Source organism: Microvirga arsenatis, from assembly GCF_009910705.1.
Classification (GTDB): domain Bacteria; phylum Pseudomonadota; class Alphaproteobacteria; order Rhizobiales; family Beijerinckiaceae; genus Microvirga; species Microvirga arsenatis.
This window is the reverse complement of record NZ_JAAAXJ010000005.1, coordinates 55890-110760: the sequence shown is the minus strand read 5'-3', so window position 1 is coordinate 110760 and position 54871 is coordinate 55890. Positions and strand designations below refer to the sequence as shown.

Here is a 54871-nt window from a genome sequence, read left to right as displayed (position 1 = left end):
GACGATGCGGCGCAACACCGTCCAGCGGCTGCCTCCGAGATCGAAGCCTGCTTCCACCACCGCAGGCTCCAGGCTTTCCAGGGCGTTGGCGAGTGGCACGATCATGAACAGCAGGCCGCCATAGACGAGGCCGAGGATCACCGCGCCGTCGTTGTAGAGAAGTTCGACCGGGCGGCCCGCAAGCCCTGCCGCCTGCAGCAGATAGGGGATCACCCCGCTCTCGCGCAGCAGGATCATCCAGCCCAACGTGCGCACAAGCTCCGAAACCCAGAACGGCAGCAGGCAGAGCAGCAGCAGCATCGCCTTGAGGCGCCCCTGCGCCACCCGGGCGATGTAGAGCGCGATGGGAAAGGCGAGCACGAGGGTGATCGCCGTGACCAGGATCGACATGGCTGCCGTGCGCGCGAAGGTGCGCCAGTAGAGCGGCTCGGTGAAGAATTCGAGATAGTTGCCGAAGCCGAACGCGTAGACCCGCGGCGCCACCCGCTCGCTGAAGGAGAGGACGAGGATCTCCACGTGCGGCAGCACGATGAGCAGCCCGAGCCACAGGATGGCGGGCGCGAGCAGCAGGAAGAGCGTGAGGCGCTGCGCCGGTTTCGCGCTCATGCGGCAAAGACCTTCATGGCATCCGCCGTCCAGCCGAGATGCACCGGCGCGCCGACCTCGATGCCGGCGAGCGGGCCGGCCTGGGGCAGCACGGCGCGCACGGGCTCGGCGAAGCCGGCCGTGTCGATGAGCAGGCTCGAAGCGGCGCCGTCGAAGAGCACGGCCGAGACGCGCCCCTCGAACCGGTTGGGCAGGTTGGCGAGAACCGACGGATCCTGCGCAAGCGCCACGGCCTCGGGGCGCACGAATGCGGACGCGGCCTGACCCGCCCTGCCCTGCCCGTGCAGCACGGCGCCGGATGGCAGCCGCATAGCGACGACACCGTTGGAAGCCGGAGCGGCCTCGCCCTGCCAGCGGTTCGTCTCGCCGACGAAGCTCGCGACGAAGGGTGTCGCCGGGCTGTGATAGAGCTCGCGCGGGCTGCCCACCTGCTCGAACCGGCCCTGGTTCATCACGGCGATGCGGTCGGACATGACCAGCGCCTCGGACTGGTCGTGCGTGATGTACGCGAAGGTCGTGTTGAAGGTCGCCTGCAGTTGCTTGAGCTCGATCTTCATGTGCTCGCGCAGCTTGAGGTCGAGCGCGCCGAGGGGCTCGTCGAGGAGAACCAGCGTGGGCTCCAGCACGAGGCAGCGGGCGATCGCCACGCGCTGCCGCTGGCCGCCCGAGAGCGCGGTCACGTGGCGATCACCGAAGCCCTTGAGGCCCACGCGCTCCAGCATGCGGTTGGCGCGCGCCTCGGCCTCGGCGCGGGACACGCCGCGGCAGGAGAGCCCATAGGCCACGTTCTCGCCCACGCTCATCATGGGAAAGAGCGCGAGGCTCTGGAACACCATGTTGACCGGACGCTTGTTGGCCGGAACGCCGATCATCGATTTACCACGGATGCGAATATCGCCGCTCGTCGGATGCTCGAACCCGGCAATCATGCGCATGAGGGTGGTCTTGCCGCAGCCGGAGGGTCCGAGGATCGAAAAGAACTCACCGGGGGCGACGCTGAAGCTCACGTCATCGACGGCGGCATGGGATCCGAAGCGCTTGGTGACGTTGACGATGTCGAGATCGGTGGGATGGGCCATGACGCTGCCAACACAAAGAGCATGCCCCGGCGAGCGCATCAGGCGGAACAGCGGAGCCGTTTTTCCGCTCGAACGATGCGCTCAATTTGAGAAGAATCATCGGACCCAAATGCGGTCGCCACTTTTGGGTCCGATGCTTGCCGGGGGATGCGATACAACAGGGTGGACGTTTACGAACCGGCCTTCAGGCGGTCGAGGATCTTGCCCTCGATCTCCTCGATGCCGGCGGGAACGGCCGGATACCACTTGATGTTGTCGATGGCGGCTTTCGGGAAGCTCTCGGCGAACTGATCCTTCAGCTTGCCCTGCATGAGCTTGTCGGCACCGTTCGAGGCCGTGAAGTTGCCGGCGGCGGCAGCGACCTTGGCTGCGATCTCGGGCCGCATGTTGAAGTTGATCCACTTGTAGGCGGCATCGTCATTGCGGCCCTTGGCGGGGATCGCGAAGGTATCGACCCAGCCCAGCGATCCCGACTTCGGCGCGATGAACTTCATGTCAGGATTTTCGGCATTGAGCTTCCATCCGCCCGTGTCCCACGCCATGGCGGCGACGATCTCGCCGGAACGCATGGCGTTGAGGAGCTGGTCCGAGCCCTCCCAGAAGAACTTCACGTTCTTCTTGCATTCGGCAAGCTTGGCGCCGACCTTCTCCATCATGGCCGTGTAGGCCTTCGTGTCATTATAGGCCGCGAAGGGATCCATGCCGTTGGCAAAGGCGAAGGCGATCAGCGCAGGCCGCTTGGCGCGGAAGCTGGTCTTTCCGGCGAGAGACGGGTCGCAGAGGTCGTTGTAGTCGGCGACCTTGGAGGCAGCCTTGGTGTTCACCACGAGGCCGTCCGTGCCCCAGATGTGGGGAACGCCGTAGACCTTGCCGTCGACGGTGGTGTTCTTCTTGGTCGCCTCGAGCATGGAGGCGATGAACTGGTCGGACTTGAGCTTGGAGAGATCGAGCGGCTTGTAGATGCCGAACTCCGCCTGCGGGCCGGCGATGCGGTCCTGGCTCGGCTGGGCGAGGTCGAAGCCGGCACCCTGGGTGGCGCGCAGCTTGGAGATCATCTCCTCGTTGTTGGAGGTGGTCACCTCGACTTCGATGCCGGTCTCCTTGGTGAACTGAGCCACGACATCGGCCGGCGCATAGCCCGACCAGGTCAGGAGCCGCAGCTTCTCGGCGGCCTCGGCCGATCCGACGACCATGAGAGCGGCAAAGGCAGTTGCCAGCTTCAGGCTGGCGCGTTTCGTCAACATCCTCGTCCTCCAGTGTGGTTGGGCTTTTACCCATGTTCCCCAGTTGCAAAACTATATGACACTTGCACGACGCGCTAGAGGTTTCGGAGCCGGCTCAGGAACGAGGTCCTCGGGCTGACAAGAGCGCCTCCCCCCGCTAAGGATGAGCTTAGCCGTTCCGGAGCCCGATGCGATGCGCACCTTCTACCCCGAAATAGAACCCTATGATCACGGCATGCTCGACGTCGGCGACGGGCACCGGATCTATTGGGAACTGTGCGGCAATCCGCAGGGCAAGCCCGTGGTCTTCCTGCACGGCGGCCCGGGCGGCGGCTGCACGCCGACGCAGCGCCGGCTGTTCGATCCGGAGAAGTACAGGATCCTGCTCTTCGACCAGCGCGGCTGCGGGCGCTCGACGCCCTATGCGAGCCTGGAGGCCAACACCACCTGGCATCTCGTGGCCGACATCGAGCGCCTGCGCGCCATGATCGGTGTGGACAAGTGGATGGTGTTCGGCGGCTCCTGGGGCTCGACCCTGGCGCTCGCCTATGCCGAGACGCACCCCGAGCGCGTCACCGAGCTCGTGCTGCGGGGCATCTTCACCCTCCGCCGCTCGGAGCTGCTCTGGTACTACCAGGAGGGTGCCTCCTGGATCTTCCCCGACAAGTGGGAGGGCTTCCTCGCGCCCATCCCTGAAGCAGAGCGCGGGGACCTGATGGCGGCCTACCGCAAGCGCCTGGTCGATCCCGATCCGGCCGTTCGGGCGAGAGCCGCGCGGGCCTGGAGCCTGTGGGAGGGCGAGACGATCACGCTCCTGCACAACCAGGGCTACAGCGACCAGTTCGGCGACGAGCACTACGCCATCGCCTTCGCCCGGATCGAGAACCACTACTTCGTCCACGAGGGCTGGTTCGAGGAGGGTCAGCTCATCCGCGACGCCCACCGCCTGAGAGGTATCCCAGGCGTGATCATCCAGGGCCGCTACGACATCGCCACGCCCCCCAAGACCGCGTGGGACCTGCACAAGGCCTGGCCCGAGGCCAGGTTCATCATGGTGCCGGATGCGGGCCACGCGGTGACCGAGCCCGGCATCCTGCACCATCTCATCGAGGCGACGGACGCGTTCGCGAGGTAAAAGCGACTAACAGAGCGTCATCCCGGACGAAGCGCAGCGAAGATCCGGGATCGCGTAACGAGTGTGGCGCTGTTCACCTCTCCCAGTGGGAGAGGTCGCGCCTTTAGGCGCGGGTGAGGGGTTACAGCCTCATCCGTGGAGGACACTCACCCCTCACCCCAACCCTCTCCCTCAGGGAGAGGGAGTGCGCTCTATCATGCACCCGATCCCGGATCGGCTTGCGCCGTCCGGGATGACAACCCTAAAAACCTACTTCGCGGTCCAGCCGCCATCCATCGACAGGTTGGTTCCCGTCATCTGGCTCGCGGCGTCCGAGCAGAGGAAGACGGCCAGCGCCGCCACCTGGTCGACGGTCACGAACTGCTTGGTGGGCTGCGCCTCGAGCAGGACGTCGTTGATCACCTGCTCGCGGGTGAGGCCGCGGGCCTTCATGGTGTCGGGGATCTGGTTCTCGACCAGCGGCGTCCAGACATAGCCGGGGCTGATGCAGTTGACCGTGATGCCATGGGTGGCGAGTTCCAGCGCCACCGTCTTGGTGAGGCCCGCGATGCCGTGCTTGGCGGCCACGTAGGCCGACTTGAAGGGCGAGGCCACCAGCGAATGGGCCGAGGCCGTGTTGATGATGCGGCCCCACTTGCGCGCCTTCATGCCGGGCACGGCGGCGCGGATGGCGTGGAAGGCGGAGGACAGGTTGACGGCGATGATCTGGTCCCATTTCTCGACCGGGAAATCCTCCACCGGCGAGACGAACTGGATGCCCGCGTTGTTGACCAGGATGTCGACGCCCCCGAAGGTGCGCTCGCCCAGGCGCACCATCTCCTCGATCTCATCGCTTTTCAGCATGTTGGCCGGCGAATAGACGGCCTTGACGCCGAACTCGCTCTCGATGGCGGCGCGGGTCTTCTCGATCGCGGCTTCGTCGCCCAAGCCGTTGAGCACGACGTTGGCGCCCTCCTTGGCGAGTGCCCGGGCAATGGCCAGGCCGATGCCGCTGGTCGAACCGGTGACGACGGCGGTCTTGGATGTCAGGGTCATGGTCTACTCCGCGTGGGCCTGGGCTGCAGGCTACAGGTGAGAGGTGGCATACAGAAGCCATGGGCGGGGGTGAGCCTAGCAAAAAGGAGGATGGAAGGCAGACGTCCCGTGCGCTTCGCCCATGAGCGGCTTGCATGTCCTGCGCTCTTGACCCGGCCCCGCCTCTCGGGCCTCCATGGAAAAGACGAGATGCCGTTTCGTCAAACGGAGTGGGGGCCCGGTGCAGACACCCAAGATACTTCCCTGCGGCGACAGCGCCCTGACCGTCGAGTTCGGGAGCGTTATCGACCCGGATCTCAACGGGATGGTCCTGGCGCTCGACGAGATCGTCCGCGCCCGTGCCCCGGCCGGGCTGATCGAGACCGTGCCGACCTACCGCTCGCTCACGATTCAGTTCGATCCGGTGGAAACCGACTATGATGTCCTGGTGGGGCTCCTCACGGAGGCGACGAAGGACCTCGCCCCACGCAACTCGGTGGGCCGACGCTGGCGCGTGCCGGTGGTCTACGGCGGCGAATACGGCAGCGACCTGGAGGAGGTCGCCGGGATCCACGGCCTGACTCCGAACCAGGTGATCGAGATTCACTCATCTGCCGTCTACCGCATCTACATGATCGGTTTTCTGCCAGGCTTCACCTATCTCGGCGGCCTCGACAGGCGGATCGCCACGTCCCGTCGGCTTCATCCTCGGGCAAAAATCCCGGCTGGCACGATCATGATCGGCGGCGAGCAGGCGGGTATCGCTCCCATGGACATGCCGAGCGGCTGGCACAATCTCGGCCTGACCCCCGTCCGGCCCTACGCGCCGGAGCGCGATCCGGTCTTCCTGTTCGCGGCCGGCGACGAGATCGTCTTCGAGCCCGTCGATGCCTCGCGCTGGGATGCAATGGAGAAGGCTGCGCGCGCCGGCGAGCCCGTGGCAGAGGAGATCCGCCCATGATCGACCTCACGGTGAAATCCTGCGGCCCCATGACGGCACTGCAGGATCGGGGCCGCCTCGGCTACCAGCGCTTCGGCGTCTCGCCGTCCGGCGCCATGGACCCGCGGGCGCTCGCCCTGGCCAATGCCCTGGTCGGCAACCCGCCGGAGACGGCGGCGATCGAGTTCGTCAATCTCGGCGGCACGTTTGCCTGCGAGGGCGGCCCCCTCCGCCTCGCCCTCGCCGGGGCCGGCGCGCCCCTGAAGATCGACGGAACCCCCGTGCCGCCGCTCACTTCCGCTCTCCTGCAGGAGGGACAGGTCCTGGAAGTCGGGCATCCGCGCAGCGGCACCTTCGCCTATCTCGCCGTGGCCGGGGGCTATGCCGTCGAGCCGCAATTGGGCAGCCTCTCGTTCCACCTGCGCTCCCGCCTCGGCGGCCTGAAGGGCGCTCCGCTCCAGGCTGAAAATCGCCTGCCCTGCCGGCCGGAGGCACAGGCGGGCGCGCCGATGCAGCTGAGTGTCGACATCCCTGAAGACACCGGCCCGATCCGGGTCATGCTCGGGCCGCAGGACGATTACTTCACGCCTGAAAGCATTCGCTTGTTCCTGGAAAGCGAATTCACCATCAGCTCCCAGGCCGACCGGATGGGCTTCCAGCTCACCGGGCCCAAGCTCGATCACGCCAAGGGGTTCAACATCGTTTCGGACGGGATCGTGGCCGGACACATTCAGGTGCCGGGCAGCGGCCAGCCGATCGTGCTGATGCGCGACCGGCAGACGGCGGGCGGCTATCCGAAGATCGCGACCGTCATCAGCGCGGACCTTCCCCGCCTTGCCCAGCTGCGCCCCGGCGCAGGCGTACGCTTCAGGGCCGTGGAGCGGGAGGAGGCCGTGGCGGCTGCGCGCCAGCTGAGGGACTGGATCGCGTCCCTTCCCTCGAAGCTCGAACCCATGCACTTCAGCCTGACGACGGAGCATCTCCTGAGCCGCAACCTGATCGGCGGCACGGTCGACGCGCTCTCGTCCGCCGCACACGACTAAAAAGGGCGCCGGTCCGGCGCCCTTCCCGTTCACTGTGTTCTGACGCCGCTCTCGTCGATGCGGTCTGTGGCGCCCGCGGCCTTTGCCTCGCGGCGGCGCTCGTGCAGGATCCATTCCGTGTAGCCGTTGGGCTGTTCCGCGCCCTTGAAGACGAGATCGCAGGCGGCCTGGAAGGCGGGGCCGTCGAAGCCCGGCGCCATCGGGCGGTAGAGCGGGTCGCCCGCATTCTGCCGGTCCACCACCTCCGCCATGCGCCGCAGGGTCTGCATCACCTGGTCCTGCGTGACGATGCCATGGCGCAGCCAGTTGGCGAGGTGCTGGCTTGAGATGCGCAGCGTCGCCCGGTCCTCCATCAGGCCCACATCGTGGATGTCCGGCACCTTCGAGCAGCCGACGCCCTGGTCGACCCAGCGCACCACGTAGCCCAGGATACCCTGGCAGTTGTTGTCGAGCTCCTGCTGCACCGCATCCGGCGCCCAGTTGGACTGCGACACCGGGATGGTGAGGATGTCCGAGAGCTTTGCGCGCGGGCGCGACTTCAGCTCGGCCTGACGCGCCTGCACGCTCACCTGATGGTAGTGCAGCGCATGCAGGGTCGCGGCGGTGGGCGACGGTACCCAGGCCGTGGTGGCGCCGGCCTGCGGGTGGCCGATCTTCTGGGCCAGCATGTCGGCCATCTTGTCGGGCGCGGCCCACATGCCCTTGCCGATCTGCGCCTTGCCGGGCAGGCCGCAGCCTAAGCCCACATCCACGTTGTTGTCCTCATAGGCCTTGATCCAGGCCGTCGACTTCATGTCGTTCTTGCGGATCATCGGGCCGGCTTCCATGGAGGTGTGGATCTCGTCGCCCGTGCGGTCCAGGAAGCCGGTGTTGATGAACACGATGCGCTCGCTCGCGGCCTGGATGCATGCCTTGAGGTTGACCGAGGTGCGCCGCTCCTCGTCCATGATGCCCATCTTGAGGGTGTTGCGGGGAAGTCCCAGCATGTCCTCGACGCCGGCGAAGAGGTCATTGGCGAAGGCCACCTCGTCCGGCCCGTGCATCTTGGGCTTCACGATATAGACGGAGCCGGCGCGGCTGTTGCGCAGGGGACCCGAGCCCTTCAGGTCGTGGACGGCGATCAGCGAGGTGACGGCCGCATCGAGGATGGTTTCAGGGATCTCATCGCCCGCCTCGTCGAGCACCGCATCGGTGAACATGTGGTGGCCCACATTGCGCACCAGCATGAGGCTGCGCCCGTGGAGCCGCAGTTCGCCGCCGTTCACGGAGGTATAGATCCGGTCCGGGTTGAGCCTGCGCTCGACGGTCTTGCCGCCCTTCTCGAAGCTCTCGGTGAGGTCGCCCTTCATCAGGCCGAGCCAGGTGCGGTAGACCTGCACCTTGTCCTCGGCATCTACCGCCGCCACCGAGTCCTCCAGGTCCATGATGGTGGAGACCGCCGATTCCATCACCACGTCGGCGATGCCGGCCGGGTCCTCGGCTCCGATGGGGTGCGAGCGGTCGATGCGGATGTCGAGGTGCAGGTTGTTGTGGCGCAGCAGCACGGACGAGGGGCGACCCGCCTCGCCCTGGTAGCCGACGAGCTGGGCAGGGTCGGCAAGCCCTGTTTCGGTGCCGTCCTGAAGCGTCACGATCAGCGCGCTGCCCTGGATGGCATAGGAGGCCGCGTCCCGGTGGCTGCCGCCGGCGAGCGGCGCCGCCTGGTCGAGCACCTCGCGGGCGCGGGCGACGACCTTGGCGCCACGGGCCTTGTTGTAGCCGCCGGAGCGGGTGGCTCCATCGTCCTCCGGAATGGCATCCGTGCCGTAGAGGGCATCGTAGAGGCTGCCCCAGCGGGCATTGGCGGCGTTCAGCGCATAGCGGGCGTTGGAGACCGGCACCACGAGCTGCGGACCGGCAATGCGGGCGATCTCGTCGTCCACGTTCTGCGTCCGGACGGCAAAATCCTCGGGCTCCGGCAGCACATAGCCGATATCGCGCAGGAACCGCTCATACTCGGCCTGATCGAAAGCTTGGCCCTTTCGGGCGCGGTGATATTCGTCGATCTGGGCCTGGATCCTGTCGCGCACAGCGAGAAGTTCCCGGTCGCGGGGCGCGAATTCCCGGACGAGCCCGGCCAGGCCCCTCCAGAAGGCATCGGCCGAGACTCCGGTATAGGCCAGTGCCTCCCGCTCGATGAACTCGTGAAGAACCGGGGCAACCTGGAGGCCGTTGGTCTGGATGCGCGTCATCGTTCCCGCTTTCGGTGGATTTGAGGATCCTGGCCTTAGCTTAAGGCGGGGGAACTAAAAATGAAGATCACCGCGCTTTCCATGAGACGAAGGGCTGATGGAAGCGCGTCGCCAACAAAAAAGCCGCCTGAAGCGGCGGCCTTTTTTGGAAGGATTTGGTGGAGCTGAGCGGGATCGAACCGCTGACCTCGTGAATGCCATTCACGCGCTCTCCCAACTGAGCTACAGCCCCATCTGAGCTGCGGCGTTTGGGGCGCCGCAGGGGTCGCTGCCGAAGCAGAGGCGGCTTCTATAGTCGCCTCTGCTCCCGGGTTCAAGCCTCTTCGTCGTCTTCCAGATCGCTGTCGATCAGATCCGACACGTCGTCGTCGCCCTCCTCCTCATCCTCGAGGAAGGTGTCGTCATCGGCCACGTCGTCGCCCACGTCGATGTCATCGTCGACCGGGATGTCCTTGTCCGCCTCGCCGGCCTCGACCTCATCGAGGGAGACGAGCTCCGGCCCCACCGATTCGAGCTCGACCTCGTCGTCATCGACCTGGCGGGCGACGGCCGGCGCCGCCGCGCGGCTCATGCCCACGGCCTGGAAAACGGTGCCGCATTTCGGGCAGACCGCCGGGTCCTTGTTGAGATCGTAGAATTTTGCGCCGCAGCTCATGCACTGGCGCTTCAAGCCGAGTTCCGGTTTGGCCACGGGAGATTGCCTTGATCAGTGTGAATGGTCGGGAAGGCTCCGTTAGTCGCGAAGGGGATGGCTTGTCAAATAGGAAATTGCCGGAGGGGACGCTCCGGCCAGCTTGCGCGTGACGGCGAGAAAACGCCGTGTTAGGAGCCCGCCCTGACGAGAAGGCTCAAGGAACCCCAGAGATGTCGCACGCGCATGGATCGCCGTCCCCGGTCGCCAGCAGGTCCGGAACGCCCCTGAAGGGGCGCCTGCGCGTTCCCGGCGACAAGTCGATCTCCCACCGTTCCATGATCTTCGGCCTGCTCTCCATCGGCGAGACCCGGGTCGAGGGGCTCCTGGAAGGCGACGACGTCCTACGCACGGCGGAAGCCTGCCGGGCGCTCGGCGCCACCATCACCCGCGAGGCTCCCGGCCGCTGGCGGATCGCCGGCGTGGGCATCGGCGGCCTGAAGGAGCCCTCCGGCGTGCTCGATTTCGGCAATGCAGGCACCGGCTCGCGCCTGATGATGGGCGTGGCGGGCAGTCACCCGATCACCTCGACCTTCGATGGCGACGCTTCCCTGCGCAAGCGCCCCATGCGCCGGATCCTCGACCCTCTGACCAGGATGGGGGTGACCGTGGTGAGCGAGGCCGAAGGCGGACGGGTGCCCCTGACCCTGCGCGGCCCCCGGGAGACGGTCCCGATCACCTACGAGACCCCGGCCGCCTCGGCCCAGATCAAGTCCGCGATCCTCCTCGCCGGCCTCAATTCCCCAGGCCGGACCACCGTGATCGAGCGCGAGGCGACCCGAGACCACACGGAACGGATGCTGCGCCATTTCGGGGCGAGCGTGGAAGTCGTCACCCATGGCGCCGAGGGCCGTGCCATCACCCTGCAGGGCCAACCGGAGCTGCGCGGCACCGACATCGTGGTGCCCTCCGACCCCTCCTCGGCCGCCTTCCCCCTGGTGGCGGCGCTGATCACCCCCGGCTCGGACGTGGTAATCGAGGGCGTGATGATGAACCCCCTGCGCACCGGCCTCATCACCACGCTCCTGGAGATGGGCGCCGCCATCGAGCGCCTGAACGAGCGCGACGAAGGCGGCGAGACGGTGGCAGACCTGCGCGTCCGGCACAGCCGGCTTACCGGCGTCACCGTTCCCCACGGCCGAGCTCCTTCCATGATCGACGAGTACCCGATCCTGGCGGTCGCGGCCTCCTTTGCCGACGGCACGACCCGGATGCAGGGCCTGCACGAGCTCAGGGTGAAGGAATCCGACCGCCTAGCGGCCGTGGCCGCCGGCCTCGAGCAGGCGGGCGTCGCGCACGAGATCGAGGGCGACGACCTCATCGTCCACGGCTCCGGCGGCAAGGTCCGCGGCGGCGGCAGCCCGGTCGCCACCCATCTGGACCACCGCATCGCCATGTCCTTCCTGGTCATGGGCCTGGCGAGCGCCGAGCCCATGACGGTGGACGACGGCGCCATGATCGCGACGAGCTTCCCCACCTTCATCCCGCTCATGCGGGAACTCGGTGCCGCGATCCAGGACTGAGCCGGCCATGATCATCGCCATCGACGGCCCCGCCGCCTCGGGCAAGGGCACCCTCGGCAAGCGCCTCGCGGAGCATTACGGCTTCGCCCATCTCGACACGGGGCTCCTCTACCGGGCGGTCGCCCGGGTCCTCATGGACCGGAACATCCCCCTCGCGGACAGGGAGGCGGCAACGGAAGTCGCGCTCAACCTCGACGTCTCGCACCTGGAGGACGATTCCCGACTCCGGGGCGCGGCCATGGGCGAGGCCGCCTCGGTGGTCTCCGCCTACCAGCCGGTGCGTAATGCGCTCCTCGCCTTCCAGCGCGGCTTCGGGGCCCAGGCCTCGGGCGCGGTGCTCGACGGACGGGATATCGGCACTGTCGTCAGGCCCGATGCCGACGTGAAGCTCTTCATCACCGCCGCTCCCGAGGAGCGGGCCCGGCGCCGGCACCGCGAGCTTCTCGGCCGGGGCGAGCAGGCGGAATACGAGAGGATCCTGGAGGATATCCGCCGCCGGGACGAGCGGGACATGAACCGCAGCACCGCCCCGCTGAAGGCGGCCGCCGACGCCGTCACCCTCGACACGACCCATCTCGACCCGGACGCCGCCTTCCAGGAGGCGCTCAAGATCGTGGAGGCCAAGCGCCCATAGGGCTCTGGTCTCAGGACAACCTTGCCTTAATTTCAGAAGCTGGCACAGTCTTCCGACCAACCCGGCTCCCTGCAAGGAGGCTCCGATGGTTCGTTCCGGCTTCATCCGCCTAGCCGCTGGCCTCGCCTGCCTGTGGGTGCTTCTCGCGCCTCCTGCCCAGGCCCAGGCCGACAAGGACGTCGACCTCGCTCTCGTGGTTGCCGTCGACATCTCCTTCTCCATGGACACGGACGAGCAGGCCTTGCAGCGGGAGGGCTTCGCTCAAGCGTTCCGCTCCAAGCAAGTCCACGATGCAATCCGTAACGGAATGCTGGGGCGGATCGCCGTCACCTACATGGAATGGGCCGGTTCGCCGGATCAGAAGGTGATCGTGCCCTGGACGATCCTCGACAATTCCGAGAGCCTGATGGCCTTTGCCGAGAGGATCGCCTCGACGCCGCTGCGCCGGGCGCAGCGAACCTCGATCTCCAGCGCCATCGACTTCAGCGTGAAGCTTCTGGGGGAGAGCGGGCTCAATGCCACGCGGCAGGTGATCGACATCTCCGGCGACGGCCCCAACAACCAGGGGCGCTTCGTGCTGGAGGCGCGCGACGAAGCCGTGGCCAAGGGCATCACCATCAACGGGCTGCCGATCATGCTGCGCCAGCCCGGCTATCTCGACATTCCGGACCTCGACATCTACTACAAGGACTGCGTGATCGGCGGCCAGGGCGCGTTCACGGTCCCGGTTCGGGAGCGCGACCAGTTCGTGGAGGCGATCAAGACAAAGATCCTGCTCGAGATTGCCAACCTCATGCCCGACCAGCCCCTGATCAGCCGTGTTCAGACCCCTTCGCGCACCAACTGCCTCGCCGGCGAGATGCAGTGGCGTGACCGCTGGAGCAATTGAGCAGTTCTTCCCATGAAACAGATGACCCTGGCGCTCGTGGCCCACGACGCCAAGAAGGACGACATGGCCGAATTTGCCGCCATGTACGAAAGCGACCTTCGCCCCTTCTCCCTCTTCGCCACGGGAACGACCGGTGGGCGCGTGATGGAGCGCTGCCCTTCGCTTTCCGTCACCAGGCTCAAGAGCGGTCCGCTCGGAGGCGACCAGCAGATCGGCGCGATGATCGCGGAGGGCCGCATCGACGCCCTGTTCTTCTTTGTCGATCCCCTCTCGCCGCACCCGCACGACGTGGACGTAAAGGCCCTGATGCGCCTTGCGCTCGTCTATGACATTCCCATGGCGCTCAACCGCGCCACGGCGGGACGGTTGATCGAGTCGTTCAGGGACTAGGGGCAGGGCCCAATCGGATGGGCTGGACGTGCGAACCTCGCGGCTGGCCGCCCACGACTCTGTACCAACAGCCTCAACGTCTTACGCACTTGCCCGCCGATAGAGAGCCAGGGAACCTGCCAGGGTCAGGAGGGCAGCGCCGCAAATCCGATCCAGCCAAAGAGCTCCGGAGCGCTTCAGAACACGCATAGCCTGTGAGCCGAGAACGGCATAGGCCAGCATGATCAGGAAATCGAGGGAGGCGAAGATCAGCGCCAGCACTACATATTGCGGCACTTGAGGTGAGGTCGGGACGATGAACTGGGGTAGGAACGCGGAGAAGAACAGATAACCCTTCGGATTGGTAATCGCCACGAGAAGACTCTTGAGGAAAAGCGAACGCGGGGTACCCGGTCCGCCATCTGTCGCCGCATGGAGGGATGGGTCGAGCGTCCCTTTCGAGCGCAGCAGCATGATCCCGAGATAGGCTAGGTACCCGACCCCGAGCCACTTCACGAGAGAGAACCAGAACTCGGAGGCGGCGAGCAACGCGCCGAGCCCCAATGCAACGGCGCCGATCAGGATAAAGTCCGAAACCACTGCGCCGGCCATCCCGTAGCATGCCCGCGACACGCCGTAGCGCGAGCCGTTGGTCAATGCCAATAAGACTGTAGGTCCGGGGGTTGCAATGCCGACGAACGCCACCAGTGCGAAGGCGAGAAGGGTCAGGCTGTTCATGAGAGCTCCTTCCGAGCATTGTCCCCGACTTTTAACTGATTCGGTCGTCTGTCTGTTATCAGGACAGCAGTCCTTGCAAGACTCAAGGCCACCCTTCCGGGTTTTTTGCTCAAGGGCCGATTAGCACCAGAACGCGATGATGGTGGCCAGCGCAACGGCGGAAGCGAAGTTGGCTGCAAAATTGTCGTAGCGGATTGCGAGGCGCCGGAAGTCCTTTAGGCGGCAGAACGCTGCCTCGATGCGCCAGCGCTCGCAATAATGCAACGGGTCGTGCCGAAACCGAGCGCTTGCAGGAACGCGTCCCAGGGAGCACGGGCAGGATGCTGTTCGCCTTCAGATCGCGGCGCAGGTTGTTGGCGCCGTAGGTCCGATCTGCGACAAGCCGCTTAAGGCGGCCCGGTGCGGCTGCGATCACCGCAGGCGCAGTCCTCACGTCCGAGGCGTTGCCCGCAGTCAGGTTGATGACGGCTGGCCGCCCGAGAACGTCAGCAAGGATGTGGATCTTGGTGGTCTGACCGCCGCGCGACGGGTCGGTTCTTTGGCGTGAACGGCTCCAGCACTGCTCATTGCTCATCCGAGAGCCAAAATAGGTCCGCCAGTGCCATCCCCATCGTCACTGCAAGGCAGTAGTCTGAGCGGAATCACTGAGCCTGAGCGAGCATCTGATCGGATTCAGACCCTAGGTCCCCCGCGGCTTCGCGCGCCGCGTCGGCGGCGCAGTCAGCGGGTCCTCGGGCCAGGGATGCTTCGGGTACTGCCCGCGCATGTCGGCCCGCACCGCCGCCCAGGAGCCGCGCCAGAAGCCCGGCAGGTCGCGGGTGATCTGGATCGGCCGATGGGCCGGGGAGAGCAGGTGCAGGATGAGCGGCACGCGCCCGGCGGCGATGGTCGGATGCTTGTCGAGGCCGAAGAGTTCCTGCACCCGCACGGCCAGAACAGGCCCCTCCTCCGCGCCGTAATCGACCGGAATCTGCGAGCCGGTCGGCACTTCGACATGGGTTGGCGCCTCCGCATCAAGCCGCCGCTGCAGATTCCAGGGCAGCAGGCCGCGCAGGGCCTCGCTCAGAAGGTCGGGACCGATCTCGCCGAGGCTGCTATTTCCCACGAGATGCGGAGCCAGCCACTCGTCGGCCGTTCGCGCCAACGCCTCGTCCGACAGGTCCGGCCATTCCTCGCCCTCGGCTTGGCGCAGGAACATCACCCGCTCGCGCCACTGAGCGAGCGCCTTCGACCAGGGCAGCACGTCGAGGCCGAGCGAGACAAGACCCTCCGCGAGTGCCCGCGCCGCCTCCTCCGTCTGCGGCACCTTCAGCGGCCGCTCGCTCAGCACGAGGGCTCCCAGGCGCCGCACGCTCCGCGCACGCAAGGCCCGTGCCTGACGGTCGAAGGCGATCTCGTCGCGCTGCTCGATGGCGGAGCCGAACAGATCCTCGATCTCTTCCGGAGAGATGGCAGCCGCCGCCAGAATCCTCGCGGAGGCTGCGCCGCCGGCAATTTCGGCAACGGCCAGATAAGGCTCCTTCGCCAGCCGCTCGTGGGCTTCGAGCGAGGCGCCGCGCCCGTTGGCCATGAGGTACTCGCCCGGCTTGCCGCGAGCCTTGGCGAGCCGATCGGGATAGGCGAGCGTCAGCAGCGCGCCGATGGAGCGCAGCTCGCCCTTCGATGCCCCGTTGCTGCCCCTCGCCCAGCCTTCCGCCATGCGGCGCATGTCCTCGGCGCGCTTGGAGCGTTCGCGCCGATAGCGCTCGATGCGCTCGGCAAGATCCACCGCATCGCCGCCCAGACCCCGCTCGACGAGCACGGCGGCCACATCCGCCGCATCGCGCGCCTGCCCGCTCTCGCCGGCAAGCAGCACCATGCGCGCGAGGCGCGGCGGCAGCGGCAGGTCGCGCATGCGGCGCCCGACCTCCGTGATGCGCCCCTCGGCATCAAGGGCGCCGAGCTGCAGCAGCAGCGTCCTTGCCTCCTTCAGGGCAGGCGCGGGCGGCGGATCGAGGAAGGCGAGCGCCGTCGGATCGGCGACACCCCAGGCGGCGCAATCGAGCAGGAGGGGGCTGAGGTCGGCGGACAGGATTTCGGGGCGTGCGAAAGGTTCCAGAGCACCGGTCGCCGCCTCCTCCCAGAGGCGGTAGCACACGCCCGGCTCCGTGCGCCCCGCACGGCCCCGGCGCTGGTCGGCGGCGGCGCGGGAAACACGCACCGTCTCCAGGCGGGTGAGGCCGATATTCGGCTCGTAGACGGGAACGCGGGCGAGGCCCGAATCGATCACGACCCGCACGCCTTCGATGGTGAGCGAGGTTTCGGCGATGGAGGTGGCGAGCACCACCTTGCGCCGTCCAGGCCTGGCGGGACTGACGGCGAGATCCTGCTCGCCCCGCTCCAGGGCGCCGTAGAGCGGCGCGATGTTGACGGCCGGATCGGTGATCCGCTCGCGCAAGATTGCCTCGACCCGGCGGATCTCCCCCTGCCCGGGCAGGAAGACGAGGAGGGAGCCGCCTTCGGCCCTCAGGGCGCGGGTGACGGCATCGGCCACCTGCTCCTCGATGCGGCGGTTGGGATCGCGCCCCAGATAGCGGGTCTCCACCGGATAGGCACGGCCCTCGGATTCGACGACGGGCGCATCGCTCAGCAATCTCGCCACCCGCGCGCCGTCGAGGGTCGCGGACATGACGAGGAGGCGGAGATCCTCGCGCAGGCCGCCTTGCGCATCGAGCGCGAGCGCAAGGCCGAGATCTGCATCGAGGGAGCGCTCGTGGAACTCGTCGAAGAGAACGGCGGCGACGCCCTCCAGCGCCGGATCGTCCAGGATCATGCGGGCGAAGACGCCCTCGGTCACCACCTCGATCCGCGTCCTGCGACTCACCTTCGATCCGAGGCGCACGCGCAGGCCCACGGTCTCCCCCACCGCCTCGCCCAGGGTCTGGGCCATGCGCGCCGCGGCAGCGCGGGCGGCCAGTCGGCGCGGCTCCAGCACGATGATCTTAGCCCCGTTCAGCCACGGCTCGTCGAGCAGCACCAGCGGCACCCGCGTGGTCTTGCCCGCGCCGGGCGGCGCCACGAGCACCGCGTTGGGGCACGTGCGCAGGTTCGCCGTCAGGTCGCCGAGAACGGCATCGATGGGCAGGGAGGTGTCGAAAGCGCGCATGCCGCCTGATGGCTCAAGCCGCCGAAGAGAGCAAGTGGTCAGACCGGAAAGCCATACCCCCGCAGTTCCGCCGCCAAGTTGGCTCCTTCGACGCAATGGATGGCGTGCATGCCCACGTTGCGGGCCGCCTCCACATTGGGCTTGGAATCGTCGATGAACACGCAATCCTCAGCCTTGAGCCCGTAGCGGTCGAGCAGGAGATGGTAGATGGCCGGATCGGGCTTCAGCAGGCGCTCGTCGCCTGACACGATGACGCCGTCGAAGCCTGCCAGGAACGGGAAGCGCTCCTTGGCCAGGATGAACTTGGGACCGGAAAAATTCGTGATGCAGTAGTTCGGCACACCCGCCTCGCGCAGGCGCAGCAGCAGGGCCACATGATCCTCGAACACGCCGGAGACGGTCTCGCTCCAGCGCTCGTGGAAGGCGCGGATGTGGCTCTCGTGCTTGGGATGGTCCTTGACGAGAAGGGCCACGGCCTCATCCCAGTCGCGCCCGCGATCCTGCTCCACGTTCCAGTCATGGGTGCAGACATTCGACAGGAACCACTCCATCTCCGCCTCGTCATCGAAGATGGTGCGGTAGAGGTTGCGAGGGTCCCAGCGCAGCAGGACATTGCCGATATCGAACACGACGGTAGTAGGCTGCCCCATGGTCAAGTTACTTTCCTTCAATTCTCTTCGAGGGTGTTTAGCCTTGCAGAGACGGCCACGCCACCCTCAAGATCCGCGAGGTGCCTCAGAGACCTGAATGACTGGAGAGCTTTCAACCTGAACCGCGGCTGAAGCTTTCCAGGATCAAGAAGGCAGTGATCGCGGGTTTCCCGATTTTGACCGTTGAGGTTGCGATGACCGAGCATGTATCGCTCCTGCAATATGGGCTTGTCGCGTTGTGCGCCCTCCTCACGGGAACGATCGGCGGCATTGCCGGCTACGGTACGGGCCTTCTCATGCCGCTGGTCCTCGTTCCGATCGTCGGGGCCGAACCTGTTGTTCCCATCATCGGTCTGTCGGCCCTGTTCACCAATGCCAGCCGCATCATGGCTTTCCGAAAGGAACTCGACGCGCGCCGCGCCCTCCTGATCGGCGGAATGGCCCTGCCGACCTGCATGCTCGGAGCCTACGGCTACGCGTTCCTGACCGGCCGCGGAGCCGCCATCACCATCGGCACCTTCCTGATCCTGATGGTTCCGACGCGGCTTTATCTGAAGCGGCGGCAGATGAAGCTGTCCGGCGGCGCTCTCGCGGCTGCAGGAGCAGGATACGGGCTGCTCGTCGGCGGCACGGCAGGGTCGGGCGTCGTCCTGCTGTCGATCCTCATGGCGTCAGGCCTGAACGGGCGCGCGGTGATTGCAACGGATGCCGCAATCTCACTGGCCCTGGGCGTCGCAAAGTCAGGCGTCTTTCAGGTGTTTGGCGCCCTGCCGTCCTCATCCTGGGTCATGGCCGCGATCATCGGACTGGCGGCAACACCGGGAGCCTTCATCGCCAAGCGGCTTACGGAGGCGCTGCCGATCCACATCCACAACACCATTCTGGACGCCGCCATCGTCTGTGGCGGCGTCATCCTTGTCGTGCAGGGTCTGCGTTGACCTAGCCGCCGATATTGTAGGCGGCGAGCGCCGCCATGTTGACGATGTCGTTGTCGGTAGCGCCCAGCGAGACGATCTGCACCGGCTTGTCGAGACCCACCACGAGCGGCCCCAGCACCATCGCGCCGCCGAGTTCCTGCAGCATCTTGGTGGAGATGGAGGCCGAGTGGAAGGCGGGCATGACGAGCACGTTGGCGGTGTCCGTCAGGCGACTGAAGGGATATTGCGCCATGGCGTCCCGGTTGAGGGCCACATCCGCCGCCATCTCGCCGTCGTACTCGAAATCGACGCGCATTTGATCGAGGATCCTCACGGCCTCCTGGATCTTCTCCGCCCGCTCCGCCCTGGGGTGTCCGAAGGTCGAGAAGGAGAGGAGCGCCACGCGCGGCTCGTAGCCGAGACGACGAGCCACACCGGCCGATTCGATCGCGATCTCGGCGAGTTCCTGCGCGGTGGGCATCTCGTGAATGGCGGTGTCCGCCACCAGCACCGTACGGCCGCGCGCCAGGCAGAGCGAGATGCCGATCACCCGGTGGCCGGGCTTGGCGTCGATCACGTGGCGCACGTCTGCGAGCGCCGTCGAGTAGTTGCGGGTCGCGCCAGTCACCATGGCGTCCGCATCGCCCAAGGCCACCATGGAGGCGGCGAAGTGGTTGCGGTCCTGGTTGATCATGCGCTGGCAGTCGCGGAACAGATAACCCTTGCGCTGCAGGCGCTCGTAGAGGAACTGCGCATAGGTCGCGTTGCGCGAGGACAGCCGCGCGTTGTGGATCTCGATGCCATCCCGGCCCTCGAGATCGATGCCCGCCTGGGCCGCAGTCTCCATGATCCGGTCCTCGCGTCCCACGAGGATGGCTTTGCCGAGCCCCTGGTTCATGAAGGACAGGGCGGCGCGGATCACCTGCTCCTCCTCGCCTTCGGCGAAGACCACGCGCTTGGGGAACTTGCGTACGCGCTCGAAGATGCGGTTGAGCGTGCCGGCCACCGGATCGCGCCGGGCCGACAGCTGCGCCTTGTAGGCGCGCATGTCGACGATCGGGCGGCGCGCGACGCCCGTATCCATCGCCGCCTTTGCCACGGCCATCGGGATCGTATGGATCAGGCGCGGGTCGAAGGGCACGGGAATGATGTAGTCGCGCCCGAAGCGCGGGCGCGCGCCCTGGTAGGCGGCGGCCACCTCGTCGGGAACGTCCTCGCGGGCGAGTTCCGCCAATGCCTGGGCGGCGGCGATCTTCATCTCCATGTTGATCGTGGTCGCCTGCACGTCCAGCGCTCCGCGGAAAATGTAGGGGAAGCCGAGGACGTTGTTGACCTGGTTCGGGTAGTCGGATCGGCCTGTCGCGATGATGACGTCGTCGCGGATGCGCGCCACCTCTTCCGGCGTGATCTCCGGATCCGGATTGGCCATGGCGAAGATGATCGGGTTCTCCGCCATGGAGCGGATCATGTCGTCCGTGAACGCGCCTTTGGCCGACAGGCCGAACACCGCATCGGCACCGTTGAGCGCGTCCGCCAGGGTACGGGCGTCGGTCTCGGCGGCATGGGCCGATTTCCACTGGTTCATGCCCTCGGTGCGGCCCTTGTAGATCACACCCTTGGTGTCGCAGAGAATGACGTTGTTGGGCGCAAAGCCCATGGCCTTGAGAAGCTCGGTGCAGGCGATGCCGGCAGCACCCGCGCCGTTTACCACGAGCTTCGTCTCCGCCATGTCGCGGCCGGTGAGATGCAGGGCATTGATGAGGCCTGCCGCCGCGATGATCGCCGTGCCGTGCTGGTCGTCATGGAACACGGGAATGTCCATGAGCTCCCGCAGGCGCTCCTCGATGATGAAGCACTCGGGCGCCTTGATGTCCTCCAGGTTGATACCGCCGAAGGAGGGCCCGAGATAGCGCACGCAGTTGATGAAGGCGTCCGCATCCTCCGTGTCGACCTCGAGGTCGATGGAATCCACGTCGGCGAAGCGCTTGAAGAGCACCGACTTGCCCTCCATCACCGGCTTCGAGGCGAGCGCGCCCAGATTGCCGAGGCCGAGGATTGCCGTGCCGTTCGAGATCACCGCCACCATGTTGGAGCGGGTGGTGTAGTCGAAGGCGCAGGACGGATTCTCGGCAATGGCCAGCACCGGCACCGCCACGCCCGGCGAATAGGCCAGCGACAGGTCGCGCTGGGTCGCCATGGGCTTGGTCGGAACGACTTCCAGCTTGCCGGGTCTCCCCTGGGCGTGGAACTGCAGCGCCTCCTGGTCCGTGAAGGTGGGGCGTTTGCGGCGGGTCGGGCGCTGATCGTCGGTCATGGGGGTCCGATTCTTGTGATGCAGGGCGTTTCCAAAGGGGGATGCGACCTTAAGACATAGGGCGCGCATTCCTCAAGACTTGTCCACATCCGCCCTTCGGACCGCATGCCACGGATGAAAGGGCCTCCAGGCTTTGCTAAACAGGACGGATGTCGTCCCAAGCCGCCTACCGCTCTCCCGAAAGCCTCGATCCGGGCGCCCCTGCCGATGCCAAAGCCGCGCAGGACAGCCGCGTCACGCCCATGATGGCGCAGTACATCGAGATCAAGGCCGCCAACCCGGACAGCCTGCTGTTCTACCGGATGGGGGATTTCTACGAGCTGTTCTTCGAGGATGCCGAGATCGCCAGCCAGGCGCTGGGCATCGTGCTCACCAAGCGCGGCAAGCACCAGGGGCAGGACATCCCCATGTGCGGCGTGCCGGTGGAGCGGGCCGACGACTACCTCCAGCGCCTCATCGCTCTCGGCCACCGGGTCGCCGTCTGCGAGCAGACCGAGGATCCGGCGGAGGCCAAGAAGCGCGGGTCCAAATCGGTGGTGCGCCGCGACGTGGTGCGCCTCGTCACCCCCGGCACGATTACGGAGGAGCGCCTGCTCGAGCCCGGACGGGCCAATTACCTGCTCGCCATCGCCCGGCGTCGGGCCTCCGACACGCAATGGTGCTACGGCCTGGCTGCGGTCGACATATCCACAGGCCATTTCGTCCTGAGCGAGACCGACGGCGCCGGCCTGTCCGCCGAAATCGCCCGGTTCGAGCCCCGCGAGATCCTGGTTCCGGACGTGATCCATGACGATCCGGAGCTGAGGAGCTTCTGGCAGGAGACCCGTGCCGCCATCACCCCCCTGTCCCGCGAGGGTCTCGACCCTGCATCCGCCGAGCGGCGGCTCAAGGATTATTTTGGGGTTGCGACGCTCGACGCCTTCGGCTCCTTCAGCCCGGCCGAGATCACGGCGGCGGGCAGCGCGCTCTTCTATATCGCGAAGACGCAGATCGACAGCCGCCCGGCCCTGAACCCGCCCACCCGCGACACGGCCGGTGCGGCGCTGGCCATCGATGCGGCCACCCGCGCCAACCTGGAGCTGACCCGCACGCTCTCCGGCGAGCGGACCGGCAGCCTGCTCGCCACCATCGACTGCACGGTGACGCCCGGCGGAGCGCGCCTCCTCGCCGAGCGGCTCGCCGGCCCCCTCACCGATCCAAGCCTGATCCGCGACCGGCAGGATTCCGTCACGGCGCTCGTCGAGAACGGCGACCTGCGCGACCGACTGCGCCGCATCCTCAAGCGCTCGCCGGATCTCGCCCGCGCCCTGTCGCGGCTGAGCCTCGGGCGCGGGGGACCGCGGGACCTCGCCTGCGTGCGCGACGGCCTGTTCGCGGCGCGCGAACTCGGCCTCGAGCTCGCCATCGCCCCGAACCTGCCGAAGGAGTTGTCCGAGGCCGCCCAGACGCTTCATGGCCTGCGCACGGATGTAGCCGACCGGCTGGCGGCGGCGCTCGCCGACGACCTGCCCCTTCTCAAGCGCGACGGCGGCTTCATCCGCCCGGGCTTCGATCCGAACCTCGACGAATTGCGCGAGCTGCAGCAGGATTCGCGCCGCTTCATCGCAGCCCTCCAGGCCCGCTACGCCACCGAGACCGGCTGCCGGACGCTTCGCGTCAAGCACAACCACATGATCGGCTACTTCGTGGAGGTACCGCAGAACGTGGGCGAGGACCTCCTGAGGGAACCCTGGAAGGACACCTTCGTCCACCGCCAGACCATGGCCGGCGCCATGCGTTTCTCGACGATGGAACTCGGGGAACTCGAATCGAAGATCGCCTCTGCGGCTGACCGGGCGCTCAAGATCGAACTCGCCCTCTTCGACGAGATGGTGCAGGCGCTGCTCGATCTCACGGCGGACATCGCCGCGGCAGCCGAGGCGATAGCCGTGATCGACGTGACGGCAGCACTCGCCGATCTCGCCGTGCGCCTCGACTGGACGCGGCCCGTCGTCGATACGAGCCTGGCTTTCACGGTCAGGGGCGGGCGTCATCCGGTGGTGGAGGCCGCGCTCAAGCGCGAGGGCACGCCGTTCATCGCCAACGATGCGGATCTTTCCGGCAAGGATGCCGGCCACATCCTGCTGATCACCGGGCCGAACATGGGCGGCAAGTCCACCTATCTGCGCCAGAACGCGCTGATCGTCGTGCTGGCCCAGATGGGCTCCTACGTACCGGCGAGGGAGGCCCATATCGGCATCGTCGACCGGCTCTTCTCCCGCGTCGGCGCCGCCGACGATCTGGCGCGGGGCCGTTCGACCTTCATGGTCGAGATGGTGGAGACGGCAGCGATCCTCAACCAGGCCACCGCCCGCTCCCTCGTCATCCTCGACGAGATCGGCCGCGGCACCGCCACCTTCGACGGCCTCTCCATCGCCTGGGCGGCCATCGAGCACCTGCACGAGACCAACCGCTGCCGGGCGCTCTTCGCCACCCATTTCCACGAACTGACGGCGCTTGCGGAACGGATGGCGCGGATCTCGAACGCGACCCTGAAGGTGACGGAATGGAGCGGCGAGGTGGTGTTCCTGCACGAGGTGGTGCCCGGCGCCGCCGACCGCTCCTATGGGCTGCAGGTGGCGCGCCTTGCCGGCCTGCCGGCGCCGGTCGTCGAGCGGGCCAAGACGATCCTGAGCGAATTGGAGCGGTCAGACCGCGAGGCGCCGAAACGGGCGCTGCTCGACGATCTGCCGCTCTTCGCCGTCTCCGTCCGCAACGAGCCTCCTGCGCCTCCCAAGTCCGACGCCCTTCGCGAAGCTCTTGACGCCCTCGATCCCGACCAGATGACGCCGCGAGAGGCGCTAGACGCCCTCTACCGGCTCAAGGCTCAAAGGTAGCCGGGAGGCCCTCAGGACATCTGCGAGCTGCTCTCGCCGGCCGCCCGGATGAAGGGAATGAAGGTCATCGTGCGGCTGCCCCCGGCCTCACAGGGCTGCCCGGCGGTCACATAGGCCAGGGCCTCCCGAACGCCGCGCTCCGTATAGGGCTTGGCGATCACACCCCAGGCGCCGGCGAAATCCTGCGGAATGCGCTTGGCGTTCGCCGTCATGAACAGCACCGTCACCTGCTGCTCCAGGGCCAGATCGCGGGCCACATCGACCCCGGTCGGGCCATCGGCGAGATGAATGTCGACAAAGGCGAGGTCGGGCCTGAGATCCTGCCCAAGCGCGAGGGCCTCCCGGGAGGAGGCTGCGATTCCCACCACGTCGTGGCCCAGGTCCTGCAGCAGGCTTTCCAGCTCGAGCGCGATCAGGATCTCATCCTCGACGATGAGGATGCGCAGGGTCTTCTCGCTACTCAAACCGCGTCTCCTCCGCGTCCACCGGCATCACGATCTCCGCGCGTGTACCTGGCTCCATGTCCTGCCAAGTCAACTGTCCCTTCAACTGTTGAACCAGCATCGCAATCAGGGTTTTCCCGAAGCTTCCCTCGGATGGGGGAGCGTGATCGAGCCCGACGCCGTCGTCTTCGACGGCGATCCTGAGGCCGTTCTCCGCCCGCCCGATCTCGATTGTCAGCCGGCCCCGGCGCCCGTCGGGGAAGGCATGCTTGACCGCGTTGCCGACCAGCTCGTTGAGCAGCAGGGCAAGCGCCGCCGCCTTCGAAGCCGGTACTCCAAGCGGCTGGATGTCGAGGTTCAGGTTGACCTGCCCCTTCGGCAGTCCCATGACCAGCTCCCCGGCCAGTTCCGAGGCGAAGTCCCTGATGTTGAAGCGGCTGACGTCGCCGGAGGCGTAGAGAAGCCGGTGCGCCGTCGCGAGCGCGCTGACCCGCTCGGCGATCTCCTGCAGAACCTTGCGGGCTTCCGGGTTCTGCAGACGGCGCGCCTTCAGCAGCACCAGGGAGGCCGTCATCTGCAGGCTGTTCTTGACCCGGTGCTCCACCTCGTGAAGAAGCGCCGTCTTCTGCTCAAGCGCCGTCTGAAGCTCCTGCGTCCGGTGTTCGACCTGCTCCTCCAGCAGGCGCTCGGCCTGTCGCTTCGCGCTGATGTCGCACAGGACCAGGCTGAACAGACGCAGGCGTCCGTCCCCATCGCGGACGGGGCTCAGGGTCAGGGAGCCCCAGAGCGAGGTTCCGTCCTTCCGGTAGATCAGGAGTTCGTCGTCGTGACCTTCGCCGCAGCGCAGGGCGCCGTCCACGGCAGCCAGGGTATTGCGCCCCGTCTCCGGTCCCGCAACCAGGTTCCAGCTTTGCCCGACCACCTCATCGACGCCATAGCCGGTGAGATGCCGGAAGGCATCGTTCGCGAACACGATGGCGCTGCCGGACTCATGCGGATCGATCAGGAGGGCAGGCATGCGCAAGGACCGGAAAGCTGCCCTGATCGGGACGTCCGGAACTCGATCCTTGCAGTGTCTGAAGCCAGGTGCGTCGCTTTGGGCCAACATCGCAATTCCTGAACGGGATCAGGATCTTACAGACGGCCTGTGCCGTGCAGTCTCAGCACGGTTGAATTGCCCCGAGCCATGCGCCCCCTCCCCGATTCTGTTGCGCGCGTCTGACCGTCTGGTTGTGCCAGCGCAGTTGGACTCAACGCAAACCCGCCAGCTGGGTTCCAGCTCCCGTACGCCAACCCGGTTTGCAGGATCGCACGAAACACTATCCCGTTGCAGAAGGCCAAGCTAGATTGAAGGCTCATGGAGGACAGGAGCCTTATGGTCACGCGCGTTTCCACAGTTGCGTTCGAGGGGATCGAGGCGCGTGCGGTCGATGTGCAGGTTCAGATCTCCCCAGGCGCGGTCGCATTCACCATCGTCGGCCTGCCGGACAAGGCGGTGGCGGAATCCCGCGAACGGGTCCGCTCCGCCCTCATCGCCTCCGGCCTTGCCCTGCCGTCGAAGCGCATCACGGTGAATCTCGCCCCCGCCGACCTTCCCAAGGAGGGCAGCCATTACGACCTGCCCATCGCCCTCGGCGTGATGGCGGCCATCGGGGCGATCCCGGCGGATGCGCTTCATGGCTTCACGGTGCTGGGCGAGCTGGCCCTCGACGGCTCGATCACGGCCGTGGCCGGAGCGCTTCCCGCCGCCATGGCGGCCCACGAGCGCGACCATGGTCTGATCTGCCCCGAGGCCTGCGGCTCGGAGGCCGCCTGGGCCGGCAGCGACATCGAGATCCTGGCCCCGCGGTCCCTGATCCAGCTCGCCAATCACTTCAAAGGAACCCAGGTGATGGCGCGCCCCACGCCCGCCATCGTCCCCCTCTCGGGCGCTCTGCCCGACCTGAGGGACATCAAGGGTCAGGAAAGCGCCAAGCGGACCCTCGAGATTGCGGCAGCCGGCGCCCACAACCTTCTCATGAACGGCCCTCCCGGCGCCGGCAAGTCGATGCTCGCCCAGCGGCTCCCCTCGATCCTGCCGCCGCTCTCGCCGCGGGAGCTCCTGGAGGTCTCCATGATCCAGTCGGTGGCGGGCCTCCTCGCGGACGGCACCCTCTCCGACCGTCGTCCTTTCCGGGCGCCGCATCACTCGGCCTCCATGGCGGCCCTTGTGGGCGGGGGCCTCAATGCCCGGCCGGGCGAGGCCTCGCTCGCCCATCACGGCGTGCTCTTCCTCGACGAGTTGCCGGAGTTCCAGCCCCAGGTGCTCGACTCCCTCAGGCAGCCCCTGGAGGCAGGCGAGATCCTGATCGCCCGGGCCAATCACCGGGTCACCTACCCGGCGCGCTTCCAGCTCGTCGCCGCCATGAACCCCTGCCGCTGCGGACAGGCCACCGAGCCCGGCTATGTCTGCCGCCGCCAGCCGAACGAGCGCTGCATTGCTCAATACCAGGCCCGTCTCTCAGGTCCGCTCCTCGACCGCATCGACCTCGCCATCGACGTGCCGGCCGTCACGGCCGCCGACCTGATCCTGCCCGCTCCGGCGGAGGGATCGGCCGATGTCGCCGCCCGGGTGGCGAGAGCGCGGGAGCGGCAGGCGAAGCGCTATGCGTCCCTGAAGCTCGAAGGGGTCACCACCAATGCCGCCTGCCCGCCGGCCCTTCTGGAGGAGGTGGCGCAGCCCGACCCGGAGGGGCTGTCCCTGATCCGGGACGCGGCCAACGCCATGCGCCTCTCCGCCCGCGGCTTCCACCGCGTGCTGAAGGTAGGGCGAACCCTGGCCGATCTCGACGGGGAGGAGCGCGTCCGGCGCATCCACATCGCGGAGGCCCTCTCCTACCGCAGCCATGCGGACCGCCGCCCGGCCGCCGCTTGAGGCAGGACAATGATCCGCCCGTGGCATCCTGCTAATCCTCGTCGCGGCCTCGAACTTTCGAATCGGCATCTTTATGTTTTCTGTCACAAAACATTTTGAAACAGGCTTTATGCCCTGGCAGAGCCGGGCTGGCGCGAACCTGAACCGGCTGTTAAGGCAGGATCCGTGAGGCAGCGATGAGTTCTTTCCCTTCCCATGAAGCGGCGGCCGCTTCCATGGCCTTGCGCCCCCACGGCCTCAGCAAGTTCATCCCCGGCGCCGACAGGATCGTGCGCGACTACGGCAGCCTCGACCCCGTGCTCGGCCGCATCGGCTCCCTCGAGGTGCGCCTTGCTACCACCGCTCGAGAGATCCGGCGCGCGCAGCGGCTGCGGTTCAAGGTCTTCTACGAGGAAATGTCGGCGGCCCCCAATGGCGCGGCCCTGATCTCGCGCCGCGACGTCGATTCCTACGACGCGATCTGCGATCACCTCCTCGTCCTCGACCATGATGTGAAGCGGAAAGCCCTCCGTCCGGCAAAGCCCAAGGTGGTGGGCACCTACCGCCTGCTCCGCCAGGATGTCGCCGAGTGCCATGGCGGGTTCTACACCCGGGGCGAGTACGAGATCGCTCCCCTGCTGAAGGGCCATCCTCACCTGCGCTTCCTGGAACTGGGCCGGTCCTGCGTGCTCAAGCCCTACCGCAACAAGCGCACGGTCGAGCTTCTCTGGCACGGGATCTGGGCCTATGTGCTCCATCACCGAATCGACGTGATGATGGGCTGCGCCAGCCTGGAGGGTACCGACCCGCAGAAGCTGGCGCTGCCGCTGAGCTTCCTGCACCATTACGCCGCCGCGCCTGCCGATTGGCAGGCCCGAGCATTGCCCGAGCGCTTCACCGCCATGGACATCCTGCCGAAGGAGGCCATCGACCCGAAGGCCGCCCTTCACGCCCTGCCGCCCCTGATCAAGGGCTATCTGCGCCTGGGCGCCACTTTCGGCACCGGAGCGGTGATCGACCGGCAGTTCGGCACCACGGACGTGCTCGTCGTCCTGCCCGTCTCCGCCATCAACCCACGCTACATCGACCATTTCGGCCCGGCAGCGAACCGCCACGCGGCCTGATGGCCCTCAGGCCGCGACAGTGGAGGCCATCGCCCGCCGCCATTCCTCGCGCACCTCGGAATCGGCTTCCTGCTCGAGCCGCACGGCTGCATGGGCATTCAGGGCATCTCCCGGCAGGAGGCGCCCGAGCGCCCAGACCGCCATGGCCCGCACCAGGGGCGAAGCATCGTCCAGCAGGCGCTCCGCTTCGGCGGCCAAGCCCGCGTCGCCCGAGTTGCCGATCGCGATCAGCACATTCCGGATGAAGCGGTCGCGCCCGGTGCGCTTGACGGGGGTGCCGGAGAAGCGGGCGCGAAAAGCCGAATCGTCGAGGCGCGCGAGATCCGCCAGCGGCAGGGCGGAGAGATCGGCCCGCTGCACGAGGCGCGCCTCACGCCCGGCCTGCGCAAATTTGTTCCAGGGGCAGACGGCGAGGCAATCGTCGCAGCCGAAGATGCGGTTGCCGATGCCCGGGCGGAGTTCCTCAGGGATGTGCCCCTTGTGCTCGATGGTGAGATACGAGATGCAGCGGCGCGCATCGAGCTGGTAGGGCGCGGGAAAGGCATTCGTCGGGCAGATGTCGAGGCAGCGGCGGCAGGAGCCGCAGCGGCCCCGCTCCGCCTCGTCGGCCGGCAGCTCCGCCGTGGTGAAGATGGCGCCCAGGAACAGCCAGTTGCCGAACTCGCGCGACACCACCACCGTGTGCTTGCCCTGCCAACCGAGCCCCGCGGCCTCCGCCAGGGGCTTCTCCATCACCGGCGCGGTGTCGACAAAGACCTTGACGTCGGACGATGCCTTCGCGGCGAGAAAGCCCGCCAATTCCTTGAGCTTGCCCTTGATGACGTCGTGGTAGTCGCGGTTGCGGGCATAGACGGAGACATAGCCGCGATCCTTCCGCTCGAGTTCCGCCAGCGGGTCCGTCGCGGGGCCGTAGTTCAGACCCAGCAGGACGATGCTGCGCACCTCCGGCCAGAGCGCACGCGGATCGGCGCGGCGCTCCGCCGTGTCCGCCATCCAGTCCATGGAGCCGTGATGGCCGGCTTCGAGCCAGGCGCTGAGCCGCTCCGGCGCCAGCGGGATCGCGTCGGGGCGGGCGATGCGGACCAGGTCGAATCCCAGCGCCCCCGCCCGCTCGACGAGGGCGCGCTTGAGCGCCTCTCCGTCTAGAAGTCCAGGTTGTCGTAGTGGTCCGCCGGCGCCATGCCCGGCACCCGGTCCGCCAGGAGCGCGCGAAACGACGGCCGGGACTTGATCCTGGCGTACCAATGCTTCGCTGTTTCGTCCTCGTCCCATGGCACGTCGCCGAGATAATCCACCACCGACAGATGGGCCGCCGCCGCCAGATCGGCATAGGTCATCTGGTCGCCGGCCAGCCAATTCCGCTTGGAGATCAGAAAGCCGATATATTTGAGATGATATCGCACATTGGTCTGGGCTGCGCGAATCGCGCCCATGTCTGGCGGCCCGCCCCCCAGGTCGCTCGGCATGAACCGCTTATAGATCTTTTCTGTGGCAAGGTAATCCGACACCTCGCCATGGAACTTCACCAGGAACCAGTCGAGGAGGCGGCGGACCTCGACCCGCTGCGGCAGGCTCTGGGGCAGGAAGCGCCTGTCCCGCAAATCCTCCCCTCGCGTCTCGTCCAGATATTCCGCAAGCCCTGATGGGCCCGCGACCGCAAGCCCGTTGTCGTCGATGAAGAGCGGGAGATTGCCGGAGGGGTTGATCTCGAGGAATGGGATGCGCCGATCCCAAGGTTTCTCCTCGACCACATCCGGCTCGAGGCCGAGCTCCGCGAAAACGAGGCGCGCGAACCGCGACTGCGGGCAGAACGGATAAGAATGCAGGATGGCCATGAATCTATGAGAGAGCGAAACAGGCGGCGAGAATAAGGCCGTGCTTCGTTAAGGGTTGGTAAGGAATAATGGTGAATCTCTTGTCCGTGATGCGGAAGGGTTACGCCTGCGGCATCATCCTCCGCTTGACAGGCTTGGCGCGCTCCCGCATCTGGCGCCATTTCCAGGATTTTCAACGATGTCGCAACTCCTCGAGGCGCTTTTTCTCGGCCTCATCGAAGGCTTGACGGAATTCCTCCCGGTCTCCTCCACCGGTCACCTGCTCCTCGTGGGCCACTTCCTTGGCTTCGAGTCCACGGGCAAGACCTTCGAGGTGCTGATCCAGCTCGGAGCGATCCTGGCGATCCTGTCCGTGTACTTCAACAAGCTCTGGTTGATCGCCAAGGCTCTGCCGCACGATCCGATGGCACGCCACTTCGCCATCGGCGTTGTGGTGGCTTTCCTGCCTGCGGCCCTGATCGGCGCCGTGCTGCACGGCTTCATCAAGCAGGTGCTGTTCGATCCATGGATCGTGTGCATGACGCTGATTGCAGGCGGCTTCGTGCTGCTGGCCATCGACCGGCTGCCGCTGGAGGCGACGAAGACCGACGCGACACGCTTTCCCATGTCGATGTACCTCAAGATAGGCCTCATCCAATGCGCGGCGATGATCCCCGGCGTGTCCCGCTCGGGCGCAACCATCGTGGGCGCCATGCTCATGGGCGCCTCGAAGCGCGCGGCGGCGGAGTTCTCTTTCTTTCTCGCCATGCCCACCATGGCCGGCGCCTTCACCTACGATCTGCTGAAGAACTACAAGATCCTCTCCGCCGACGATGCCCTCGTCATCGGTGCGGGCTTCCTCTCCGCCTTCGTGGCCGCGCTGCTGGTGGTGAGGCTGCTGCTGGACTACGTCTCCCGCCACGGCTTCACGCCCTTCGCCTATTGGCGCATTCTGGCCGGCGCCGCGGGCCTCGCGGGCCTGATCGTCTACGGCTGAACAATGCTTGCCCGTGACGAAGCCATCGCCGTCGTTCTGTCCATCGCGGTCGCGCTGCTTGTTGTAACATTCGCGGCGATCCTAGGCGCAGGCGCGGAGCCTCAGAGTTCAAACCCTGGCCCATCCTGTGCCGAATGGACCGACGGCTGCGTCGTCTGCCGCCGCGTCCCGGAAGGGCTGGCCTGTTCGACGCCCGGGATTGCCTGCACCCCGACGCGGCCCCGCTGCCTCAGGCCCGCGGGTGTCCCGATCTAGGGAACCGTCTTGTCCGGATAGCGGCAGAGGTCGTTGACGGGGCAGCGCCAGCATTCGGGCCTGCGCGCCTTGCAGATGTAGCGGCCGTGCAGGATCAGCCAGTGATGGGCGTGAAGACGGTACTCGCCGGGAATCAAGTTTTCGAGGGCCTCCTGCGTCTCCAGCGGCGTCTTCGTGATCGCCAGGGGCAGGCGGTTGGTGACGCGGAAGATATGCGTGTCCACCGCCACCCGCGGATCGCCGAAGGCGATGTTGACCACCACGCTCGCGGTCTTTCGGCCCACCCCCGGCAGGGTCTCCAGGATCTCGACGGAGTTGGGCACCTCGCCGCCGAACTCCTCGACCAGGCGCTTGGCCATGGCGATGACGTTCTTGGCCTTGGTGTTGAAGAAGTTGAGGGTCCTGATGTGCTGACGCAGTCCCTCCTCCCCGAGGTCCAGCATCTTCTGCGGCGTGTCGGCAATAGGAAAAAGCGCCTTGGTGGCCTTGTTCACGCCCACGTCGGTTGCCTGGGCCGAGAGGGTGACCGCCACGAGCAGGGTATAGGGATTGGTGTAGTCGAGCTCGCCCTTGGGCTCGGGGTTGGCTGCGTGCAGGCGCCGGAAGATCTCGATCATCGTTGCCCGATCGACAGGCCTGGGGGTGCGGGCGCGCAACGCCTTTCCGACGGCCTTTGCCGGAACGGAGGGCTTCGGCTTCGTCTTGGCGGGAGTGCGGCGGGAGGCTTGCTTCAGATCTGACATTCCTGCGTTATATCTGGGCTATGGACGGCAGCAAGGCGACATTTGGCGAGACGGAGCGGTTCGAGCAGCCGGTCTTCTCGGCCGTCATCCGCCCGCACCGGTCGCTGAGCCCTCAGGGGTTCAGAATCGTCATGGTGCTCGTCTGCCTCACCTCCGTGGTGGCGAGCGTGCCCTTCCTCATCCTGGGATTCTGGCCGGTGGCCGGCTTCTTCGGCCTCGATTTTCTCGGCCTCTACATCGCCTTTCGGGTGAGCTACCGGCAGGGCGAAGCCTTCGAGCTTCTCGAACTGACGCCGATCCGGCTCCTGTTCCGCAAGGTCAGCCCCAGGGGCGAGGTGAGGGACTGGCAGTTCAACCCGCTCTGGACCCGCCTGGACCGGGAGGTGGACGAGGAATACGGGATGCAGAGCCTGGCGCTGGCCTCCCGCAACGAGCACGTGGTGATCGCCCGCGACCTCTCCCCGCCCGAGCGCGAGACCCTGGCCGAGGCGCTCGGGCGCGCCCTCGCCGACGTGAAGCGGGGCTATTGAGACGGAGCACCGCGGCGGATTCCTGTTTTCCTCACCCACCCTTCCCGCCTAGATTGGGCCATGCTTCTCCGCCTGTTGTGTTCGCGCACCCTTCTCCTGGTTCTCGCCCTGTCCCTGAGCAGTTGCGGCTATATTCCGAGGCCCGTGGCGGGCGTGCCGCCCGGAGCGCCCTGGGATGCGCTGCCTCTGCGCAAATGGCTCGCGGAGGACCGGGCCGAGCCGGTGGCCCTGGCCTTCTGCGCTCCGCCCGAGTGCGGCCCCGGCCTCGCTGTGAGCGTCATCCGGATGACGGGCCGGGATGCGGACGTGACGGAGGCCCTCCTGAAGGATCCGGAGCGCCTGGCGCGGGCCCTGCGCTCCCCTGCAGGGCGCACGAAGCCGGTGCGGACCCATGTCACGGTCGAGCGCCTCCCGGGCGAGGCCTATCCCGGCTTTGCCATCGATCTCGCCCCCGCAGACGGCGGCAAGCCTCCGGCTCACGGTGCGGCCTTCGGCCGGCGCGAGGGCGACAACCTGTCGGTCGTCCTCGTGATCGGCGAGGCGCGGGACGCTGTCCGGCGGACGGCCCGTGAGGTCGCTGCCCGTGAATTGGGCTCCTGAAGGCGTTGTTTCTTGAACTCTTTGGCTTTATGGCGTGGGGCACGTTGAAAACAGCCCGAGGCCTCCATGAAAGCGCGTGTCACCGTCACCCTCAAGAACGGCGTTCTCGACCCCCAGGGCAAGGCCATCGAAGGCGCGCTCAAGTCTCTCGGCGTCGAAGGGATCGCCGGCGTGCGCCAGGGCAAGGTCTTCGACATCGAGCTGGAGACGGCGGACAGGGCCCAGGCCGAGGCCTCTCTGAAAGCCGCCTGCGAGAAGCTCCTGGCGAACACCGTCATCGAGAATTACCGCGTCGAGATCGCGTGAGGCCTTTATGAAATCCGCCGTCATCGTCTTCCCCGGATCCAATCGCGAAGGCGATGTGGTGCGGGCGCTCAAAATGGCCGGCTCCCAGGTGGAGAAGGTCTGGCATGCCGAGACCGAGCTGCCCAAGGGCACGGATCTCGTGGTTCTTCCCGGCGGCTTCTCCTACGGCGACTATCTGCGCTGCGGGGCGATTGCCGGCCGCGCCGCCGCGATGGATGCGGTGCGGGCGCATGCGGCTCGCGGCGGCCTGGTGCTCGGCATCTGCAACGGCTTCCAGATCCTGTGCGAGTCGGGGCTTCTTCCCGGCATCCTGATGCGCAACGCGAACCTCAAGTTCATCTGCCACCGCCAGTTCCTGCGGGTCGAGCGCAACGACACCGCCTTCACCAGGAATTACGCCAAGGGGCAGGCCATCGATGTGTGCGTGGCGCATGGCGAGGGCAACTACACGGCGGACGAGGAGACCCTGAAGCGCCTCGAAGGCGAGGGCCTGGTGGCCTTCCGCTATGCCGATGCGCAGGGCCACATCACCCAGGACGCCAACCGCAACGGCTCCATGAATTCGATTGCGGGCATCTACTCAGAGAAGCTCAACGTGCTCGGCATGATGCCCCATCCGGAAAACCTGGTCGAAAGCCTCGTGGGTGGCACCGATGGACGCGGCCTGTTCGAGAGCCTCGTGTCGAGTTTTCCGAAAGCGGCCTAACCCCTCTCCCGGGTGGGAGAGGGGCAGGGGTGAGGGCCCGACGCAGCCCGATAGGGCGCTACGGTCCTGACCCCTCCTCAAGGCGGCTTCGGCGGTTGCCTCCGATTCCGCTCACAACCCTCACCCCGCTCGCTCACGCGAGCGACCCTCTCCCAACCGGGAGAGGGTGAAAGAAGCGAGACCCCGATGATCCGCAACGACGTCGCCATCACCCCGGAGCTGGTCAAGGAGCACGGGCTGAAACCCGATGAGTACGAGCGCTTCGTGAACCTGATCGGCCGCGAGCCGACGATCACCGAGCTCGGCATCGTCTCGGCCATGTGGAACGAGCATTGCTCGTACAAGTCCTCGCGCATCCACCTGCGCGGCCTGCCGACGAAAGCGCCGTGGGTGATCCAGGGTCCGGGCGAGAATGCGGGCGTGATCGACATCGGCGATGGCTTGGCCTGCATCTTCAAGATGGAAAGCCACAACCACCCCTCCTTCATCGAGCCCTACCAGGGCGCGGCGACGGGCGTGGGCGGGATCCTGCGCGACGTGTTCACCATGGGCGCGCGCCCCATCGCGGCGCTGAACTTCCTGCGCTTCGGGGAGCCTTCCCATCCCAAGACCCGCCACCTCGTCTCCGGCGTGGTGGCCGGCATCGGCGGCTACGGCAATTCCTTCGGCGTGCCGACGGTGGGCGGCTCCGTGGGCTTCGACAAGCGCTACAACGGCAACATCCTGGTCAACGCCATGGCGGTCGGCCTCGCCCGCACGGACGAGATCTTCTATGCCAAGGCCACGGGCGTCGGAAACCCGATCGTCTATCTCGGCTCCAAGACCGGCCGCGACGGCATCCACGGCGCCACCATGGCGTCGGCCGAGTTCGACGAATCCTCGGAGGAAAAGCGCCCCACCGTGCAGGTGGGCGACCCCTTCGCCGAGAAGCTGCTCTTGGAAGCCTGCCTCGAGCTCATGAAGTCTGGCGCGGTCATCGCGATCCAGGACATGGGCGCGGCGGGTCTCACCAGCTCCGCGGTCGAGATGGGCGCGAAGGGCAATCTCGGCATCGAGCTCGACCTCGACAAGGTGCCCTGCCGCGAGGAGGGCATGACCGCCTACGAGATGATGCTGTCGGAAAGCCAGGAGCGCATGCTCATGGTGTTGAAACCCGGCATGGAACGGCAGGCCGAGGCCATCTTCCACAAATGGGGCCTGGACTTCGCGGTGATCGGCAAGACCACCGACACCCTGCGCTTCGTGATCAAGCACCAGGGCGAGGTGAAGGCCGATCTGCCCATCAAGGAGCTCGGCGACGAGGCTCCCGTCTATGACCGTCCCTGGGTGGAAAGCCCGAAGCAGCCGGTGATTGATCCTGCGAGCGTGAAGGCGCCCATGTCCGAGGCCGAGGCGCTCCTCAAGCTCGTGGGCTCACCGGACCAGTGCTCCAAGCGCTGGGTCTGGGAGCAATACGACCACCTCATTCTCGGCAACACGGTCCAGGTTCCGGGCGGCGACGCCGCCATCGTGCGCATCGAGGACGGGCCGAAGGGCCTGGCGCTCACCACCGACGTGACGCCGCGCTATTGCGAGGCCGACCCGTTCGAGGGCGGCAAGCAGGCGGTGGCGGAGGCCTGGCGCAACATCACGGCGGTGGGCGGCCTGCCGCTCGCCATCACCGACAACCTCAACTTCGCCAGCCCCGAGCGGCCCGAATCCATGGGCCAGTTCGTCGGCTGCCTGAAGGGCATCGGCGAGGCCTGCCGGGCCCTCGACTTCCCCGTCGTGTCCGGCAATGTCTCCCTCTACAACGAGACCAACGGCCAGGGCATCCTGCCGACCCCGGCCATCGGCGGCGTGGGCCTCCTCGACGACGTGACGGTGAACGCCTCCATCGCCTTCAAGGCCGAGGGCGAGGCCATCATCCTGATCGGCGCCACGCAAGGATGGCTCGGCCAGTCGATCTACCTGCGCGACGTCTGCGGCCGGGAGGACGGCGCCCCGCCGCCGGTCGATCTGGCCCAGGAGAAGCGCAACGGCGACTTCGTGCGCCAGCTCATCCGCTCCGGGCAGGTGAAGACGGTGCACGACTGCTCCGACGGCGGCATTGCCCTGGCGCTCGCCGAGATGGCCATGGCCGGCAATGTGGGCGCGGAGATTACGGCCTATCCGGACGGCCTCCCCCTCCATGCCTTCCTCTTCGGCGAGGACCAGGGGCGCTACCTGATCGCGGTGGACGAGGATGTGGCCGCCGACATCCTCTACGAGGCCGGCGCCGTCGGCATCCCGGCTGTGACGCTGGGCATCACGGGGGGCGATTCGTTGATTCTGCCGGGCCGGCAGGCCATATCCGTGAGGCAGCTGAAGGCGGCCCACGAGGCTTGGCTGCCCGACTACATGGCCGGAAAGGCTTGAGGAGTTTGATCCATGCCAATGGATGCGCGTGAAATCGAGAGCATGATCAAGGCCGCCCTGCCGGATGCGGTCGTGGAGATCAAGGATCTGGCGGGCGACGGCGATCACTACGCCGCCACCGTCACGTCCTCGGCCTTCAAGGGCAAGTCGCGGGTTCAGCAGCACCAGATGGTCTATGCAGCGCTGCAAGGCCGCATGGGCGGCACCCTCCATGCCCTTGCATTGACGACGCTGGCACCCGACAATTGAAGCACGAGCCCGGCGCCTTGACCGCCGGAGCCCAAGGAGAATTCCATGACCGACGCCCGTCAGGTGATCGACAACGAAGTGAAGTCCAACGACGTCGTGCTCTTCATGAAGGGCACGCCGCAATTCCCCATGTGCGGGTTCTCGGGCCAGGTGGTCCAGATCCTCAACTACCTCGGCGTGCCCTACAAGGGCATCAACGTGCTCGAGGACGAGGGCATCCGCCAGGGTATCAAGGACTATTCCAACTGGCCGACCATTCCCCAGCTCTACGTCAAGGGCGAGTTCATCGGCGGCTGCGACATCACCCGCGAGATGTTCCAGGCCGGCGAGCTGCAGCAGCTCTTTGCCGACAAGGGCATTCAGGTTCAGCAGAGCGCCTGATCGGGTCGCTTGCGAGGATTTAATGAAGGCGGGGCATCGGCCCCGCCTTTTTCGTTGCGGAACGGCCCGCCCCTCGCCCTCAGGGAGAGGTGCGCCGGAATCCTGCCCTCCAAGCGAGGGGGCTTCTTATGTCGCATTCCGTCAATGGCTCCGTTTCCGGCACAATGCGGGTTCTGACTGGATCAAGGCCGCTGCCGACAACAACCAGAATGCAGCGGCTGGTACTGGGGGCCTTTTCATGCTCGATCGGGAGACGAACGTCGTCGCCTTCAAGCCGCGTACGGCCGTGGCGCACCATCCGAGAAGCCTCATGGAGCGGGTCTATGCGGCCGGATCGCTCGCCTTGAGGGCCGACGACCGGGCCACCAAGATGGCGGCCACGATGCTGCAGGCGCTAGGATTCCTGGTGATCGAGGAGATCCTGGCCGACGGAACGCTCCGCCGCCTCGAGCGGGGTCAGGCGAAGCAGGCCCTCGACCGGCCCTGGCGGCTCTCGAAGCCGGCCTTCTCCGGCGAGATCGGCGTTCCCGACGGCGGCGGAGCCCTTCCGACCTGAGCATCGGGCCTCGATGCCTCGATTGTTCTGTTGGCCCTTCGACGCTGCGGGTGTAGCCTGTCCAGGATGGTCCAGGTCGGCTTTCTGCCGATCTGCACGTCCAGGCGCGTGGAAGGGGACCTTTGAATGTCGCCCGCCCAATCCCTCATCTGCAAAGGCTGCTGGCAGCAATTGAAGATCCCCGTGCCTCTGCGCGGTCCGGCCTCGATGCCTTTTCGGGTCTTCGGCATTCGCCCGAGCCGGATGAATCCGAACACCTGCACGGTCTGCGAACTCATGTTCACGCGCATCATGAGGGCCCGCAAGATCCCCGTCGACGTGTCCGTGTTGTTTGCGGACCTCAGAGGCTACACGGCCTTGTCCCAGTCGCTTCCGCCCGATGCGGTCTCGTCCCTGCTCGATGCCTTCTATGACGAATGTGCGGGGGCCATCTGGGAGTATGACGGCCTTCTCAACAAGACGATCGGCGATTCCGTCATGGCCATCTTCGGTTTTCCGATCCAGCTGCCCAACCACGCCGAGCAGGCCGTGCGGGCGGCGCGCGAGATCCAGCGCCGCTGCGAGGCCCGCCGCAGGACCCTCCTGGCTGAGAACGGGGGCCTTGAGGGAAGCGAACTCGGGGTCGGGATCGGCATCGACTCGGGCACGGTCAGCTTCGGAGAGTTCGGTCGGTCTCATCGCGACCTGACCGCGATCGGGCCCGTGGTGAACACGGCCGCCCGTGCGCAAGCTGCGGCCAGAACGGGCGAAATCCTGGTGACCCGAACCGTTTACGAACGGGCTGGGCGCGATCAGGTCAGAGGCGAGGGGCAGGAATACCCTTTGAAGGGCTACGAGGCCCCGGTGCAGCTCTACGCGGCCTGACGGGCGTCCGCCTTCAAGAACGGTTCAAGGCCGCCTTCACCAGGGCAAGGGCATCGGGCGAGGCCCAGTCGGCCGGCCCCTTTAGCAACGCAATCTCGCAGCCTGACGGATCGACCACGAATGTGGTGGGCAGGCCGACCACGTGGCCCGATTTCTGCAGCACCTGCAGCAGCTTGCCCTCCGGGTCGGCATAATAGGCCAGGTTCCTGATGCCGTTCTCCTGCAGCCAGGCCCGCGGCTTCTCGCGGTTGCGGGTGTCCACGTTGATGGCGACCACCTCGAAATCTTGCCCGCCGAGCTCGGCCTGGAGCCTGTCCAGGGCCGGCATCTCCTCCCGGCAGGGCACGCACCAGGTGGCCCACAGGTTGACCAGAACGGTCTTGCCCCTGAAAGCGGCAAGGCCGAGGGGCTGCCCTTCCGGCCCGGCGAAGGCGATGGCCGGAGGGGGCTTGGGGGCATTGCTGACCCCGACGGCAGCCACCTCGCCCCTGGCCAGCGGCTTCAGACGCTCGGCCGTTGCCCTCGAGGCCCGGCATTCGGCAACGCCAGCCGCCGTCGGATCGCGGGGCGTCAGACCGAACCAGGCCGCTCCGGCTCCGGCGGCAACGAGGGCGGCAAGACCTACGAGCCAGGTTCTTCTGGATTTCACTGCGTTCGACATCGGCCGTGATGTGGCGCTTTTCGGTTCCGGCCTCAAGCCCCGGCGGAGGGAACGGCCACGTTTTGGCAGGTCACAATCCCGTGGCGGCGGAGGCTGACGTGTTTGATACCTTGCCTCTCGCATCTCGATTCTCTTCCCGCTATGGTGCGGCCACGTTTCGGAGCCTCTCGATGTCGTCCAGCCTGTCTTTCTCCCGTCTTGTCTTCGTGGCCGGCCTTCTCGCCCTGGGTCTTTCGGCCTGCGGCCGTCGCGGTGCGCTCGAGCCGCCGCCGAATGCAGCGGCGCAGGCCGCCGAGGCCCAGCAGCAGGCCGCCACAAGCGACACCGCCCTCCCCTCGCCTGTCGGAACGCCCCGCTCCACGCCGCGCCAGGGCTATACGATCCCGAACAAGCCCTTCATCCTCGACCCGCTGCTCTAGGCCCTTCCATGCATCATTTCGCGTATCGTGACGGCGTCCTCCATGCGGAGGGCGTCGATCTCAGCCGGCTCGCGGGCGAGGTCGGAACGCCGTTCTACTGCTATTCGAGCGCGACGCTCGAGCGGCACTACAGGGTCTTCGCCGAGGCCTTCGCCGACACGGACGCCCTCGTCTGCTACGCCATGAAGGCGAACTCGAACCAGGCGGTGCTGAAAACCCTGAGCCGACTCGGCGCAGGCATGGATATCGTTTCCCAGGGCGAGCTGCGCCGGGCGCTGGCCGCCGGCGTTCCGGGGGAGCGCATCGTGTTCTCCGGCGTCGGCAAGACGCCCGAGGAGATGGCCTTCGCCCTCGACAGCGGCATTCTCTGCTTCAACGTGGAATCCGAGCCCGAGCTGGAGGCGCTCTCGGAGGTGGCCCTTTCCAAGGGCATGCGCGCGCCGATCTCCATCCGCATCAATCCGGATGTGGACGCCAAGACCCACGCCAAGATCTCGACGGGCAAGTCCGAGAACAAGTTCGGCATTCCGATCTCCCGTGCCCGCGAGGTCTATGCGCGGGCAGCCTCCCTCAAGGGCATCGAGGTGACCGGCGTCGACATGCATATCGGCAGCCAGATCACGGATCTTCAGCCCTTCGACAACGCCGCAGCCCTGCTCGCCGAACTCGCCCGCGACCTCATGGCGGACGGGCACAGGCTGCATCACATCGATCTCGGCGGCGGCCTGGGCGTGCCCTACCGCGAGAACAACGAGCCTCCTCCCGATCCGCAGGCCTATGCGGCGATCATCAAGCGCCATACCCAGGATCTCGGCCTGAAGCTCGTCTTCGAGATGGGCCGCTTGATCGCCGGCAATGCGGGCGTGCTCGTCGCCCGCGTGATCTATGTGAAGGAAGGAGCCGACAAGCCCTTCGTGATCGTGGATGCGGCGATGAACGACCTCATCCGCCCGACGCTCTACGAGGCTCATCACGACATCAAGCCGGTGGTGGAAGCCTCGCCCGACACGCCGCGCATCGTCGCCGACGTGGTCGGCCCCGTCTGCGAGACCGGCGATTATCTCGCGCTCTCCCGGGACATGCCTGCCGTTAAGGCCGGGGACCTCATCGCGATCATGACGGCGGGCGCCTATGGCGCGGTCCAGGCCAACACCTACAACACGCGCCTTCTCGTGCCCGAGGTGCTGGTGCGCGGTGATGACCACGCCGTGGTGCGCCCACGCCCCAGCTACGAGGACCTGATCGGCCTCGACCGCATCCCCGGCTGGCTCGACTGAGACGGCAGTTCCGCGACAGAAAAACCACCGGCGGCCAACCTGCCGGCGCTTCCGCTTGAGAGCGATTCCGTCTCAGATCACGAACAGATCCTTGCAGCTCATGCTCGCAACGCTCTTCAGCTGTGCGATCTCCAAGACTGCCTGCGGGCCCGAGCCGTCCGCATCGTAGAACAGGTTGCGGACGTTCCACGAAGGGCGCTCCCGAAACGATCCTCTTATTTGAGAGAAGCAGGATCGCTCTTTCACGATCGTGACGGCAAGCTCAACAGATTGGCTGGATTTTCTGAAAGATGATTGCCGCCATGGATCCGCACCAACGGCTCAATTGTTATATTGATGTCATTGCTGAGCGCATGCGCCGCTGTATCGCCTGCGGGAACAAGGCGACAAAAGGCTGCCAAGCTTGGGCGTTCCCCACGGCCGCAAGAGCCCGGCAGACACTCACCTCTTCTTGAAGGGGCGTGCCGATTTGGCCGCTGGTCATCCGAACCGGCCGTGCTAGCTTCCTTACGGGGGTTCTGCACATTCCGTGCAGCGGGAGACGTTTGGCATGAGTGAAGGCCCGAACCCGACGCCTGGACGCGACACCTTGAACCAGCGGTTCGGGCGCTTGGTCGCCCATGCCCGCTGGTCCCTGTGGTGGGAGGAGGCCTGGCCCCGGCTGTGGCTGCCCCTTGCCATCGTGCTCCTGTTCCTCACCCTGTCATGGCTGGGTCTGTGGCTCGACATGCCTCTTCTGTGGCGCACCGTCGGCCTGGGGCTGTTCACCGCAGCCTTTCTCCTGTCCCTCTGGCCCATCCTGCGCCTGCGGCTGCCGAGCCGGACCCGTGCCCTCGACCGCCTCGACCGGGAGACAGGCCTCGCCACGGGGCCCGCCCGCGTGCTCGACGACACCCTGGCCCTCGGCTCCTCCGATCCTGGCACCCGGGCGCTCTGGGCCCTGCACCGCCGGCGCGCGGAGGAGGCCGTGGGCCGGATGCGCGTGGGCCTGCCCCGCCCGGACATGCCCCGGCGCGACCGCTATGCCTTGCGGGCGGCGGGCGTCCTCGCGCTCGTGACCAGCGCCTTCGTGGCCGGGCCCGAGATCGGGTCGCGCCTCACCGCCGCCTTCGACTGGCGTCAGACGGAGGCGGCCGCTCCCACTTTCCGCATCGACGGCTGGGTCGACCCGCCGCTCTACACGCGCATGCCCCCCCTCATGATAGATCTCGCCCGGGGCCAGAGCCTGCGTGCGCCCATGCGCTCTACGGTGGTCGTCCGCATCGCCGGCGAGGGCAGCGCCGAGATCAAGCCCGGCAAGGGCCTGACGCCCCTGCCACCCAAGACCGGCCAGCGCACCGACATGCGCGAGGAGCGCTATACCCTCGAGGGCTCCAGCCAGCTCACGATCAGCACGGGCTTTGCCCACAGCACCACCCTGACCATCGAGGCGATCCCCGACCGTATGCCCGAGATCGCCTTCACAACACCTCCCGAGGTCAATGCCCGGGGCACCTTTACCCTCTCCTACAAGGGCAAGGACGATTATGGCATCGTCGCGCTCGACGGCATCGTAGAGAAGGCCGACAACAGCAAGGGCCGCTCCCTCGTGCCGGCGCCCCAGCTCACCCTGGCGCTTCCGGGCCACGAGGAGAACGCCCCCGACACCAAGTCCCCAGTGGATCTGACGAACCATGCCTGGGCGGGCGCGCCGGTGACGATCCGGCTCAAGGCCAGGGACGAGGCCGGCCAGGAGGCCACGAGCGAGGCGCTCAGCTTCACCCTGCCGCAGCGCCCCTTCACCAATCCCCTCGCGAAAGCCCTGGTCGAGCAGCGGCGCAACCTGGTGCTCGCCCCGGACGACCGCAAGCGCGTGCAGGTGGCCCTCGATGCCCTGCTGATCGCCCCGGAGGACTACACCCCGCAATGGGGCGTGTTCATGGGCCTGCGCGCCGGCGCGGAGCGCCTGCGCGTCGCCAGGACCGATCAGGACCTGCTCGAAGTGGCCGAATGGCTTTGGACCATGGCGCTGCAGATCGAGGATGGCGGGCTCTCCGATGCGGAGCGGGAGTTGCGTGCGGCCCAGGAGCGCCTCAGGGAGGCCATGGACCGGGGAGCGCCTAACGAGGAGATCCGGCGCCTCACGGAGGAACTGCGGCAGGCCATGGACAAGTTCCTGCGCGAGTTCGCCCAGCGCATGCAGCAGAACCAGCAGCAGTCGCAGAACCAGAACCAGCGCATGCCGGACCGGATGGTCACCCAGGACGACCTGAACCGGATGCTGCAGCAGATGGAGGAGGCCATGCGCCGCGGCGACGTGGCCGAGGCCCAGCGCCTCCTGGAGCAGTTGCGCAACATCCTGGAGAACCTTCAGACGGCCCAGCCCAACAACCGCATGACCGATCCGCTCGGGCGCGAGATGAACCAGGCCATGCAGGACTTGGAGGACATGGCGCGCGAGCAGCAGAACCTGCGTGACGAAACCTTCCGCAACGGCCAGAACCAGCGCATGCAGCAGGGCGACCGCAACGGCCAGCGCCAGCAGGGTCAGCGGCAGGGCCAGCGCCAGCAAGGGCAACGCCAGCCCGGTCAACAGGGCCAGCAGGGCGAAGGTCAGGAGCAGGCCGAGAGCGGCCAAGGCGGCCGGGACCAGGATCCCCTGGGTCTCCGGCAGCGGCAGCAGGCTCTGCGGGAACGGCTCGAGGAACTGCAGAGGCGGATGCAGGGCATGGGCATGCAGGGCGAGCAGGGCCTGAGCGATGCCGAGCAGGCCATGCGGGATGCCGAGGGTGCCCTGGGCCATGGCCAGGATGGACCGGCAGTCGATGCCCAGGGCCGCGCGCTCGAGAACCTGCGGCGCGGCATGCAGGGCATGGCGCAGCAGATGCAACAGATGCAGCAGGGCGACGGTCAGGGGAACGAGCAGGCCGGCGACCAGCCGGGCCAGGGCAATCCTCAGGGCAATCAGCAGACCGGCCAGCAGAACAACGATCCGCTCGGCCGCCCCATGCGGACGCGCGACTTCTCCGACGGCCGCGTCGATGTGCCCAGCGCCGGCCAGTCGCCGGCCCAGCGCGCGCAGCGGATCCTGGAGGAATTGCGGCGCAAGCTGGGTGACCCCACCCGTCCGCAGGAGGAACTCGATTATTTCGAGCGGCTGTTGCGCCGAAACTGATCCAGGGTTAACGAGCGCCCTGCCTTGCCGCTACGTCCGGGCCGCCGTGCCCGGACACCATCCTTCATGGAACACCAATGACCAGTTTTGCCGATCTGCTCGTGCCGATTGCGGTTGTCGCCGTTGCTTTCGTGCTGCTTCTGGGGCTCATCAACATGCTGCGCGGCGGGAGCCCCAACCGGTCGCAGCACCTCATGCGCCTGCGCGTCCTGCTTCAGTTCCTCGCCATCGTGGTGATCATGGGCATCATCTGGTGGAGAGCGGCGTAGGCTATCCCGTATTGACACTTTTTCGCCACGGTTTGTATTAAGAGATCGTTAGCCATGACGGCGTAGCCTGATGGCATTATTTTTTTGGTTATGGATCTCTTAATGCGCCCCAGTCCAGCCATCGGCCTGAGTCTTCTGATCCTGTTGATGGGATCGTCAGGCGCCATCGGCTCCGACTTCAAGCGGCAATCACCTTCCCCTCAAGCATCTCCCCAACCAAGCCTTCTTTCCGAGTTCCGCTTCGGCTTCTCCGCCCAGGACCCGTGGGGCGTAGAAGGACGCGACGGCTCCGCAAATCTCACCGGCGAGATCCTATTCTCAAAGCCTTTCACCGTCTCCGATCTCTTCACCAGCTACTTCATCCCCCGGCCGCATATCGGCGGCAGCCTGAACTTCGACGGCGGCACGAGCTTCGCCTATGCGGGCCTGTCCTGGACGGTGGATGTCACGCCCCACATCTTCGTGGAAGGCAGCTTCGGGGGCGCCGTTCATAACGGCAGGGATCGTCCTTACGACGACCGCCAGGCTCTCGGCTGCTCGCCCCTGTTTCGCGAGTCGGGCTCGGTAGGCGTGCGCCTTTCGGCCAACTGGAGCGTGCTGGCAACGGTCGAGCACCTCTCCAACGGCGGCACCTGCTCCGACGGCAATCGGGGCCTGACGAATATCGGCGCGCGGGTCGGGTATTCGTTCTAGCGCATCCTGCGGACGTATCCGGTTTTCCGCACTGGACGATGCGCCACTGGAGGAATAGAGCATCGGGTCAGGCCCAGAATGCCTCTCACTGCTGGGCCGATGCAGCATATCCCAACCTCGGGCGCCCCATGGTCGTTCTCAACCGCATCTACACCCGCACCGGTGACACGGGCACCACGGCTCTTGCCGCAGGCGGGCGCCGCCCGAAGCACGATCTGCGCATCGAGGCCTATGGCACGGTGGACGAGACCAATGCCTGCATCGGGCTGGTTCGCCTGCACACCGCGGGCCACGAGATCGACGCGATGCTCGGACGCATCCAGAACGACCTCTTCGACCTCGGCGCCGATCTGGCCACCGTGGAGACCGACAAGCCGCTTCCCTATGAGCCCCTGAGGATCACGCAAGCGCAGGTGGACCGCCTCGAGCAGGAGATCGACCGCCTCAACGGCGAATTGAGCGTGCTCCGCTCCTTCGTCCTCCCGGGCGGCACGCCGGCGGCTGCGGCGCTTCACCTCGCCCGCACGGTCTGCCGCCGGGCGGAGCGCCACGTGGTCGAGCTCATGGAGAAGCCGGGCGAGAAGGTCTCGCCGGAAGCCGTGAAGTACCTGAACCGCCTCTCCGACTTCCTGTTCGTCGCATCCCGTTACGTCAACGACAAGGGTGCGCTCGACGTCCTATGGGTGCCGGGCCAGAACCGTTAGGAGCGGTCCCATGTTCCTGCCGCTCCACGACGGCGTCCCGCTCAAGCACATGAAGACGCCGCTCGCGACGCGGTTTCTGATCGGCCTCTGCATCCTCACCTATCTTCTCACCTTCTACGGCCCTCCCGGCGCGGATGCGATGGTGGGCGGCTTGGGCCTCATCCCGTCCGTGCTCTTCGGCACCGAGGTTCTGCCCGAAGGCTATCCCTTCGTTCCTGTGCCGCTGACCCTGGCCACCAACATCTTCCTGCACGGCTCCCTGTTCCACCTGATCGGCAACATGCTGTTCCTGTGGGTGTTCGGCGACAACGTGGAGGACGCCATGGGGCATTGGCGCTTCATCGCCTTCTTCCTGCTCTGCGGCATGGCCGCCAGCCTCGCCCATGCCTTCATCACCGCCGAGCCGCATCGCCCATTGATCGGCGCGTCCGGCAGCGTGTCGGGCGTGGTGGCGGCCTATCTCATCCTTTACCCGCGCGTGAAGATCTGGGGGCTCTTCCTGAAAGGGATCCCGCTGCACCTGCCCGCCTATTGGGCCATCGGCTTCTGGTTCGTGCTCCAGTTCGCCTCCGCCTTCCTCGGCGGGGACGAGGGCGTGGGCTGGTTCGCCCATCTTGGCGGCTTCGTCGCGGGCGCTATTCTCATCCCCATCATGCGCCGCCGCTACGATCCCGTGCTTGCCCGCGTCCAGGCGCAGGAACTGCAAGCGCCGCGTTGACAATCGGATGCTGACCGCTAGGGTCCATCCGCCTTTTTCCTATATGTCCGGAGAGCCGAGTTTCGGCCATATCCGGGATCTGCCATTGGTGAGGACGGACGAATGAAGCTTCTTGTCTGTGTGAAGCGGGTTGTGGACTACAACGTCAAGATCCGGGTGAAGCCCGATGGATCGGGAGTCGAGCTCGCCAACATCAAGATGTCCATGAACCCCTTCGACGAGATCGCCGTCGAGGAGGCGGTGCGCCTGAAGGAGCAGGGCAAGGCCACCGAGATCGTTGCCGTCTCCATCGGCCCGAGCCAAGCCGGCGAGACGATCCGCACCGCTCTCGCCATGGGCGCCGACCGCGGCATCCTGGTCAAGACCGACGCCACCGTCGAGCCGCTCGCCGTCGCCAAGATCCTGGCCAAGGTGGTCGAGCAGGAGAAGCCCGACCTGATCATCATGGGCAAGCAGGCCATCGACGACGATTCCAACCAGACCGGCCAGATGCTCGCCGCCCTGCTGGGCTGGCCGCAGGGCACCTTCGCCTTCAAGGTGAATGTCGGCGAGGGCTCTATCGATGTCACGCGCGAGGTCGATGGGGGCCTGCAGACGGTGGGCCTGAAGCTGCCCGCCATCGTCACCACGGACCTGCGCCTCAACGAGCCGCGCTATGCATCGCTTCCGAACATCATGAAGGCCAAGAAGAAGCCGCTCGACGAGACCTCGCCCGAAACCCTCGGCGTCGATGTCAGCCCGCGCCTCAAGGTGATCAAGACCGCCGAGCCCGGCGGCCGCAAGGCGGGCGTGAAGGTCGGCTCCGTGGCCGAACTGGTGCAGAAGCTCAAAGTTGAAGCCGGCGTGCTCTAAGAGGACCAGAGACCAATGACCACCCTGCTGATTGCCGAGCACGACAACGCTCACCTGAAGGATGCCACCCACAAGGCGCTCTCCGCCGCAAAGGCGCTCGGCGCCCCCGTGCATGTGCTGGTCGCCGGCTCCAACGCCCGCGCGGCCGCGGAAGCCGCCGCAAAGCTCGAGGGCGTGGAGAAGGTGCTGCTGGCGGACGCCGCTCCCTACGAGCATCAGCTCGCCGAGCCCACCGCGGCGCTCATCGTGTCGCTCGCCAGTTCCTACGATGCCCTGGTGGCGCCCGCCACCAGCAAGGGCAAGAACATCATGCCGCGCGTGGCCGCACTCCTCGACGTGATGCAGGTTTCCGACATCACCAAGGTGGTGTCGCCCGACACCTTCGAGCGGCCGATCTATGCCGGCAACGCCATCCAGACGGTGCAGGCCACCGATGCCAAGAAGGTGATCACCGTTCGCACGGCGGCCTTCCCGGCCGCGGGGGAAGGCGGGTCGGCCGCCATCGAGACCGTCAATGCTGCCGAGGATCCCGGCGTGTCCACCTTCAAGGGCGAGGAGATCGCCCAGTCGGATCGGCCCGAGCTGACTTCGGCCCGGATCATCATCTCGGGCGGGCGTTCGCTAGGCTCGGCCGAGAACTTCACCAAGTACATCGAGCCGATCGCCGACACCCTGGGCGCCGCCATGGGCGCCTCGCGCGCGGCGGTGGATGCGGGCTATGCCCCCAACGACTGGCAGGTGGGCCAGACCGGCAAGGTGGTGGCGCCCGACCTCTACATCGCGGTCGGCATCTCCGGCGCCATTCAGCACCTGGCGGGCATGAAGGACTCCAAGGTGATCGTGGCCATCAACAAGGACGAGGAGGCCCCGATCTTCCAGGTGGCCGATTACGGCCTCGTCGGAGACCTCTTCCAGATCCTGCCGGAACTGAAGGAGGAGTTGACCAAAGCCGGGTAATAAGGTCAGGAATAATGACGGACCGGGCGGAGCCTCCGCCCGGCCGCTTTGACGGTTGGATGCAGGCAGCGGATCGATGGGCATTGAGATCAAGACGGTGGGCGTGATCGGCGCGGGGCAGATGGGCAGCGGCATCGCCCATGTCTGCTCGCTCGCGGGGTTCAACGTCCGGCTCAATGATCTCTCCGAGGAGCGGATCAATGCCGGCCTCGCCACCATCAACGGCAACATGGCGCGCCAAGTCTCCAAGGGAGCCATCGCCGAGGGCGACCGTCAGGGCGCGCTCGAGCGGATCCGTCCTGCCCTATCCTATGACGATCTCTCCACCTGCGACATCGTCATCGAGGCGGCGACCGAGAGCGAGGAGGTGAAGCGCAAGATCTTCACCAATCTCTGCCCGTCACTCCGCCCCGACGCGATGATCGCCACCAACACCTCCTCGATCTCGATCACGCGCCTGGCGGCGGCCACGGACCGGCCGGAGAAGTTCATCGGCATCCACTTCATGAACCCGGTGCCGGTGATGCAGCTCGTCGAGCTGATCCGCGGCATTGCCACGGACGATTCGACCTATGAATCGGCCAAGCAATTCATCGGCAAGCTTGGCAAGACCTCGACCGTGGCCGAGGATTTCCCGGCCTTCATCGTCAACCGCATCCTGCTGCCGATGATCAACGAGGCGATCTATACCCTCTACGAGGGCGTGGGGTCGGTGGAGGCCATCGACACGGCCATGCGGCTCGGCGCCAACCATCCCATGGGCCCTCTCCAGCTCGCCGACTTCATCGGCCTCGACACCTGCCTCTCGATCATGCAGGTGCTGCACGAGGGTCTCGCCGATTCCAAGTACCGCCCCTGCCCCCTTCTGGTGAAATACGTGGAAGCAGGCTGGCTTGGCCGAAAGACGAAGCGCGGCTTCTACGATTACCGCGGCGAGAAGCCGGTTCCGACCCGCTAAACATCACACGACGTCAGATCCAAAAGACGCATCCACATCCTGTGGGTGCGTCACAAACGTCCTGCCTGCGATCTTCACAACAGCGTCACACTGCCTATAGTCTAATTGGACGGGAAGCGACTCTTTCTCCTGCCTAAGAGGGAGGTGAGGTGACGATACACGTCCAGCCTGTTGTGCGACCGGAGGCCTGCCCGGCCCTCGTCCTCAATGCCGATTACCGGCCTTTGAGCTACTATCCCTTGTCCATCTGGTGCTGGCAGGATGCGATCAAGGCGGTCTTCCTCGACCGGGTGAACATCGTCTCCGAATACGACAAGGTCGTGCGAAGTCCGACCTTCGAAATCCGCCTCCCCTCGGTTATTTCCTTAAAAACCTACGTCAAGCCGTCGCGGCACCCGGCCTTCACCCGCTTCAACGTCTTCCTCCGCGACCGTTTCAGCTGCCAGTATTGCGGAGCCCGCGAGGACCTCACCTTCGATCACGTCATTCCCCGCTCCAAGGGCGGGCAGACCACCTGGGAAAACGTCGTCGCCGCCTGCGCGCCCTGCAACCTCAGGAAGGGGGACAAGCTGCCCCGCGAGGTGGAGATGTGGCCCCGGCAGAGCCCCTTCGCCCCCACAATCCACGATCTCCACTCCAACGGGCGCCTGTTCCCGCCGAACTACCTCCACGACAGCTGGATGGACTACCTGTACTGGGACAGCGAACTGGAGCCGTAAGGCCCCTCCCCCAACTGTCGCTCCTCAAGGCGCCGTCACGTCAAGCGGCCCCGGGCCGCAACGGGCAAATCACCCACGATCCGGTCCCCCCGCACCGTGACCAGCCGGTCCACCATGTTCACCACCACGCAGACATGGTTCGGCACGATGCGCACCACGTCGCCGATGTTCGGGCGATCGTTGCAGGCCGAGAGGTCGAGGAACCCGTGCTCCTCGGCAAAGCGGGCGATCTTGGCCTGCGGATGCTCCAGGATGAGGCCGTGCCCCTCTAGGCCGCCGTTATCGCTCGTCAGGGTCTTCGAGCCGGAATCGAGAATGCCCCGTTCAGGTCCCGCCCGGCTCACCACCGTCGCATAGACCGTGAGCGCGCAATCCTCCAGCCCCGCGATGCCGGCTGCCAGCATCATGCGGTCGTTGAACACCGAGGTTCCAGCCCGGTGCTCGGTGACGCCCTTGATCTTGCCGAGGTTGCGCAGGTTCGGCGTGCCGCCCGTCGAGACCATGCGCGGCTCGAGCCCAAACTCCCGCACACCGGCCGTCGCCGCATCGAGGAAACCTTGAGTCTCGGCCATCGCATCCTCGGGCGGATAGAGCATGAAGCCCGCAAAATTGAGTCCCGGACGGGATGCGATGGCCGTTGCCAGCGCCACGGCCTCGGCCACGGTCTCGACCCCGGCCCGCTTGCGCCCCGTATCGCATTCCACGACCACGTCGAGATCGCGCCCGGCGATGGCGGCGGCCTGCGGCAGGCCCGCCACGACGACCGGGTTGTCCGCCGCCACCGTCACCTTCGCCTGCGACAGCAGCCTGCCGAGACGGGCGAGCTTCTCCTCCCCCAGGATGTTGTAGGCGATGAGGATGTCGTCAAAACCTGCTTCCGCCATGATCTCGGCCTCGCCGAGCTTCTGGCAGGTGATGCCCCGAGCCCCCGCGTCGCGCTGCATGGCGGCGATGACCGGGCTCTTGTGCGTCTTGATGTGGGGCCGGTTCGCAACGCCCGCCGCGTGGCACAGGGCCTGCACCCGGGCGATGTTGCGCTCGACCACGTCGAGATCGATCACCACCGCCGGCGTCCCGAATTGCCGCGCGACCTCTTCCTTGAGAGCCTGGATGCTCATGAATCTCCCCGATCCCGTTTCACTGGAGGCTAACGGGGCAGCGCCAAGGGGGGCAAGCTCACCGGCCGAAATAAAGGCCCTTGCGGGCAGCGGCCAGGGCCGCGAAGGCGGCAAGCCCCAGCGAGATGAGCACGTTCCAGCCGGCGAGCGACAGGCCAAGGAAGCGCCAGGCGGCTTCCGTGCAGCTGACCACCCGGGTGTTCTGCAGCTGGTTCAGGAAATCGCCCATAGTGCCCGCGCCTGCGCCCGCACCACCGCCGCAATCGCTCGGGCCTGCGAAGAGACCCCATTCCACGCCGGAATGATAGGCGCCGAGCCCGGCGCTCACGAGGAAGATCAGGCTTAAGAGCCACAGGCCGGCCTTCGCCCAGCGCGGGGGCAGGAGAGCCGCCCCGAGGCCGAGCGGAACGGCGATGTAGTACGGGTTACGTTGGGTCAGGCAGAGCTTGCACGGCACATAGCCGAACACATGCTCGAAGATCAGCGCGCCGCCGACGGTCGCCGCAGCCCCCAGGGCGACCGCCAGAGCGGCTTGGCGCATGGTCAGAGCGAGACGCATCGATCCCTTCTCCTAGAACAGAAACTTGAAGGCGACGAAGCCGCCAACGAGGGCCGCGATGCCCACGGTTGCGACGAGATTGAAGTTCTCGTCGATGATCGCCTTGATGCGCGGCCCGAACTGGCTCATCAGCAGGGCCACGAGGAAGAACCGGGCGCCGCGGGTCAGGATCGAGAGGGCGATGAACCAGCCGAGGTGATAGCCCGCGAAGCCCGAGGTGATGGTGACGAGCTTGTAGGGAATCGGGGTCAGGCCCTTGAGCAGGATCACCCAATGGCCGTAATCGGCATAGGCGTGCCGGAAGGTCTCCGCTCCCTCCGTCAATCCGTAAAGCTGGAAGACCCAGGCCCCGATGGAATCGTAGAGTCCCAAGCCGATGAAATAGCCCAGGACGCCGCCGAGCACCGAGGCGATGGTGCAGATGAGCGCATAGGACCAGGCCTTGTCGGGCCGCGCCAGCATCATGGGCACGAGCATCACGTCCGGCGGAACCGGAAAGAAGGAGCTCTCCGAGAACGAGACCAGGGCCAGCGCATAGGGGGCGGAGGGCCGGGCCGCGAGAGAGAGGGTCCAGTCGTAGAGGCGTCTGAGCATGAGGGTCCGACGGGTTCGGGTGCCAACCGGGGCTCACTGCCCCGCGCCCCTTTGAGCACATGGCGCCTTGAAAGGCGAGAGGCTCGCCTTGCGGCGTCGCTTCACACCTCGCGCATTGACCGGGCTTTACCGGTCATGGTACGTCGCAGGTCCTTGCCCCTGTGGCGGAATTGGTAGACGCGCTCGACTCAAAATCGAGTTCCGCAAGGAGTGCTGGTTCGATCCCGGCCAGGGGCACCATCCGCCTGCTTTTCTGATCTTTCAAGACATTCTCTCAGAGCAGGCCGTCACCCAACCTCCCGGCAAAGCATTCGAAGGGTTAGCGCCTTCGAGGTAGCCCACCTTTGCCGTTGCGGACGGCACATGGTCCGGAACAAATGGCCACGCCGAAAACGCCAGGTGCGGCGACGGAACGGGCAAAGCAAAGGGGCGCTTCCAGGATCTTTCGGCATGATCATTGATGTTTCAGGCCACGAGGAGGGGCTTGTGATGGATTTTCAGATTGAATGCGTTGCGCGTGCCCTGTTCTCCGCCGAAGACAATGGCCAATCGTGGGAGAGCGCCCCGGAGGATCTCAGGGAAGAGTTCCGAGATCTCGCCCGCACCGCCTTGTGGCTGCTGTCGCATCACCGCCCCCATGAGGCGGTCGAGAGCGAGAAGGCCCCGTTTCCCTACGCTGCCTAGTCATCCATCACCTCGATTTCGCCTGAGCGGAGACCGCGACATGCGAGCGCGCCCGCGGATGTGACCGCGGGCGCAGGAGCGTTGTTGCAGCAGGAAAGGGCGCACCGGATCAGCCGCGGCGCTCGATCACCGTGACGATCCGGCGGGTGCGAGGTTCTAGGATCACCACTTGATCGCGCACGACGATGTACTTGCACTCGGGCAGGCCGGTCAGGATGCGCTCGACGTTGTCCGGGCAGTCATAGAGGGTGGTGACCGATGCCGGCACGGTCGAGCCGACGCTGACGCTGAACTCCACATTGGTCAGCGGCTGCACATTCACGCTGCGGAACGACTCGGTGATCTGCGTCCGCTGCTCCGACGTCACGTTGATGTTCGTCGATCCGGCAGCCGAGGTGCTGCCCGTCGTGTTGGCGCCGCCGCCCGTGGTGCTGGAGGCGGTACCGGTCGTGCTGGAAGAGCCGCTCGTTCCACCGGAGGCCGTGCCGGACGCGGTTCCCTGCGTTCCCGTGGAGGAGCCCGAACCGGACGCGGTGCTGTTGGTGCTGCTGCTGCCCGTGCCGGAGGTGCCGCTGGAAGCCGAGCCTTGCGTTCCGCTCGAAGAGCCCGAGGCGCCGCCGGAGGCGCCCATCGACGAGCCGGAGCCGGACGAGCCGCCAGGGGTCATGATGGTTGAACCGCCCGAGGAGCCGCCGGACGAGCCGCCGCCCGCGCTACCTGCGCCGCCTCCGGAACTGCTGCCCGTCTGAGCCATAGCCGCCACGCTGAGAGACAGAGCCGCAGCCGCCACACCTGCCAGTAAAGTTACACGCATTGGATGAAACCTCCCTGTGTTGGAGGGCCAAAGGAGCCCCCGCAATGCCTATCAACGGGGGCTCGCAAGAGAGGGTTCCGCTCCCATTCCCATAAGGGAGGGCTGTACATGTGAGGTTCATGAACATGAACGAAAGCGCTTGAAATGCAGCCTTCTGAGCGAGTTTGCGAGCCCTCGGGCGAGGACGGGAATCATCGCGCGGACGATCAGGGCTCTGCGGAACTGTGCACGCCCTGCGATGCAAGAGGCGCGAAGGCGCTCACGACCTTCTCGTAGACCGGGCGCTTGAATGGAATGATGAGATCGGGCAGCCGGTGCATCTCCTCCCAGCGCCACTCGTCGAACTCGGGCCTGTGCCCGCCGCCGCCCGGCTGGTGAATGTTGATCTCGCTGTCGTCGCCCTCGAAGCGGAAGGCAAACCATTTCTGGTTCTGCCCGCGGTAGCGCCCGCGCCAAGCGCGTCCCGCAACGATGGAGGGAAGGTCGTAGGAATACCATTCGGGCGCTTCCGCCAGGAGGCGTACGGATCGGACGCTCGTTTCCTCATAGAGTTCGCGCAGGGCGGCCGCGTAGGGGTCCTCGCCGGGATCGATGCCGCCCTGGGGCATTTGCCAGGCGTAGCCGTCCGACACCGCATCGGCTTCGGATCGCCGCCGCCCGATGAAGACCAAGCCCTCCTTGTTGATCAGCATCACGCCGACGCAGGAGCGGTAGGGCAGATCCTTTCTGGCCTGTGATCCTCTTGCGCTCCTCATCCGACTCGTACTCCCTCGATCGCGGAACCCGGTGCAGCCCGTTTTTCAATACTGCCGACGCTTATCCATGGTTCCGAAGCAGGCTAGAGCC

The 54871-nt window shown here is 66.4% G+C and carries 55 protein-coding genes, 2 tRNA genes and 1 pseudogene (1 of these 58 running past the window's edge); 35 read left to right on the top strand and 23 right to left on the bottom strand.

From position 1 onward, the window contains the following. The 3 genes from GR303_RS11680 to GR303_RS11670 all read right to left on the bottom strand — a co-directional run. On the bottom strand, window positions 1-606 hold the 5' portion of the coding sequence (locus GR303_RS11680) for an ABC transporter permease (RefSeq protein WP_161723397.1). Its footprint begins 264 nt before the window's first position; 606 of the gene's 870 nt are visible here — the first part of the coding sequence; the start codon lies at window positions 604-606; its stop codon lies beyond the left edge, outside the window. Further along, window positions 603-1685, bottom strand: coding sequence for an ABC transporter ATP-binding protein (locus GR303_RS11675; RefSeq protein ID WP_161723396.1), 1083 nt, complete (start codon window positions 1683-1685; stop codon window positions 603-605). Before GR303_RS11675 ends, GR303_RS11680 begins: the two co-directional genes overlap by 4 nt. Window positions 1686-1855: 170 nt before the next feature. After that, window positions 1856-2929 carry an extracellular solute-binding protein gene (locus GR303_RS11670; RefSeq protein ID WP_161723395.1) on the bottom strand — a complete coding sequence of 358 codons (1074 nt, stop codon included), beginning with the start codon at window positions 2927-2929 and terminating at the stop codon, window positions 1856-1858. Between the two features lie 172 nt (window positions 2930-3101). Here GR303_RS11670 and pip point away from each other — a divergent pair, with 172 nt between their 5' ends. Then, window positions 3102-4043, top strand: a complete 942-nt coding sequence (gene pip / locus GR303_RS11665; protein WP_201752022.1) for a prolyl aminopeptidase — start codon at window positions 3102-3104, stop codon at window positions 4041-4043. 249 nt (window positions 4044-4292) lie between these two features. Here the strand turns inward: pip and GR303_RS11660 are convergent, their stop codons facing one another. Beyond that, the gene (locus tag GR303_RS11660) at window positions 4293-5078 is read right to left on the bottom strand and encodes a 3-hydroxybutyrate dehydrogenase (protein WP_161723393.1); all 786 of its coding nucleotides are present in this window, start codon (window positions 5076-5078) and stop codon (window positions 4293-4295) included. 220 nt (window positions 5079-5298) lie between these two features. Here GR303_RS11660 and pxpB point away from each other — a divergent pair, with 220 nt between their 5' ends. Next, window positions 5299-6018 (top strand): 5-oxoprolinase subunit PxpB, encoded by a 720-nt coding sequence (gene pxpB / locus GR303_RS11655; protein WP_343038454.1) that lies wholly within the window; start codon window positions 5299-5301, stop codon window positions 6016-6018. Then, window positions 6015-7040, top strand: a complete 1026-nt coding sequence (locus GR303_RS11650) for a 5-oxoprolinase subunit C family protein (RefSeq protein WP_161723391.1) — start codon at window positions 6015-6017, stop codon at window positions 7038-7040. The genes pxpB and GR303_RS11650 overlap by 4 nt, the downstream gene beginning before the upstream one ends. A gap of 29 nt (window positions 7041-7069) precedes the next feature. Here GR303_RS11650 and GR303_RS11645 read toward each other — a convergent pair whose 3' ends face one another. From GR303_RS11645 to GR303_RS11635, 3 genes are all read right to left on the bottom strand, one after another. Then, window positions 7070-9271 carry a malate synthase G gene (locus tag GR303_RS11645; RefSeq protein ID WP_161723390.1) on the bottom strand — a complete coding sequence of 734 codons (2202 nt, stop codon included), beginning with the start codon at window positions 9269-9271 and terminating at the stop codon, window positions 7070-7072. Window positions 9272-9427: 156 nt separating this feature from the next. Continuing rightward, a tRNA-Ala gene (locus GR303_RS11640) sits at window positions 9428-9503 on the bottom strand. Between the two features lie 81 nt (window positions 9504-9584). Further along, window positions 9585-9962, bottom strand: a complete 378-nt coding sequence (locus GR303_RS11635) for a TIGR02300 family protein (RefSeq protein WP_161723389.1) — start codon at window positions 9960-9962, stop codon at window positions 9585-9587. A gap of 173 nt (window positions 9963-10135) precedes the next feature. Between GR303_RS11635 and aroA the strand changes: the two genes are divergently transcribed. The 4 genes from aroA to GR303_RS11615 all read left to right on the top strand — a co-directional run bounded on the left by aroA (window position 10136) and on the right by GR303_RS11615 (window position 13398). Then, on the top strand, window positions 10136-11485 hold the full coding sequence (aroA, locus tag GR303_RS11630) for a 3-phosphoshikimate 1-carboxyvinyltransferase (protein WP_161723388.1): 1350 nt from the start codon (window positions 10136-10138) through the stop codon (window positions 11483-11485). A 7-nt stretch (window positions 11486-11492) separates the two neighbouring features. Next, complete coding sequence (gene cmk, locus GR303_RS11625) at window positions 11493-12119, top strand: (d)CMP kinase (protein WP_161723387.1); 627 nt, start codon at window positions 11493-11495, stop codon at window positions 12117-12119. Window positions 12120-12204: 85 nt separating this feature from the next. After that, window positions 12205-13008 carry a DUF1194 domain-containing protein gene (locus tag GR303_RS11620; protein WP_161723386.1) on the top strand — a complete coding sequence of 268 codons (804 nt, stop codon included), beginning with the start codon at window positions 12205-12207 and terminating at the stop codon, window positions 13006-13008. Between the two features lie 12 nt (window positions 13009-13020). Further along, window positions 13021-13398, top strand: a complete 378-nt coding sequence (locus tag GR303_RS11615; RefSeq protein WP_161723385.1) for a methylglyoxal synthase — start codon at window positions 13021-13023, stop codon at window positions 13396-13398. Window positions 13399-13479: 81 nt separating this feature from the next. On the opposite strand, the gene GR303_RS11610 is transcribed toward GR303_RS11615, so the two are convergent. The 4 genes and pseudogenes from GR303_RS11610 to GR303_RS11590 form a co-directional block, all read right to left on the bottom strand. Then, window positions 13480-14115, bottom strand: coding sequence for a LysE family translocator (locus GR303_RS11610; RefSeq protein ID WP_161723384.1), 636 nt, complete (start codon window positions 14113-14115; stop codon window positions 13480-13482). Between the two features lie 120 nt (window positions 14116-14235). Beyond that, window positions 14236-14656: pseudogene (locus GR303_RS24715) on the bottom strand (IS5 family transposase); the annotation flags it as partial. A gap of 138 nt (window positions 14657-14794) precedes the next feature. Next, the gene (gene hrpB, locus GR303_RS11595; RefSeq protein WP_161723382.1) at window positions 14795-17260 is read right to left on the bottom strand and encodes an ATP-dependent helicase HrpB; all 2466 of its coding nucleotides are present in this window, start codon (window positions 17258-17260) and stop codon (window positions 14795-14797) included. A gap of 38 nt (window positions 17261-17298) precedes the next feature. After that, entirely contained in the window at window positions 17299-17910 is a 612-nt protein-coding gene (locus GR303_RS11590; RefSeq protein WP_161723381.1) for an HAD family hydrolase, read from the bottom strand. A 194-nt stretch (window positions 17911-18104) separates the two neighbouring features. Between GR303_RS11590 and GR303_RS11585 the strand changes: the two genes are divergently transcribed. After that, window positions 18105-18848: a sulfite exporter TauE/SafE family protein gene (locus GR303_RS11585; RefSeq protein WP_161723380.1), complete on the top strand. Its 744-nt coding sequence runs from the start codon at window positions 18105-18107 to the stop codon at window positions 18846-18848. A 1-nt stretch (window position 18849) separates the two neighbouring features. Here GR303_RS11585 and GR303_RS11580 read toward each other — a convergent pair whose 3' ends face one another. Beyond that, window positions 18850-21141, bottom strand: coding sequence for an NADP-dependent malic enzyme (locus GR303_RS11580; RefSeq protein WP_161723379.1), 2292 nt, complete (start codon window positions 21139-21141; stop codon window positions 18850-18852). 149 nt (window positions 21142-21290) lie between these two features. Between GR303_RS11580 and mutS the strand changes: the two genes are divergently transcribed. Next, window positions 21291-24017, top strand: coding sequence for a DNA mismatch repair protein MutS (gene mutS, locus GR303_RS11575; RefSeq protein ID WP_161723378.1), 2727 nt, complete (start codon window positions 21291-21293; stop codon window positions 24015-24017). Window positions 24018-24028: 11 nt separating this feature from the next. On the opposite strand, the gene GR303_RS11570 is transcribed toward mutS, so the two are convergent. Both GR303_RS11570 and GR303_RS11565 read right to left on the bottom strand, forming a co-directional pair. Next, complete coding sequence (locus tag GR303_RS11570; RefSeq protein ID WP_161723377.1) at window positions 24029-24481, bottom strand: response regulator; 453 nt, start codon at window positions 24479-24481, stop codon at window positions 24029-24031. Then, window positions 24474-25568, bottom strand: a complete 1095-nt coding sequence (locus GR303_RS11565) for a sensor histidine kinase (RefSeq protein WP_281351483.1) — start codon at window positions 25566-25568, stop codon at window positions 24474-24476. Before GR303_RS11565 ends, GR303_RS11570 begins: the two co-directional genes overlap by 8 nt. Before the next feature lie 267 nt (window positions 25569-25835). Here GR303_RS11565 and GR303_RS11560 point away from each other — a divergent pair, with 267 nt between their 5' ends. Together GR303_RS11560 and olsB are read left to right on the top strand one after the other, a co-directional pair. Further along, on the top strand, window positions 25836-27374 hold the full coding sequence (locus GR303_RS11560) for a YifB family Mg chelatase-like AAA ATPase (protein WP_161723375.1): 1539 nt from the start codon (window positions 25836-25838) through the stop codon (window positions 27372-27374). Between the two features lie 176 nt (window positions 27375-27550). Then, a complete protein-coding gene (gene olsB, locus GR303_RS11555) occupies window positions 27551-28477 on the top strand; it encodes a l-ornithine N(alpha)-acyltransferase (protein WP_161723374.1) in 927 nt (308 codons plus the stop codon). A gap of 6 nt (window positions 28478-28483) precedes the next feature. Here the strand turns inward: olsB and queG are convergent, their stop codons facing one another. Then, window positions 28484-29722: a tRNA epoxyqueuosine(34) reductase QueG gene (queG, locus tag GR303_RS11550; protein WP_246205614.1), complete on the bottom strand. Its 1239-nt coding sequence runs from the start codon at window positions 29720-29722 to the stop codon at window positions 28484-28486. After that, window positions 29620-30312, bottom strand: a complete 693-nt coding sequence (locus GR303_RS11545) for a glutathione S-transferase family protein (RefSeq protein ID WP_246205613.1) — start codon at window positions 30310-30312, stop codon at window positions 29620-29622. The genes queG and GR303_RS11545 overlap by 103 nt, the downstream gene beginning before the upstream one ends. 178 nt (window positions 30313-30490) lie before the next feature. Here GR303_RS11545 and GR303_RS11540 point away from each other — a divergent pair, with 178 nt between their 5' ends. Then, the gene (locus GR303_RS11540) at window positions 30491-31288 is read left to right on the top strand and encodes an undecaprenyl-diphosphate phosphatase (RefSeq protein ID WP_161723372.1); all 798 of its coding nucleotides are present in this window, start codon (window positions 30491-30493) and stop codon (window positions 31286-31288) included. Between the two features lie 251 nt (window positions 31289-31539). Here GR303_RS11540 and nth read toward each other — a convergent pair whose 3' ends face one another. Further along, the gene (gene nth, locus GR303_RS11535; RefSeq protein ID WP_161723371.1) at window positions 31540-32286 is read right to left on the bottom strand and encodes an endonuclease III; all 747 of its coding nucleotides are present in this window, start codon (window positions 32284-32286) and stop codon (window positions 31540-31542) included. 20 nt (window positions 32287-32306) lie between these two features. Here nth and GR303_RS11530 point away from each other — a divergent pair, with 20 nt between their 5' ends. The 9 genes from GR303_RS11530 (at window position 32307) to GR303_RS11490 (ending at window position 38875) form a co-directional block, all read left to right on the top strand. After that, on the top strand, window positions 32307-32816 hold the full coding sequence (locus GR303_RS11530; RefSeq protein WP_161723370.1) for a DUF2244 domain-containing protein: 510 nt from the start codon (window positions 32307-32309) through the stop codon (window positions 32814-32816). A 60-nt stretch (window positions 32817-32876) separates the two neighbouring features. Beyond that, on the top strand, window positions 32877-33416 hold the full coding sequence (locus GR303_RS11525; RefSeq protein WP_161723369.1) for a hypothetical protein: 540 nt from the start codon (window positions 32877-32879) through the stop codon (window positions 33414-33416). 66 nt (window positions 33417-33482) lie between these two features. Next, window positions 33483-33722, top strand: a complete 240-nt coding sequence (gene purS, locus GR303_RS11520) for a phosphoribosylformylglycinamidine synthase subunit PurS (protein WP_161723368.1) — start codon at window positions 33483-33485, stop codon at window positions 33720-33722. 7 nt (window positions 33723-33729) lie between these two features. After that, window positions 33730-34428: a phosphoribosylformylglycinamidine synthase subunit PurQ gene (purQ, locus tag GR303_RS11515; RefSeq protein ID WP_161723367.1), complete on the top strand. Its 699-nt coding sequence runs from the start codon at window positions 33730-33732 to the stop codon at window positions 34426-34428. Between the two features lie 186 nt (window positions 34429-34614). Then, window positions 34615-36825: a phosphoribosylformylglycinamidine synthase subunit PurL gene (purL, locus tag GR303_RS11510; RefSeq protein ID WP_161723366.1), complete on the top strand. Its 2211-nt coding sequence runs from the start codon at window positions 34615-34617 to the stop codon at window positions 36823-36825. Between the two features lie 12 nt (window positions 36826-36837). After that, window positions 36838-37074, top strand: coding sequence for a BolA family protein (locus tag GR303_RS11505; RefSeq protein WP_161723365.1), 237 nt, complete (start codon window positions 36838-36840; stop codon window positions 37072-37074). Window positions 37075-37119: 45 nt separating this feature from the next. After that, window positions 37120-37455, top strand: coding sequence for a Grx4 family monothiol glutaredoxin (gene grxD / locus GR303_RS11500; RefSeq protein ID WP_161723364.1), 336 nt, complete (start codon window positions 37120-37122; stop codon window positions 37453-37455). 238 nt (window positions 37456-37693) lie between these two features. Next, the gene (locus GR303_RS11495) at window positions 37694-38011 is read left to right on the top strand and encodes a hypothetical protein (protein WP_246205612.1); all 318 of its coding nucleotides are present in this window, start codon (window positions 37694-37696) and stop codon (window positions 38009-38011) included. 126 nt (window positions 38012-38137) lie between these two features. Then, window positions 38138-38875, top strand: a complete 738-nt coding sequence (locus tag GR303_RS11490) for an adenylate/guanylate cyclase domain-containing protein (RefSeq protein WP_201752021.1) — start codon at window positions 38138-38140, stop codon at window positions 38873-38875. Between the two features lie 13 nt (window positions 38876-38888). Here GR303_RS11490 and tlpA read toward each other — a convergent pair whose 3' ends face one another. Continuing rightward, the gene (gene tlpA / locus GR303_RS11485; protein ID WP_161723363.1) at window positions 38889-39536 is read right to left on the bottom strand and encodes a thiol:disulfide interchange protein TlpA; all 648 of its coding nucleotides are present in this window, start codon (window positions 39534-39536) and stop codon (window positions 38889-38891) included. Between the two features lie 170 nt (window positions 39537-39706). Between tlpA and lptM the strand changes: the two genes are divergently transcribed. The 11 genes from lptM (at window position 39707) to GR303_RS11430 (ending at window position 50256) form a co-directional block, all read left to right on the top strand. Further along, a complete protein-coding gene (gene lptM, locus GR303_RS11480; protein ID WP_246205611.1) occupies window positions 39707-39955 on the top strand; it encodes an LPS translocon maturation chaperone LptM in 249 nt (82 codons plus the stop codon). Window positions 39956-39963: 8 nt separating this feature from the next. Then, window positions 39964-41232, top strand: coding sequence for a diaminopimelate decarboxylase (gene lysA / locus GR303_RS11475; RefSeq protein WP_161723362.1), 1269 nt, complete (start codon window positions 39964-39966; stop codon window positions 41230-41232). Between the two features lie 550 nt (window positions 41233-41782). Beyond that, the gene (locus GR303_RS11470; RefSeq protein WP_161723361.1) at window positions 41783-44386 is read left to right on the top strand and encodes a TIGR02302 family protein; all 2604 of its coding nucleotides are present in this window, start codon (window positions 41783-41785) and stop codon (window positions 44384-44386) included. A 77-nt stretch (window positions 44387-44463) separates the two neighbouring features. Continuing rightward, window positions 44464-44655, top strand: a complete 192-nt coding sequence (locus GR303_RS11465; protein ID WP_161723360.1) for a twin transmembrane helix small protein — start codon at window positions 44464-44466, stop codon at window positions 44653-44655. Between the two features lie 102 nt (window positions 44656-44757). Next, complete coding sequence (locus GR303_RS11460; RefSeq protein WP_161723359.1) at window positions 44758-45348, top strand: acyloxyacyl hydrolase; 591 nt, start codon at window positions 44758-44760, stop codon at window positions 45346-45348. 128 nt (window positions 45349-45476) lie between these two features. After that, complete coding sequence (locus GR303_RS11455) at window positions 45477-46052, top strand: cob(I)yrinic acid a,c-diamide adenosyltransferase (RefSeq protein WP_161723358.1); 576 nt, start codon at window positions 45477-45479, stop codon at window positions 46050-46052. A 10-nt stretch (window positions 46053-46062) separates the two neighbouring features. Next, on the top strand, window positions 46063-46770 hold the full coding sequence (locus GR303_RS11450) for a rhomboid family intramembrane serine protease (protein WP_161723357.1): 708 nt from the start codon (window positions 46063-46065) through the stop codon (window positions 46768-46770). A 102-nt stretch (window positions 46771-46872) separates the two neighbouring features. Beyond that, window positions 46873-47622, top strand: coding sequence for an electron transfer flavoprotein subunit beta/FixA family protein (locus GR303_RS11445; protein ID WP_161723356.1), 750 nt, complete (start codon window positions 46873-46875; stop codon window positions 47620-47622). Window positions 47623-47637: 15 nt separating this feature from the next. Next, window positions 47638-48579, top strand: a complete 942-nt coding sequence (locus GR303_RS11440; protein WP_161723355.1) for an electron transfer flavoprotein subunit alpha/FixB family protein — start codon at window positions 47638-47640, stop codon at window positions 48577-48579. A 76-nt stretch (window positions 48580-48655) separates the two neighbouring features. Then, entirely contained in the window at window positions 48656-49537 is an 882-nt protein-coding gene (locus GR303_RS11435; protein WP_161723354.1) for a 3-hydroxybutyryl-CoA dehydrogenase, read from the top strand. Between the two features lie 149 nt (window positions 49538-49686). Next, entirely contained in the window at window positions 49687-50256 is a 570-nt protein-coding gene (locus GR303_RS11430; RefSeq protein ID WP_343038451.1) for an HNH endonuclease, read from the top strand. A 35-nt stretch (window positions 50257-50291) separates the two neighbouring features. Here the strand turns inward: GR303_RS11430 and GR303_RS11425 are convergent, their stop codons facing one another. From GR303_RS11425 to GR303_RS11415, 3 genes are read right to left on the bottom strand one after another with little or no spacing between them, the layout of a single operon-like run. After that, window positions 50292-51374: a D-TA family PLP-dependent enzyme gene (locus GR303_RS11425; RefSeq protein WP_161723353.1), complete on the bottom strand. Its 1083-nt coding sequence runs from the start codon at window positions 51372-51374 to the stop codon at window positions 50292-50294. A gap of 58 nt (window positions 51375-51432) precedes the next feature. Continuing rightward, window positions 51433-51933, bottom strand: a complete 501-nt coding sequence (locus GR303_RS11420; protein WP_161723352.1) for a disulfide bond formation protein B — start codon at window positions 51931-51933, stop codon at window positions 51433-51435. 12 nt (window positions 51934-51945) lie between these two features. Then, a complete protein-coding gene (locus GR303_RS11415; protein WP_161723351.1) occupies window positions 51946-52527 on the bottom strand; it encodes a YqaA family protein in 582 nt (193 codons plus the stop codon). A 155-nt stretch (window positions 52528-52682) separates the two neighbouring features. On the opposite strand from GR303_RS11415, the gene GR303_RS11410 reads away from it, so the two are divergent. Both GR303_RS11410 and GR303_RS11405 read left to right on the top strand, forming a co-directional pair. Next, a tRNA-Leu gene (locus GR303_RS11410) sits at window positions 52683-52767 on the top strand. A gap of 249 nt (window positions 52768-53016) precedes the next feature. Next, window positions 53017-53211, top strand: a complete 195-nt coding sequence (locus GR303_RS11405; RefSeq protein ID WP_161723350.1) for a hypothetical protein — start codon at window positions 53017-53019, stop codon at window positions 53209-53211. A 109-nt stretch (window positions 53212-53320) separates the two neighbouring features. On the opposite strand, the gene GR303_RS11400 is transcribed toward GR303_RS11405, so the two are convergent. Beyond that, window positions 53321-53578 (bottom strand): DUF1236 domain-containing protein, encoded by a 258-nt coding sequence (locus tag GR303_RS11400; protein WP_161723349.1) that lies wholly within the window; start codon window positions 53576-53578, stop codon window positions 53321-53323. A gap of 4 nt (window positions 53579-53582) precedes the next feature. Here GR303_RS11400 and GR303_RS11395 point away from each other — a divergent pair, with 4 nt between their 5' ends. Beyond that, window positions 53583-53960, top strand: coding sequence for a hypothetical protein (locus GR303_RS11395; protein WP_161723348.1), 378 nt, complete (start codon window positions 53583-53585; stop codon window positions 53958-53960). Between the two features lie 271 nt (window positions 53961-54231). Here GR303_RS11395 and GR303_RS11390 read toward each other — a convergent pair whose 3' ends face one another. After that, entirely contained in the window at window positions 54232-54780 is a 549-nt protein-coding gene (locus tag GR303_RS11390) for an RNA pyrophosphohydrolase (protein ID WP_161723347.1), read from the bottom strand. Window positions 54781-54871 lie beyond the last annotated feature (91 nt).

Bases quoted from the DNA above. Each gene is read 5' to 3' on its own strand.
- GR303_RS11675 (WP_161723396.1), bottom strand. From the start codon at position 1,685: ATGGCCCATCCCACCGATCTCGACATCGTCAACGTCACCAAGCGCTTC.
- GR303_RS11670 (WP_161723395.1), bottom strand. From the start codon at position 2,929: ATGTTGACGAAACGCGCCAGCCTGAAGCTGGCAACTGCCTTTGCCGCT.
- pip (WP_201752022.1), top strand. From the start codon at position 3,102: ATGCGCACCTTCTACCCCGAAATAGAACCCTATGATCACGGCATGCTC.
- GR303_RS11660 (WP_161723393.1), bottom strand. From the start codon at position 5,078: ATGACCCTGACATCCAAGACCGCCGTCGTCACCGGTTCGACCAGCGGC.
- GR303_RS11650 (WP_161723391.1), top strand. From the start codon at position 6,015: ATGATCGACCTCACGGTGAAATCCTGCGGCCCCATGACGGCACTGCAG.
- GR303_RS11645 (WP_161723390.1), bottom strand. From the start codon at position 9,271: ATGACGCGCATCCAGACCAACGGCCTCCAGGTTGCCCCGGTTCTTCAC.
- aroA (WP_161723388.1), top strand. From the start codon at position 10,136: ATGTCGCACGCGCATGGATCGCCGTCCCCGGTCGCCAGCAGGTCCGGA.
- cmk (WP_161723387.1), top strand. From the start codon at position 11,493: ATGATCATCGCCATCGACGGCCCCGCCGCCTCGGGCAAGGGCACCCTC.
- GR303_RS11620 (WP_161723386.1), top strand. From the start codon at position 12,205: ATGGTTCGTTCCGGCTTCATCCGCCTAGCCGCTGGCCTCGCCTGCCTG.
- GR303_RS11615 (WP_161723385.1), top strand. From the start codon at position 13,021: ATGAAACAGATGACCCTGGCGCTCGTGGCCCACGACGCCAAGAAGGAC.
- GR303_RS11610 (WP_161723384.1), bottom strand. From the start codon at position 14,115: ATGAACAGCCTGACCCTTCTCGCCTTCGCACTGGTGGCGTTCGTCGGC.
- hrpB (WP_161723382.1), bottom strand. From the start codon at position 17,260: ATGCGCGCTTTCGACACCTCCCTGCCCATCGATGCCGTTCTCGGCGAC.
- GR303_RS11590 (WP_161723381.1), bottom strand. From the start codon at position 17,910: ATGGGGCAGCCTACTACCGTCGTGTTCGATATCGGCAATGTCCTGCTG.
- GR303_RS11585 (WP_161723380.1), top strand. From the start codon at position 18,105: ATGACCGAGCATGTATCGCTCCTGCAATATGGGCTTGTCGCGTTGTGC.
- GR303_RS11580 (WP_161723379.1), bottom strand. From the start codon at position 21,141: ATGACCGACGATCAGCGCCCGACCCGCCGCAAACGCCCCACCTTCACG.
- mutS (WP_161723378.1), top strand. From the start codon at position 21,291: ATGTCGTCCCAAGCCGCCTACCGCTCTCCCGAAAGCCTCGATCCGGGC.
- GR303_RS11565 (WP_281351483.1), bottom strand. From the start codon at position 25,568: ATGTTGGCCCAAAGCGACGCACCTGGCTTCAGACACTGCAAGGATCGA.
- GR303_RS11560 (WP_161723375.1), top strand. From the start codon at position 25,836: ATGGTCACGCGCGTTTCCACAGTTGCGTTCGAGGGGATCGAGGCGCGT.
- olsB (WP_161723374.1), top strand. From the start codon at position 27,551: ATGAGTTCTTTCCCTTCCCATGAAGCGGCGGCCGCTTCCATGGCCTTG.
- GR303_RS11545 (WP_246205613.1), bottom strand. From the start codon at position 30,312: ATGGCCATCCTGCATTCTTATCCGTTCTGCCCGCAGTCGCGGTTCGCG.
- GR303_RS11540 (WP_161723372.1), top strand. From the start codon at position 30,491: ATGTCGCAACTCCTCGAGGCGCTTTTTCTCGGCCTCATCGAAGGCTTG.
- nth (WP_161723371.1), bottom strand. From the start codon at position 32,286: ATGTCAGATCTGAAGCAAGCCTCCCGCCGCACTCCCGCCAAGACGAAG.
- GR303_RS11530 (WP_161723370.1), top strand. From the start codon at position 32,307: ATGGACGGCAGCAAGGCGACATTTGGCGAGACGGAGCGGTTCGAGCAG.
- GR303_RS11525 (WP_161723369.1), top strand. From the start codon at position 32,877: ATGCTTCTCCGCCTGTTGTGTTCGCGCACCCTTCTCCTGGTTCTCGCC.
- purS (WP_161723368.1), top strand. From the start codon at position 33,483: ATGAAAGCGCGTGTCACCGTCACCCTCAAGAACGGCGTTCTCGACCCC.
- purQ (WP_161723367.1), top strand. From the start codon at position 33,730: ATGAAATCCGCCGTCATCGTCTTCCCCGGATCCAATCGCGAAGGCGAT.
- purL (WP_161723366.1), top strand. From the start codon at position 34,615: ATGATCCGCAACGACGTCGCCATCACCCCGGAGCTGGTCAAGGAGCAC.
- GR303_RS11505 (WP_161723365.1), top strand. From the start codon at position 36,838: ATGCCAATGGATGCGCGTGAAATCGAGAGCATGATCAAGGCCGCCCTG.
- grxD (WP_161723364.1), top strand. From the start codon at position 37,120: ATGACCGACGCCCGTCAGGTGATCGACAACGAAGTGAAGTCCAACGAC.
- GR303_RS11495 (WP_246205612.1), top strand. From the start codon at position 37,694: ATGCTCGATCGGGAGACGAACGTCGTCGCCTTCAAGCCGCGTACGGCC.
- GR303_RS11490 (WP_201752021.1), top strand. From the start codon at position 38,138: ATGTCGCCCGCCCAATCCCTCATCTGCAAAGGCTGCTGGCAGCAATTG.
- tlpA (WP_161723363.1), bottom strand. From the start codon at position 39,536: ATGTCGAACGCAGTGAAATCCAGAAGAACCTGGCTCGTAGGTCTTGCC.
- lptM (WP_246205611.1), top strand. From the start codon at position 39,707: ATGTCGTCCAGCCTGTCTTTCTCCCGTCTTGTCTTCGTGGCCGGCCTT.
- lysA (WP_161723362.1), top strand. From the start codon at position 39,964: ATGCATCATTTCGCGTATCGTGACGGCGTCCTCCATGCGGAGGGCGTC.
- GR303_RS11470 (WP_161723361.1), top strand. From the start codon at position 41,783: ATGAGTGAAGGCCCGAACCCGACGCCTGGACGCGACACCTTGAACCAG.
- GR303_RS11465 (WP_161723360.1), top strand. From the start codon at position 44,464: ATGACCAGTTTTGCCGATCTGCTCGTGCCGATTGCGGTTGTCGCCGTT.
- GR303_RS11460 (WP_161723359.1), top strand. From the start codon at position 44,758: ATGCGCCCCAGTCCAGCCATCGGCCTGAGTCTTCTGATCCTGTTGATG.
- GR303_RS11455 (WP_161723358.1), top strand. From the start codon at position 45,477: ATGGTCGTTCTCAACCGCATCTACACCCGCACCGGTGACACGGGCACC.
- GR303_RS11450 (WP_161723357.1), top strand. From the start codon at position 46,063: ATGTTCCTGCCGCTCCACGACGGCGTCCCGCTCAAGCACATGAAGACG.
- GR303_RS11445 (WP_161723356.1), top strand. From the start codon at position 46,873: ATGAAGCTTCTTGTCTGTGTGAAGCGGGTTGTGGACTACAACGTCAAG.
- GR303_RS11440 (WP_161723355.1), top strand. From the start codon at position 47,638: ATGACCACCCTGCTGATTGCCGAGCACGACAACGCTCACCTGAAGGAT.
- GR303_RS11435 (WP_161723354.1), top strand. From the start codon at position 48,656: ATGGGCATTGAGATCAAGACGGTGGGCGTGATCGGCGCGGGGCAGATG.
- GR303_RS11425 (WP_161723353.1), bottom strand. From the start codon at position 51,374: ATGAGCATCCAGGCTCTCAAGGAAGAGGTCGCGCGGCAATTCGGGACG.
- GR303_RS11420 (WP_161723352.1), bottom strand. From the start codon at position 51,933: ATGCGTCTCGCTCTGACCATGCGCCAAGCCGCTCTGGCGGTCGCCCTG.
- GR303_RS11415 (WP_161723351.1), bottom strand. From the start codon at position 52,527: ATGCTCAGACGCCTCTACGACTGGACCCTCTCTCTCGCGGCCCGGCCC.
- GR303_RS11405 (WP_161723350.1), top strand. From the start codon at position 53,017: ATGGATTTTCAGATTGAATGCGTTGCGCGTGCCCTGTTCTCCGCCGAA.
- GR303_RS11395 (WP_161723348.1), top strand. From the start codon at position 53,583: ATGTTCGTCGATCCGGCAGCCGAGGTGCTGCCCGTCGTGTTGGCGCCG.
- GR303_RS11390 (WP_161723347.1), bottom strand. From the start codon at position 54,780: ATGAGGAGCGCAAGAGGATCACAGGCCAGAAAGGATCTGCCCTACCGC.